The following is a 54317-nucleotide window of genomic DNA, read 5'->3' as shown; positions in this document are numbered from 1 at the left end:
TTCCCTCGATTTCGTGGCGCGGCGACTGGTCGGCATGTTCCGTGCCGCTCGGTGCCGTAGCAGGTCACATCCGCGAACACCGCAAAGCGGTGCCACCCCTCAACTCACTTCGATACAGGCCCTAGCGGGCGGGGTTTGGGTGCGCCGTCCGGGCGATATAGCCACGCCGCGCACTGTTCGCTTCCGGATGGGAAGCCGACCTCGACACGTTCCATGGCCACCAACCGTACCCAGTATCCTGGGACGGCGGACGAGTTGGTCGGGCGGCCGCGGCGCTGGGAACGGGCACGGTTGTGCCGCCGCCCGGCGCCGAGGAAAGTCCGGACTCCACAGAGCAGGGCGGTTGCTAACGGCAACCCGGGGTGACCCGCGGGAAAGTGCCACAGAAAACAGACCGCCCACGGCCTTCGGGCCGTGCGGTGAGGGTGAAACGGTGCGGTAAGAGCGCACCAGCGCCCCGGGTGACCGGGGCGGCTTGGTAAACCCCGCCCGGAGCAAGGTCGAAGGTCGCACCGTTCGCGGTGCGGCTGCGCAGGCGCTCGAGGGCTGCTCGCCCGAGCCTGCGGGTGGACCGCTCGAGGTACCCGGCGACGGAGTGCCCAGATGGATGGTCGCCTCCCGGCCCCAGGGCCGGGGACAGGATCCGGCTTACAGACCAGCTCGTCCGCCCGCCGGGCGTGCTTCGCACGTGCGAAGCACGCCTGCGCAGAGCAGGGTCAGCACATGAGTTTGGCCATTTGATAGATCGCCTTGGCCTCTTCGGAGCTGGGCCGGGTGGCGCCGCCCGCGCGCTTGGTGATGTTCGCGACGACGTCGTCCTCCGATTTACCGGCTTTGATGTCCCCGCATGTCTCGGTCAGGATGCTCACGATCTTCGCGTCGTCCTTGCCTTCGGACAGCTTGGGGAACGCGCCGCGGAAGCTGACGAGGAACGCGCCCGCCTTCACACTGTCGACCTGCGCGGCGGCCTGCGTCGCCGTGGTGGTGGCCTGCGAGCCGGCATCGTCGGTCTTGTCGTCCCCGCAACCGGTGAGGAGCAGGGCGAAGAGGGTGGCGCCTGCCGCGAACGCGGCCGTGGTTCTGGCCGCGAGCGCGGCGGTAGTTCTGGTCACGCAGCGGCATGCTAGCGGCCTGCGACGACCGTCGCCTCCCGTCAGGTGAACGGGAGGCGACGAGTAGTGGGAGAAAAGAAACGCGCGGTCAGATCGGGTTGATCACGAAAACCTGCGCCCAATAGGCGGCCTGCTCCGGGCCGAGCAGAGGCAACAGGTAGTCGAACAAAATCGATGACATAGGTATGGAGCTCCCAAATTGTCGACGTGCGGGACATTTCGAAGGCGCGGGCGAACCCGACGCCCGTCACGGCGGGCCACGTTAGCAGCGCGGGCGCGCTCGTGTCTCGGGGCGAGAATTTCCGCTGCCCGATTCGTGCGGAACTGGCCCTGATCGTGATCGACGTCATAAAGTAGTCGCCGTTGGCAAGGCCCGGCGCAGGGCAGCACCGGGCCATTCATACTTCGATCGCGGGAAAGCAGGTCTCAACACATATGCGAGTAGTTCGCTCCATGGTCGCAGGCGCATTGGTCGCAGGCGCCGCTTCGGTTTTCGCGGTGCTGGGTGCGGGTTCCGCCAGCGCCGTCGCGGTGACCCCGCTGCAAGGTGGGGTTCAGGTCGACCTGAGCCCCGCCGACACGGTGTGGGTGCACCAGAATCACGTCGGCCTGGCTCTCGCCGGGTTGCCGCATCCGTCCGCCGCCTCCTTCGGCGAGGCGCTGGACGCCGCGGCCGGGGTCTCGTCCTCGGTGCCCGGTGGCCGGGTCACCTTCACCGTCTACGGTCCGTTCGATCAGTTGAACGGCACCATGCTGGCGCTCCAGTAGGACCGGCGCCTCAGCGTGGAACTCCACCCGCGGATCGTATCGGCGCCGGTCGATTTCGGCGCCATACGTTCGGAGTTCGGCTTGGCCTCGGCGTACCCCGCCGAGGCCAGCGCGGAAGCCCGCGACGCGGTGGACGCGTTCGCGGGCATCCGGGTCGATCGCACGGACATCCCGTTCGTGACGATCGACCCGCCCGGGGCCATGGATCTGGATCAGGCCCTGCACGTCGAACGCACCTCCGGCGGCTTCATCGTGCATTACGCCATCGCCGATGTAGGCGCCGTGATCACCCCCGACGGCGCGCTGGCCGAAGAGTCCGGCGCCAGGGGACAGACCTTCTATCTTCCCGACGGCACCGTGCCGCTGCACCCGCCCGCCTTGTCGGAAGGCTCCGCGAGCCTGCTTCCCGAGCGGACGCGCCCGGCCGCGCTGTGGACCGTCGAACTCGACGAGCAGGCCGAACCGGTGCGGTTCTCGGTGGTCCGTGCCCTGGTGCGCTCGCGGGCCCGGTTCGACTACTTCCGCGTGCAGGCCGACGCCGAGGCCGGTCGGCTGCACCCCTCCATCGCGGCCCTGCCGGAATTCGGCACGCGGCGCATCGAGGCGGGGCTGGCGCGCGGCGCGATCGGGCTGCGGTTGCCCGCGCAAGCCGTGGTCGAGGACGAGCACGCCGACGGGCACTGGCGGCTGGTGGTGGAACCGCGCACCGCCGCCGACGACTGGAACGAACAGGTCTCGCTGCTGACGGGCATGTGCGCGGCGCGGATCATGCTGGACGCGGACGCGCCCGCCAGGGAGCGGGTCGCGCTGCTGCGCACCATGCCGCCACCGTCGGAGTCCGCGATCGATTCGATGCGCCGGACCGCGCAGGCGCTGGGCGTGGCGTGGTCCGACGGCGAATCGGTCGGGCGGATGCTGGCCGGGCTGGATACCGGCACACCCGCGGCGCTGGTACTCATGTCCGAGGCGACAACGCTGCTGCGCGGCGCTTCCTACACCGTGGTCGACGGGGTGACAGGGGAGCCGCCCGCGCCGGAGAATCTGCGGCACAGTGCGATCGGCGCCCCGTACGCGCATGTCACCGCCCCGCTGCGGCGGTTGTCGGACCGGTTCGCGACCGAGATCTGCCTGGCCAGGTGCGCGGGAACCGAGGTGCCGCGCTGGGTGCGCGAGGGTCTGGCGGGCGCGGCCGACGCCATGCGGCGCAGCGACAACGTCGCGGGCAAGCTCGAACGGGCCTGTATCGACCTGACCGAGTCGACCCTGCTGGCGCCGCGGACCGGCGCGGAGTTCGACGCCGTGGTGGTGCGCGAGGCCAACGGCAACCGGCCCGCCGTGGTCTTCGTTCCCGACCCGCCGGTGCTCGGTCCGTGCGTGGGGAATCCGCCGGAAGGCAAGACGGTGCGGGTGCGGCTGCTGTCGGCCGACCCGGTGGAGCGGAAAGTGTCGTTCGAGTACCCGGCGTGAAGGGGTACGGCCGACAGCAGCCGCGCCGCCTCGAGGGGCGGGCAGTCCGAGCCGACTACGGCGCACCGACCGGGAGGCCCCGGTGGTCGAGCCCGGCCACCGAAGAGGTGTTCGGTTCAGGGCTTGCCGCGACCGGCTTCGTGTGGCGTGCGTCGCGAGTCCGACTCACTCGAACAGCGTGGCGGCGGTAGCCGGGTAGCGGCTCAGTTCGCGACCTGCCGCCGCGTCCTCCGCGGCGGCGAGGATCTCGTAGAGCCCGGCGTCCTCGCCCGCGGCGGCGGCCTCGGCTGCGCGGTGCAGGATCGCCGCGTGCGACTCCACCGCGTCCCGGTGATCGCCGAGCACGGTCTGGAGCTTCTTCGCGCGGCTGCCGCGCTCGGCGGCCTCGTCTCCGATCACCTGCTCCGCCGCCTCGCACGCGTATCGCAGCCGCTTGGCGCTCTTGCGGATGTCGTGCAGCAACTCCACCCGGTGCAGCGGGTCGACGGTGGCCTCGGCGCGCACCAGAGACTGCACCCGGTCGAGGTCGCGCCGCAGCACCTCTCCGAAGACGTCCGTCGCGGACGCCGCGGCGCGGGAGTGGCGCAGCGGCGGATCGGTGCGCCAGCTGGACAGTTCGTCGCGCAGCTCGCGGTAGCGCGCGCCGTCCAGTGCGGCCAGCACCTCGTCGTGCGCCGCGCGATAGCGATCGCGCTCGGTGTCGACCAGACGCTCGGTGACGGCGTCGAGGCCGGCCCGCTCGGCATGCTCGGTGAGCAGTTCGGCGAACCGGTCGGCGCGCACCTCCGCGTCTCGCGCCGCGCCGAGCAATCCGGCCAGCCACTTGAGTTCCGCGCCCATCGCCGCGGCGGGTTTCTTCGTGAGCAGTCGGCCGTAGGACCGCAGCACGCTGCGCAGCCTGCGGGTGGCCACCCGCATCTGATGGACCGAATCCGGTGCGTCGGCGCGGACCTCGGGCTCGGCGGCCAAGAGCCGGTCGATGTCCTCGCGCAACGCGGCGACCAGTGCGTTCCCGGCCGTGACCACCGGGCGGACCTCTGCTTTCGCGAATCGGTCGGTCGCTTCGATCAGGTGATGGGTGATGCCTGGTTCGCTCGCCGCGTGCCCGGCGTCGTCGACGATGTGCAGGACCGAGCCGGGCCAGGCGCGATGCAGATCCCACGCGCTGACCGCCGGGCAGACGATGTCGTGACGGCCCTGCACGATCACGGTGGGAATGTGGGTGATGGCGCCGATATCGCGCAGCAGCTGACCCTCGTCGAGGAATCCGCCGTTACGGAAGTAGTGGTTCTCGATGCGCGCGAACGCGAGGGCGAATCGTGGATCGGACGTCTCGGCCACCCGATCGGGATGCGGCAGCAACGAACTCGTCGCGCCTTCCCAGCTGGACCAGGCGATCGCGGCCGTGCGGGCGAGCTGCTCGTCGGGTGCGTGCAGCAGGCGGTGGTAGACCTCGACCAAGTCCCCGTCGCGTTCGTCCTCGGGCACCGGCGCGAGGAACTTCTCCCACTCGTCCGGATAGACGTAGCCGGCGGCGCCGTTGTAGTACCAGTCGATTTCCTTGCGCCGCAGAAGGAAGATCCCGCGCAGCACCATTTCGGTGACGCGGGCGGGATGCCGCTGCGCGTAGGCCAGCGCGAGGGTGGACCCCCACGAGCCGCCGAACACCTGCCAGCGATCGATGCCGAGATGTTCGCGCAACGCCTCGATATCGGAGATCAGATGTCCGGTGGTGTTGTACTCCAGACTCGCGCCGTCGGCCAGGTGCGGGGTGGATCGGCCGCACCCGCGCTGGTCGAACAGCACGATCCGATAGGCGGCCGGATCGAAGAACTGCCGATGGAACGGCGCGGTCCCGCCGCCCGGTCCGCCGTGCAGGAACACCACCGGCTTGCCCTCCGGGTTGCCGCTGACTTCCCAGTAGACCGACTGGCCGTCGCCGACCGCCAGCATGCCGGAGTCGTACGGCTCGATCGCGGGATAGCGGGTGCGCATCCGACCGCCCGGCTCAGAACGCCAGACCGGAGGCCAGATCCGGGATGCCGAGTGCCTCCACGGCCTGCTGACGCACGTCCGGGCAGCTCTTGGTGGTGAGGCGGTCGACGATCGGCTTGTCGGCCAGCACCGCCCCGTTGATGCCGCCGTTGCGCAGCGCCCACTCGTGCACCAGGGCGTTCAGCCCGATCTTGCCCAGGGTGCCGCCCTGGATTCGCCAGTTGGACAGCTCCGGCCGGATCATGTCGCACAGCTGGGCCGCGGCCGCGTCGGAGATCTCCGGGGCCGTCGGCGTGACGCGGCCGGAGGTCGTGCCCGGCGCGCCGGTGGCCGACACCGTGGTCGAACTCGAGCTGCCGGTGGGGGCCGGGTCCGAGTCGCTGCCGCAAGCGGTCAACGCCCCGGCGGCGAATACGCCCGCCACCAGCAGGGTGCTGCGTGAAATCCAACGGCTGTACGGCATGGGTACCTCTGGTCGTGTCGGTAATGTCGGCATCGAGTCTGCCATTGATTTCGGCGACCGGCCCGAACCGGCCGTTTTCGGTGGGAATAGGTCAGCGCGGACGCCGATGTGGCTCGCCGAGCAGATCTTGCGGCACATACGGCACTGCTACGCCCCGGAATTCCCCGTGCCGTCGGGTCTATCGATCGACACGGATCATCGGAAGCTCCGGTCGTACCTTCGCGATGGAGTCGTAGTCGGCGTCCGCGTGAAGGAGCGTCAGGCGGTGCTCGAGCGCGGTGAGAGCGATGACGATGTCCATCGGCGACGGCCCGCGATGATGGCCGATTCGGATCAGATCACGCTGCACCGCCAAGACTTGACGCCAAGGATCGTCGAGTGCGGGGTACCAGCCGAAGGTGCGTCCGAGAACCGCAAAGAACGGTTCGAAATCCTTGCCCGACCGAACGGAAACCATGAGTTCGGCTTCGACCGGCGGGCAGATCGCGACGAGTCCCTGCGCCACCTGGCGTGGCCATGGGTCGTGCACCTGGCCGCGGAGCAGCCGCCACACGGCCGAGGTGTCGGCGAGGTAGGTCAACGCCGGGACCGCTCCTCGCCCGCCAGCACGTCGAAGTCGAGGATTTCTTCGACATTGGCCTGCAGCCAGGCCAAGCCGCGGGCGCGATCATCCGCGGACAACCCCGCTGCGATGGCCAATGCCCGGTTGATCGTGTCACGCTTGGTTCGCGTGCCCAGCTGCTGCTGCGCGAACTCCAGCGCGGCATCATCGAGATCGACTACGGTCCGCGACATACTCCGCACCTCCCTTGATATACAGATATACAACAGTATATCAAGGGAGGGCACGGTGTCAGAAGCTGTGTTCCGGCCCGGGGAAGCTGCCCCGGCGCACTTCGTCGGCGTAGGCCGCGGCGGCGGCGCGCAATTCGTCACCGACGTTGCCGAAGCGCTTGACGAATTTCGCGGTCTTGCCGCTGGTGTAGCCGGCCATGTCCTGCCAGACCAGCACCTGCGCGTCGGTGTCCGCGCCCGCGCCGATGCCGACGGTGGGAATGGTCAGTTTGCGGGTGACCTGCCCCGCCAGCTCGGCCGGGACCATCTCCATGACGACGGAGAACGCGCCCGCCTCCTGAACCGCGATGGCGTCGGCAATCAGTTGCTCGGCGCCGTCGCCGCGGCCCTGCACCCGGAATCCGCCCAGCGTGTTCACGCTCTGCGGGGTGAAGCCGATGTGCGCCATGACCGGGATGCCCGCCGCGGTGATGAGCGCGATCTGCTCGGCCACGCGCTCGCCGCCTTCCAGCTTCACCGCGTGCGCCCCGCCCTCCTTCATGAACCGGGTCGCGGTGGCCAGCGCCTGCTGCGGGGAGGACTCGTAGGTGCCGAACGGCAGGTCGGCCACCACCAGGGCGTGCGGCGCGCCGCGCACCACGCCGCGCACCAGCGGGATGAGTTCGTCCACGGTGATCGGCACGGTGGTGTCGTAGCCGTACACGACATTGGCCGCGGAGTCGCCCACCAGCAGCACGGGAATGCCTGCTTCTTCGAACAGTCGCGCCGAGGAATAGTCGTAGGCGGTCAGCATCGCCCAGCGTTCGCCGTCGGCTTTCATCTGCTGCAAGTGGTGCACCCGAGTCTTGCGCACGACCTTCTCGGTCTTGCCGGGCACTGCACCGTAGGCAGGGGTTTCCGAATCGGATACGGACATCATCGTCCCTTTCGTCTGTGTCGCCTCGGGGCCCGTCCGGGTCCCCGGGATTGTCTGACGAGAATCAGTGTGCCACTCGCCACCGAGGCGGATTAAGGCCGATGACCGGTGCAATTGGTCACAGCGCGGGTTGGGTTCGCCCGGGGCGGTGCCCGCGGTGGCTCGATGGCAATATCGAGGGCATGTCGACGGTGCGAAGTGGGCGCGGTGCGTTCCCGATGGCGGTGCTGGCCTCGGTCGCTGTCCTGATGTCGGGGTGCGCCGTCACCCGCACCGAATCGGGGCAGCCGACGACGGCGCCGCCCACCGGCCTGGAGAAGTTCTACGGGCAGACGGCGCAGTGGGGCGACTGCACCGGATTCGGCGGACCCGACGACCGGCTCCCGCCGAGCACCGAGTGCGCGCGGGTCACCGTGCCGGTGGACTACGCGGCGCCCGACGGACCGACCGCGCAGATCGCGGTTTCCCGGATCCGGGCGACCGGGCGGCGGGTCGGTTCGCTGGTGATGAACCCGGGCGGGCCGGGGGAGTCCGGCCTCGGCCTGTCGTCGCTGGGGAACAAGACGGAGTTGGCCGAGCGCTTCGACCGGATCGGCTTCGACCCGCGCGGTGTCGGCTCCTCCACACCCGTGATCGTCTGCCAGACGCCGCAGGAGCAGGACGCCGAGCGCGCCGAGCCGGAGGAGGACTACACCCCGTCCGGTATCGCCGACGCGGAGGCCGACAACCGCCGGTACGCCGACCGTTGCGCCGAACGCACCGGAAAGGACTTCCTCGCCCATGTCGGCACCCGCGAGGTCGTCCAGGACCTCGACGTCATGCGCGCCGCGCTGGGCGACGCGAAGCTGACCTACGTGGGGTACTCCTACGGCACCAAGATCGGTTCGGCCTACGCGGAGAAGTTCCCCGATCGGGTGCGCGCGATGGTGCTGGACGGCGCCATCGACTCCTCCCAGGACCCGGTTCAGGAGTCGCTGCGGCAGGCGGCGGGCTTCCAGAAGGTGTTCGACGCCTACGCCGCGGACTGCGCGCAGCAGCCGGACTGCCCGCTGGGCGCCGATCCGGCGCAGGCGGTGCCGCGGTTCCGCGCGCTGGTGAATCCGCTGTGGGAGAAGCCCGCGCAGACCACCGATCCGCGCGGCTTGACCTACGGTGACGCGCTCACCGGCGTGCGCCAGGCGCTCTACACCGACGAGTTGTGGAAGGTGCTCACGCTGGGACTGTCGGAGTTGCGCGACGGGCGCGGCGATACGTTGCTGGCGCTGGCCGACCTCTACGACGGCCGCCGCGACGACGGCAGTTACGCCAACACCACCGACGCGTTCAACGCGATTCGCTGCGTGGACGATCCGCGCGTCACCGATCGCGAGGTGACCGGACGCCAGGACGCGCAATACCGCAAAGCGGCCCCGTTCCTGGACGACGGGCACGCCACCGGCGCCGCGCCGCTGGAGTTGTGCACCGCCTGGCCGGTGCCGAACACGAGTGAACCGCACCGCATCTCCGTGCCCGGACTGCCGAAGACGGTGGTGGTCTCGACGACCGAGGATCCGGCGACGCCGTACCAGGCCGGGGTCGACCTGGCCGGGCAGCTGGGCGCCGCGCTGATCACCTACCAGGGCAACCGGCACACGGTGGCGCTGGCCGGCGGCGTGCCGTGCGTGGACGACGCGGTCATCGCCTATCTGGTCGACCTGACCGAACCCGCTCCCGGTCTCACCTGCTGAGCCGGGCGGGCGCGGTTGCTGGTCGGTGACATCGTTCGGCCCGGTCCGGAAAAAACTCACAAACGGGACGATCCGGCTGTGCGGAGTCTTCCGAAAACATCCAGGTCAGCAATCTTAAGCGTGTATGTAACACAGATTTAACGCCGGATGCTTACGCTCGCGGGCATGGATCGCCAGAAGGAATTCGTGCTGCGGACGCTCGAAGAGCGGGACATCCGCTTCGTACGTCTCTGGTTCACCGACGTCTTGGGCTACCTGAAGTCCGTCGCGATCGCGCCCGCCGAACTGGAAGGCGCGTTCGAAGAGGGTATCGGCTTCGACGGCTCGGCCATCGAGGGCTTCGCCCGGGTCTCCGAGGCCGACATGGTCGCCCGGCCCGATCCGTCGACCTTCCAGGTGCTGCCGTGGGCCACCAGCAAAGGCCACCAGCACTCCGCGCGCATGTTCTGCGACATCACCATGCCCGACGGCTCGCCGTCCTGGGCCGACCCGCGCCACGTGCTGCGCCGCCAGCTGAACAAGGCGGGCGACGTCGGCTTCAGCTGCTACGTGCACCCCGAGATCGAGTTCTTCCTGCTGGAGAACGGTCCGCACGGCGGTGCGCCGGTGCCCGCCGACAGCGGCGGCTTCTTCGACCAGGCCGTGCACGATTCGGCGCCGAACTTCCGCCGCCACGCCATCGACGCGCTGGAGTCCATGGGCATCTCCGTGGAGTTCAGCCACCACGAGGGCGCTCCCGGCCAGCAGGAGATCGACCTGCGCTACGCCGACGCGCTGTCCATGGCCGACAACGTGATGACTTTCCGCTACCTGATCAAGGAAGTGGCCATCGACGAGGGCGTGCGCGCGACCTTCATGCCCAAGCCGTTCGCCGAATACCCGGGCTCGGCGATGCACACGCACATGAGCCTGTTCGAGGGCGAGACCAACGCCTTCCACGACCCCGACGACCCGCAGAACCTGTCGGAGACGGCGCGCGCGTTCATCGCGGGCATCCTCGAGCACGCCTCGGAGATCAGCGCGGTCACCAATCAGTGGGTGAACTCCTACAAGCGTCTCATTCACGGCGGCGAGGCTCCCACCGCCGCCTCGTGGGGCCGGTCCAACCGCTCGGCCCTGGTGCGCGTGCCGATGTACACGCCGAACAAGTCGTCCTCGCGCCGCGTCGAGATCCGCAGCCCCGATTCCGCGTGCAACCCTTACCTGACCTTCGCCGTGCTGCTCGCGGCCGGTTTGCGGGGCATCGAGAAGGGCTACACGTTGCCGCCGGAGGCGGAGGACGACGTGTTCGCGCTGACCGTCGCGGAGCGTCGCGCGATGGGCTTCCGCGAGCTGCCGGGCACGCTGGACGAGGCGCTGCAGGCGATGGAGCGCTCCGAACTGGTCGCCGAGACCCTCGGCGAGCACGTGTTCGACTTCTTCCTGCGCAACAAGCGCCGGGAGTGGGCGGATTACCGCAGCCAGGTCACGCCGTTCGAGCTCAAGGAATACCTGGGGTTGTGATCCGGGTGATGTCCGGGGGCGGCGTGCCCCCGGTCGCGGCCATGTAATTTGAGAACCATGGTCCGGCCCCCGTCTGCGCGCTCCGCCGTCCCCGGTGTCGGCCGGCTCGGATTGCTCGAGCCGTCCGCCGCCGCGTCGCTGCGCGAATTGGGCTGGGACAATGTCGAGAGCATTCCCGTGCTCTGGGCACTGTCCCGCGCGCCGGACGCCGACCTCGCGTTGAGCACGCTGATGCGGTTGCGCGAGAGCATCGCCGACGGCTGGGACGCCATCGATTCGGCGATCCGCACCGATAGCTCCCTGCGGGGCAGGCTGTTCGCGCTGCTCGGTTCGTCCAGCGCGCTGGGCGATCATCTCGTGGCGGCGCCGTCGGCATGGGAGGTCCTGCGCCGCAAGGAGTTACCCGATCGCGACGAGCTGATCGCCGACCTGCTCGGGGTGGTCGAGGCCGAGCCCGCGCACGGGCCCCGCGCAGCCGAGACGGCGTCGCAGCGCGACTCGATCGGGGGTGGCGGTCGGGAGGCGGGCGAGCTGCTGTTTCGCGCCGGGCTCTCGGGACCCGACGTGGTGGCGTCGTTGCGCAAGCGGTACCGCGACCAGTTGATGCTGCTGGCCGCGCTGGATCTGGCGGCAACGGTGGAGAACGAGCCCGTGTTGCCCTACCAGGTGGTCGGCCGTCATCTCACCGACCTGGCCGATGCCGCCCTGACCGCGGCGCTGGCGGTCGCGGTGGCGCGGGTCTGCAAGGACGAGCCGGTGCCGGTGCGGTTGGGCGTGATCGCGATGGGCAAGTGCGGCGCGCGCGAGCTGAACTATGTCAGCGACGTCGACGTGGTGTTCGTCGCCGAGCCCGCCGACGCCACCGCCACGCGCTTGGCCGCGGAGATGATGAGCGTCGCGAGCCAGGCGTTCTTCGAGGTCGACGCGGCGCTGCGGCCGGAGGGCAAAGCCGGTGCCCTGGTGCGAACGCTGGATTCGCACATCGCCTACTACAAGCGGTGGGCCCGCACCTGGGAGTTCCAGGCGCTGTTGAAGAACCGTCCGGCGACGGGTGATCTCGCGCTCGGCGAGCAATACCGCGCCGCGCTGATGCCGATGGTGTGGTCGGCGTCGGAGCGCCCCGATTTCGTCGCCGACGTCCAGGCGATGCGCCGCCGCGTGGAAGATCTGGTGCCCGCCGATCTGCGCGAACGCGAACTCAAGCTCGGGCGCGGCAGCCTCCGGGACGTCGAGTTCGCCGTGCAGCTACTGCAATTGGTGCACGGGCGGGTGGACGAGACACTGCACGTGCAGGGCACCGTCGAGGCGCTCGGCGCGCTGGCCGCAGGCGGATACGTCGGCCGCGACGACGCGGCCAATCTCACCGCGTCCTACGAATTCCTGCGGCTGCTGGAACACCGGCTGCAACTCCAGCGGCTGCGTCGCACCCATACGCTGCCCGCCGCCGACGACGAGGAGGGTATGCGCTGGCTGGCCCGCGCCGCGCACATCCGGCCCGACGGCAGGCAGGACGCGGTGGGCGTGCTGGACAGCGAGATCCGCCGGAACGCGGTGCGCGTCCGCCGATTACACGCCAAGCTGTTCTACCGGCCGCTGCTGGAATCGGTGGCGCGACTGGACTCCGCCGCGCTGCGCCTGAGTCCCGAGGCCGCCATCCGGCAGCTGGCCGCGCTCGGCTACGCGGCGCCCGAACACGCCCTCGGTCACCTCAAGGCCCTGACCGGCGGCGTGTCCCGCAAAGGCCGCATCCAAGCCCTGTTGCTACCGACGCTGCTCGAATGGCTCGGCGACACACCGAATCCCGATGCGGGCCTGCTGGCCTACCGCCGCGTATCGGAGGGGCTGGCCGATCAGATCTGGTTCCTGCGCGAACTACGCGACGAGGGCGCGATCGCGCAGCGGCTCATGATCGTGCTCGGCTCCTCGGAGTATCTGCCCGATCTGCTGATCAACGCGCCCGAGACGATCCGGATGTACGCCGACGGGCCCGGCGGTCCGCTGCTGCTCGGCCCGCAGCCCGACGAGGTGGCTCGCGGCATCCTCACCGCCGCCGCGCGCTACGAGGACCCGAAACGCGCGGTAGCCGCGGCGCGTTCGCTGCGCAGGCACGAACTCGCGCGGGTGGCGTCGGCCGATCTGCTCGGCATGCTCGAAGTGCCGCAGGTGTGCCGGGCGTTGTCGTCGGTGTGGGTCGCGGTGCTCGAGGCGTCGTTGCTCGCGGTGATCCGGGCGAGTGAGGCGGAGCGGGGTGCGCCCGCGCCCGCCGACATCGCGGTGATCGGTATGGGCAGGCTCGGCGGCATGGAACTCGGCTACGGCTCGGATGCGGACGTGCTGTTCGTCTGTGACCCGCGGCCCGGGGAGGACGAGACCAAGGCCGTCAAATGGGCGATCGGGGTGGCCGACCGGGTGCAGCAGCTGCTCGGTGCGCCGAGCACCGACCCGCCGCTGCACGTGGACGCAGGGTTGCGTCCGGAGGGACGCAACGGCGCGCTGGTGCGCACGCTGGCCGCCTACGCCGCGTACTACGAGCAGTGGGCGCAGCCCTGGGAGGTGCAGGCGCTGCTGCGCGCCAACCAGGTGGCCGGTGCCGAGGAACTCGGGTTGCGATTCCTGCACGTCATCGACAAGGTGCGGTACCCGGCGGGCGGGGTGTCGGCCGAGTCGGTGCGCGAGATCCGGCGCATCAAGGCCAGGGTGGATGCCGAGCGGCTGCCCCGCGGCGCCGATCCGGCCACGCACACCAAGCTGGGACGCGGGGGGCTGGCCGACATCGAGTGGACGGTCCAGCTCGTGCAGCTGCGCCATGCCCACGAGGTGCCAGGTCTGCACAACACCTCCACGCTGGAAGCGCTGGACGTGATCGAGCAGACCGGCCTGCTGGACGGGCAGGACGTGGCGCTGCTGCGCGACGCGTGGCTGACCGCCACCAACGCCCGCAACGCCTTGGTGCTGGTGCGCGGCAAGCCGAGCGATCAGCTTCCGGGGCCCGGCCGCCTTTTGTCCGCCGTCGCACGCGTCGCGGGGTGGCCCAACGACGACGGCAGCGAATTCCTCGATCACTACATGCGCGTCACCCGGCGCGCCAAAGCCGTCGTCGAACGAGTCTTCGGCGCGTGAGCGGCTCCCGCGCGGGCTCTCACTCGTCCGGTGTCACGAACCGAGGGCGAGGCCGGTGCGGGCCGCGCGTTGTTCGCCCCAGTCGTAGAGCGCGGTGAGGACGGGCACGAGAGTGTGGCCTTCGTCGGTGAGGGTGTATTCGACCTGCGGCGGCACCGTGTCGAAGACGGTACGCCGGACCAGGCCGTCGGATTCCAGTTCGCGCAACTGCTGGACCAGCATCTTCTCGCTGGTCGTCGGCATCCGCCTGCGCAGCTCGCCGTAGCGGTGCACGCCCTCTTTCAGGTGGGCGAGGATCACCGGCTTCCACTTGCCGCCGATCAGGTCGACGGTCACCTCCACGGCGCAGTGGTAGCGCTTGTCGGGCACATGTCCTCCGGGTACTCACTGAAAAGTGCGTTCTTGTAACACTGTAATCATCGCGATTCCATGGATGCCGTTCAGAGGAACCATCGCGGACATGGAGTGAAATTCTATGAAGGTCATCGTTTTCGACCGATTCAAGCCCGGCGTCACACTGGAGACGATCAACCCCTATCTGCCCGAGGAGGTCGCCAATGTGTGGCGGCTGTGGAAGGCGGGCATCGTCCGGGAGAACTACGCCCGCGCCGACGAGCCCGGTGTGGTCATCGTCTTCGAGGTCGACAGCGTCGAGCAGGCGCGCAAGTACGTCGCGGACTTCCCGCTGACCAAGGCCGGGTACCTGGAGTGGACCTTCGTGCCGGTGCAGGCGCCGTTGCCGCTGGAGGCGCTGATGGACCCGGCCGTCGACGTCGCCGAGCCCTACGACCGGACCGCGTGAGCATGCGACACGCCTTCGGCCTGAGCATCCCGGGGACCGTACCCGAGGCCTGCGATCCCGCGCGGATGGCGCTGCTCATCTACGACATGCAGGTCGGCATCGTGCGGCAGATCCCGGATGCCGAGAAGATCGTGCGCGCCTGCGTGCGACTGCGCGACGCCGCGCGGGCGGGCGGTTTCCGCGTCTTCTACACCCGGCACATGTCGCTGCCGGTCGCGGCCTCGGGCGTCGCCCAGTTGCGCACCGCCATGTCCTGGCAGCGCGTGGACGACCCCGGAGAGCTGCGCTCCAGCTTCCCGCAGGGCTCCGCGCAGTTCCAGCTGGTACCCGAGCTGACGCCCGGGCCGGACGAGGTGGTATTCGACAAGATCACCATGTCGGCGTTCGCGGCGACCCCGCTGGATTTCGCGCTGCGCGACTGCGGCATCGACACCTACGCCGTGGCGGGCATCGCCATGGAGGTCGGCATCGAGCCGACCGTCCGGCACAGCCTCGATCTGGGTTATCTGCCGATCGTCGTCACCGACGCGTGCGGTGCCGGGCATCGGGAAGCGGCCGAAAGATCGTTTGCCACACTGCAATTCGCGGGTGGCTCGCTCACAACGGACACCGCGGTACTCATCGAGTCCATGAGTCGGCCCTCCCGCTGACGCCGTCGAACCGCTGCGCGCCGCCCACCGGTCCAGGGTCGTGGTCGTAAGCTCGCCCGGTCGCCTTCCGGCTCATCGACGCCTGTGGGCGAGGCCGCCTTTCGGTGGGGTGTTCGCAGCACCGGTCAAGGATTGGAAACGGTCGACGAACCGGCGGATCGCCAACCGGTCCTCGTCACCGAGCCCGTTCGCGGCCGTGACGGTGACCATGGTGCCGGAGTCGATCCGCAGGATGTCCCAGGCCACCGGCAGGACGGGCGCGTGCACACTGCGCCCGTTACCGCTGACCGTGATGGACGAACGGCAGAGACCCGGAATCCAGGCCAGCTCTTGGGCGATCTCGGCCGTGAGCGGCCCCTGCGCGGGAAATTCCTCGACGTACATCCTCGACCTCGTCACGTCGTCGGTGGTGAGCCAGTGTAGCCGGGCCGGAATCCGCTCGGACCACACAGAACGCACACCTTCGCTCCATCGCGTCTTCGCGGATCTTGCCTAGGCTCGACCACATGCGTGAATGGATGGGCCGGGCATTGCTCGGTGTGGGGTGGTGCGCTGTCGCTGCGGGCGCCGTCGGACTCGTGCTGCATTTCGGCGCATGGCAGCGGCGCGGGCTGGTGCTGCTCGCCTCGGGGGCGACGTACCTGATGATCGGCGCCATCGCGGGTGTGGTGCTGCTGCTGATCGCGCGCGGGTGGCGCAGCGCGGCCGTCGCCGGGGTGCTGGCGGCGGCCGTGCTGTGGACGCTGGTGCCCGCGTTCGTACCGGAAGGGCGGGCCGCGAACGGTCCGCAGCTCACCGTCATGCAGTCGAATCTGCTGTTCGGCGGCGCCGATCCGGCCGCCGTGGTGCGCGCGGTGCGGGACAACCACGTCGACGTGCTGACGGTCGACGAACTGACCGGTGCCGCGGTCGAGCGGCTGGCGGACGCCGGCCTGCTCGGCGAATTGCCCTATCACTACACCGAGCCCACCCGCGATGGCGGTGGTGGGACCGGCATCTACAGCCGATACCCGCTGCGCGACAACAGAAAGTACGACGGCTACCTCCTCAACAATGTCTCCGCGACGATGGATCACCCCGAGCGTGGGCCGATCACCGTCTTCGCGTTCCATCCCGTTCCGCCGCCGTTCGATTTCCCGGCGTGGCAAGCGGAAATGCGCAGAACCCGCGAGATCCTCGACGCGCACCGAGGTCCCGCCATCGTGGGCGCCGACTTCAACGCGACTCGCGACCACGCGGCCTACCGTGACCTCTTGCGCGGCCGCTTCGCCTCGGCCGCCGACCAGACCGGTGCGGGCCTGCTGCCCACCTTTCCCGAGGACCGCGTCTGGGGCCCGGTGATCGGCATCGATCACATCCTCCTGGCCGACGCCACCGCCGAGGAGTTGCGGACGCTCTCCATCCCCGGCTCGGATCATCGAGCGCTGGTCTCTCGCATCCGCCTGCGCTGACCGGGAGCTCGCACCCACCTGCGCGAAGACGTTGCGGGCCTTGCGAAGCCGGCGACAATCGTGGCCGCGATGATGCGCGAAGCCGGTTCGCGGCGATTACGATGTGAGCGCTCGGCGGGCCCGAGACGCGGTACTCGGGGAGGCGGGTTCGATGACGAAGAACAGGCGATTCGGCGTGGTGGCCGTGCTCGCGGTGCTGACCGCCGTGCTCGCCGGTTGCGCAGCAGGAACGAACGACCTTGCGGCGCAGCATGTCTCGCCGTCGGCCGACACCTGGGAGCTGGCCGGATCCATGACGGCTTCCGGCCCGAACGGCCCGCGCAAGGGCGTGGCGGACGCGCCGCTCACGGCGGAGAACGGCGACGGCGGCGCCATGGACAAGCTGGCCCTCAATGCCATCGCCGACGTCCAGGACTTCTGGGCCACCGAGTACCCCGAGTACTTCCCCGGCACGCTCGAGCCGGTGACCAGGTACATCTCCTGGGACGCCAAGGCGCCGAAGGCCCAGTCGGTCAAGTTCTGTAAGTCCGACACCTACCAGGTGGTGAACGCCGCCTACTGCGGCGGCGACCACACCATCGGCTGGGATCGGGGCGTCCTGCTGCCGAAACTGGTGCAGAAGTACGGTGAGATGGCGGTGGTGATGGTGCTGGCCCACGAGTACGGGCACGCCATCCAAGGGCAGGCGAAGCTGGCGGGTCTGCTGACCCCGCCGCTCGTGCAGGAACAGCAGGCCGATTGCCTCGCCGGTGTCTTCCTGCGCCACGTGGCCGAGGGGAATTCGGCGCACTTCGCGCTCAACACCACCGACGGCCTCAACGCCGTGCTCGGCGCCACGGTGGCCGTGCGCGACCGGGACCCGAACGATCCGGAGAACGTGCACGGCTCGGCCTTCGAGCGGGTGACCGCGGTGCAGATCGGCTACACCGACGGCGCCGACGGATGCAAGAAGATCTCCAGGAAGGAGATCGCGCAGCGCCGCGGCGATCTGCCCACCACCTTCGAGCCCGGCGAGGAGCAGGCCCAGCTCCCGGTGGATGCCGCCGCGCTGACCAGTCTCGGCCAGGCGCTGACCGAGATCTTCCCGGTTACGCGGCCGCCGCAATTCGACTACTCCGGTGTCGGTCGCGGCTGCTCGGACGTCACCGTCACCCGGCCGGTGTCGTACTGCCCTGCCGCCAACCGGATCGGCACCGACGTCCCCGCCCTGGCCCGGCGCGGCGGACCGATGGCGGGCGACGACCCGCTGTCGGCGGTGGTGGACGGCGACTACAACGCGTTCGTCGTCTTCGTGTCGCGGTATGTGCTCGCGGTGCAACAGGATCGCAAGCTGTCGCTGACCGGCGCGGAGACGGCCGGTCTGCGCACCGCCTGCCTCAGCGGCGCGGTGACCACCATGCTGAGCAGGCCGGGCAGCGATCCGCACCTGTCCGCGGGCGATCTGGACGAAGCGGTCTCCGGCCTTCTCGCCGACGGCGCGGCGGCCGCCGATGTGAACGGCAAGGTCGTGCCGAGCGGCTACCAGCGGCTGGAAGCTTTCCGCACCGGCGTCCTGGACGGCGAGAGCGCCTGCCTGGCCCGGTTCCGGTAGGCGCTACACCGGCAGTGACCGCAGCGAGCTGAGCGTGCCCGCCAGCGCGCGGGCCGCCTCGGCGCCCTTGGTCAGGAAGTGCTCGGTGAAGTACGTGACGTGCTCGCTGTGCTCGTGGAAGTGATGCGGGGTGAGCACGACCGAGAACACCGGCACGTCGGTGTCCAGCTGCACTCGCATCAGCCCGTCGATCACCGCCGACGCCACGAAGTCGTGCCGGTAGATGCCGCCGTCCACCACCAGCGCGGACGCGACGATCGCCGCGTACCGGCCGGAGTGCGCGAGGCGCTTGGCGTGCAACGGGATCTCGAAGGCGCCCGGCACCTCGTAGACGTCGATGCCCGCGGGATCGAAACCGAGGTCGGTGTATTCGGTGCGGAAGCCCTCGTAGGCCTTGCCGACGATCGAGCTGTGCCAGCTGGCGCGGATGAACGCGATGGATCCGGTTGTACTCATGTCGAGATACTACTTTCCGGTAAGGTGCGCTTCCAGCCAGCCGACCACGTCGTCGAGGACCTTCTGCTGCTCGGGCTCGTTGAACACCTCGTGGTACAGGCCCTCGTAGCGGATCACCGTGAGATCCTTCGACCCCGCGCCCCGCTCGATGAGATCGGAGCTGGACGGCGCGGCGATCGCGTCGGCGGTGCCGTGCAGCACCAGCACCGGCGCGGTGAGCCGCGCCAGTCGCTGCTTGACCGTATCCGTCGCGCTCAGCATCTCGGCGCCGGTGCGGGCGGGCAGCTTGCCCCGGTAGACCAGCGGATCGTTGTCGTAGGCCGCGACCACCGCCGGATCGCGGCTGATCTGCGACGAATCCAGCTTCAGCACACCGAGATTCGGAGTGAACCGGCTCAACACCGGTGCCAGCGCGCGCTGCGCCGGATTGCCCACCGGGATGTCCAGCGGCGGGGCGGACAGCACGATGCCCGCGACGTCGATCGGCTCGCGGGTGGCCAGAGACAGGGTGATCAGGCTGCCCATCGAGTGCGCGACCACGAAGCGCGGCACGCCGGGCTGCTCACGGCTCGCGATGGCCAGCATGGCGGCGACGTTGTCGGCGGCAGCCGCCATGGAGCCGATGTTGGCCTTGTCGCCCGCGGACTTCCCGTGCCCGATGTGGTCGAGGGCGTAGACCGCGAAACCCGCGCCGACCAGCCGCCTGCCGACGTGGGTGTAGCGGCCGGAATGCTCGGCCACGCCGTGCACCAGGACGATCACGCCCCGCGCGGCGCCTTCCGGCAGCCACGCGCGCCAGGCGACTGCGCCGTCTGCTCCGTCGAACTCACCGGACTCGGTGCGGATCGCGGGCGGCTCGGTGGGCGTGGCGTCGCCCGCCGTCGGCTCGGTCGTCATGCCTCGGCTCCTGACGTTTCTGGCGCGCCGACCGTCGCGAAATGCTCGATCAGCCGCCGGTTGAACTCGATGAGTCGAGCGTAGTTGACGCGGGAGAGGCGCTCGTCGGTTCCGTGGATCGAGGCCAGGTCGCTCGCCCCCAGCACGATCGGCGCGAAATTGCACCGGGTGCGCGCCAGGTCGTCGTAGTGCCTGGAGTCGGTCGCGCCGGGAACGATGCCGGTGGTCACCGCGATACCAGGGACGACGGCACGGGCGATACCGGCGATCAGCTCGAAGGCGGGGCCGGGCCCGGTGATCCGCGACGGCTCCGACGACATACCGATCAGCTCGAAACCGATCCCTCTGTCGCGCACTACTTTCCGGCAGTGCGCGAGCACCGAGGCGACCGTGTCGCCGGGCAGGATGCGGAAGTTCACCATGGCCTCGGCCCGCTGGGGCAGCACGTTCGCCCGCACGCCGCCGCGGATCACCGTCGGCGCCGTGGTGGTGCGCACCATCGCCTCGGTCTGTGGCTGGGCCGCCATCACCCGGGTGATCACCGGCGCGGCGACGCCCGCCAGGCCCAGCAGCCGCCGCCGCGGGCCCGGCATGACCTGGCGCATCCTGGCCAGCATGTCCGCGATCACCGGCGTCAGGCGCAGTGGCATCGGATTGTCCTGGATGCGGGCCACGGCTCGCGCGATCCGGCCGACCGCCGTCTGCTTGCCCGGCATGGACGAATGCCCGCCCACCTCGGTGACCGACAACCGCACCGTCGCGTAGCCCTTCTCGCCGAGCATGACCGTCGCCACCGGCCGGCGCACGCCGTCGACGATGCCCGAGGTGATCACCCCGCCCTCGTCCAGCAGCAGATCCGCGCGCACGCCCGCCTGTCGCAGGTGGGCGGCCATCCGCTCGGCGCCGTCGCCGCCGAAGACCTCCTCGTCGTGCCCGAACGCCAGGTACACGGTGTGCCGGGGTCGCAGGCCCGCGGCGAGCGCGGACTCGACCGCCTCCAGGATGGCCAGCACCCGGCTCTTGTCGTCGATCGCGCCACGGCCCCAGATGTATTCCGCGTCGACCACGCCGGCGAACGGCGGGTGGGTCCAGCGCTCGAGGTCGTCCACCGGCACCACGTCCTGGTGCGCGAGCAGGATGGCGGCCACCCGGTCCGGTTCGACGCCCGGCCAGCGGTAGAGCCTGCTGTGCGCGAACCGTCGCAGTTCGAGTTCGGCGTGCACCCGGGGGAAGGATGCCCGCAGGTGCGCGTCGAGGCGTTCGAACGCAGCGCTGTCGGCGTCACCCGGGTCGTCGGTGGACACCGTCGCGCATCGCAGCGCCGCGGCGAGGCGTTCGGCGGTCAGGTCGTCGACCGGTTCCGTCATCGGTCACCGGTGCGGTCGGGCAGATTCATGGACACCGTTGCATTGTTCAACATGCTCGGGTCCAGGGCGATCGTCTTCTCGTTTCGCCACTTCACGATGCCTTCGGTGAGCCCACCGGGCAGATCGGGACGGCGCGTTCCGGTCAGCAGGGGCAGTTCGATGCGCGCGGACGTCACCGTGACCGAGGCGAAGGCGGGGGAGTGCGACCACACGTCGTCGACCACGTCGGTGACCCGCACGCCGATGCGGTGACCGGCCGCGATCGGCCAATCCTGAGCCAGCAACCGGACCTCGGCGACGTCCCGGACGGGGGCGATCCCGCGGGTGATCACGGTCGCGCGCAGGTCGGGTGCGATGTCGTAGAGCTCGACCGCGACCGTCGCGCTCCCCGGGCCGCTCAGCCGCAGGGTGGCGGTGGGGATGCCGGACAGGTGCTGGTCCCCGGTCAGCGGCGCGGAGACCGACCAGAGTTCCCGGTCGGGCCCGGGGACCAGGCCCCGGTCGGTGTACTCGCCGGTTCGAAGTTCGACCGGGACTCGTCGCGCGTCGGCGGGCGGCCACGCGGTCTCCGCGCGCCACCGGCCGTCGAATTGGCCGACGGTGATCCGCGGTCCGGGAACCACCACGTCACGACCCGCGACGTGCTTGTCGAAGAACGCGAGCAGTTCGGTGTCGAAGTGGGGTGTGCCGCATTTGTCGTGGCAGGTGCGGTGTCCCCACTGACCGAACCAGGCCCGGTGCTCGCCGGGCCCGAGGCCGTTCCACAGGTCGAACACCCGGTAGGCCCGGGTGTTGTAGTCGACGAAGCCCTGACCGAGGAACAGCGGGATCGTGTTGCCGCGCAGTCGCGCGACGAGGTCGCGGTCGCGCCAGAAGGCGCTGTCCGGATTGTGGTCGCCGATCTCGGCCAGGTACTGCCGATAGCACTGCCACGGCAATTGCGTCGCGTTCGCCTGGTATTCGCCGGAGTCCTCCGGGCGCGGTGGGGTCGACGCGATGAGCAGATGCTCCAGCCCCGCGAAGTCGGCGGGGCGCACACCGCTCTCGGTGATCGGTTTACCGGAGAACTTCCACGAGACGCCCTGCATGTACAAGTAGGAGTACGGGTCGACGACCGGCTCGAACGCGCCCACCGCGGCGAGACCCTCCGGGGCCGCGGCCGAGCCCATGAGTCCGGTCCATGCTTCGTAGGACGTGCCGAACAACCCGACCTTCCCGGTGGACCAAGGCTGACCCGCCGCCCACTCCACGGCGGCGGCGACATCCGCGCGTTCCCCGGGGCCGCCGAAGTCCGGGCAGCCGTCGGAGCCGCCGAACCCGCGCAGGTCGACGATGACGTAGGTGTAGCCCGCGTTCAGGAACAGTTCGGCGGTGAGATTGTCGGTGGACGGGCCCCCGGTCAGGCGCGGCTCACTCAGGTACGCCAGGTGCGCGCGATACGGGCTGACGGTGAGGATCACCGGTGTGCGCGTGTCGTCGGAGACACCGGCCGGGCGCAGGATGTCCGCGTGCAGCCGGGTGCCGTCCTTGCCGTCGATGAACGTCTGCTTCCACTGGTAGGGCACCAGCAGCGGCTCGGCGGCGGCGGTCACCGGAGTGAAGGCGGCCAGCAGCAACAGCAGGCCGCACACGGCACGCGACAGGACGGCTCGTTCGGTCACCATAGGACTATCGAGTGTGCCCGGACAGCCGTCCAGCCCCCGGAACCAGGGTGGTCGCCGGGCGGACGCCATCCGCCGTTTCCGAGTGCGTATCCGCGGTTGTCACGCACGCAGGCCTTCGCCGGTCGTACCGATGACGCCGTGGCCGAACGTGACCGCCCTTCGTCTATCACTGCCTGCGAAGGAGTGGCGATGGCGGAGAACGTCGAGCCGGTATATCCGGCGTATGTGCGGACCATTCTCGGATTCCGGAGATTCTCGGCGCGATGGCGATCGCCGCCACCAGTATCCGCCGGTGAAGGAATGGGCCTGTGCGGGTGCGTTTTTCGACTCACCGGTGCATTCATCTCGCATATGGCGCACGGATCGGCGGTCGTCCATCATTTCTACGCGGGATCTTTCGCGGCCTGCGTCGTCGCGTACTGAGCGTTTGCACCCGGCGAGCGGCAAGCCGAGCGTGCTGGTGTTCCGGCGATACGGGCAGGTCGCGTGGGTGGAGGAGGCGCAACGGGATGCGGCGGCGGTAATATCGAGGCAGGCCTTGGCGAATGGCTATGGCTCGGTCCAACTCGTCGGTGACACAAGGTAATCCATCCGTTGTCGGACGGGCTCGGCGTATGATCATGCCGGTGCGAATACCCGGGGGAAGAATGAACGAGCCGGCTACCGCGGACTGGGAACGGTTCGTGCAAGCGCTGGCGCACTGTCTTTCGGAGTTGCCCTCGCGGGCGACCCTGATCATCGCCGCCCCCGGAAATCGCTATGTCCAATTTGTCCAATACGACATCAAATTGTCCGCTGAACTGGCCGGGAACCATTACCTGAGCAACCCCATACCGGAACCCGCCGCGCAGGAGTTACTCGCGCTGGGCTGGCACGAGCCCGTGGTGCGGCGCGACGCGGACAACTGGACCAGGACCCTGTTCTGGCCCATCGCGCCGAACAGCCTGGTCGAGTTCGCCCGCTCGGTCGTCGTCGGCCTGCGCGACGCCCTCGGTGTGGCGACCCCCGTCGAGTTGCGCGCGATGGGCTGGACCGAGGCGTCGGGCGACCTGGATCTCACGGTGCTCGGCCCGATCGCCCGGCGCGGGTAGAACCGACCAGGCCGCTGTCCCACGGCAAAGCCGCGACTACCTGGGCACTATCCTGAGAGACATGGCAGCAGGCAAGCCCACCAAGGAAGCGAAGGCCGCGGCGAAAGCGGCCCGCAAGCAGCAGTCGAGAGAACGCCGCAAACAGCTGTGGCAGGCGTTCCAGATGCAGCGCAAGGAAGACAAGCTGCTGCTGCCGCTGATGATCGGCGCCTTGGTCGGCATCACCGCCGTCTTCGTCGTGATCGGCCTCGTCTTCGGGCTGACCTGGTTCCTGGTTCCGCTGGGCGTGGTGCTGGGGGCGCTGGTGGCGTTCATCATCTTCGGCAGGCGGGTGCAGAAGAGCGTCTACCGCAAGGCCGAGGGCCAGGCGGGCGCCGCGGCCTGGGTGCTGGACAACCTCCAGGGCAAGTGGCGGGTGAGCAACGGCATCGCCGCCACCACCCAGTTGGACGCGGTGCACCGGGTGATCGGCCTGCCCGGCGTGGTGCTGGTCGCCGAAGGCTCCCCGCAACGGGTCAAGTCGCTGCTCGCCCAGGAGAAGAAGCGCACCGCCCGGCTGATCGGCGATACCCCGATCTACGACGTCGTCATCGGCAACGACGAGGGCCAGGTTCCGCTCAAGGACCTGCAGCGCTACCTCACCAAGCTGCCGCGCAACATCGACACCAAGCGGATGGACCTCATCGAAGGCCGGTTGTCCGCCCTCAGCGCGCGCGGCGGGCCCGCTCTGCCGAAGGGACCGATGCCCGCGGGCGCCAAGATGCGCGGCGTGCAGCGGACCATCCGCCGCCGCTGATCCTGCTCGGTCGAAAGGCCCGCGTCCGGGTACGCGGGCCTTTCGTCTGGCTCGGGCCGCGCCAGTTCGCGCTACCAGCCGAAACCGGCGCTCAGCGTGAACGCACCAGCGCCGTGCCGGTCGCTCGGTCGTGCATGCCGCGCCCGTCGGCGTCGGTGAACAGCGCGGGCACCACGAACAGCAGCAGGACCTGCCTGGCCAGCGCCCGGACGAACCCGACCGGCGCGTCCGCGTCGATGCGCACCGTCCGCAACCGCAGGAAATACTGCCCCGGCGTGAACCCGAACAGCGAGACCGCGCCGACGCCGATGACGAACCAGATGAGCAACGTCACACTCGACGCCGAACTGCCGCGGACGATCAGCGCCGCGATGCCGAGCGCGATCATCCAGTCCACGAACAGGGCGGCGATGCGGCGCCCCATACCGGCCAGCGAGCCCGCCCCGGTCTTCGCCAGGCCGAGTTCGGCGCCCGGGAACTCGGGGGTTGCCGGGCCGCCGGGATCGGCCGGGGGGCCGGAGAGCCAGGAGCCGGTGATGCGTGCCATGCCCCCAGAATAGGCGCGACCCGACCGGCGCCCGGGATCGCATAAGCGCCAGTTCAGCGTCGGCGAGCATGTCGGCGGGGGCAGGACTACCATGCAAGTCGAGTCCGGGTGGTCATCACCACGCGGCCAGACGCACGTGTAACACCGGCGAAACACATCCTTGACTACGGGGAAACACGGCATCCATAGCGTCTGGTCGCGACGAACCCATGCAAGCGACACTGGCTGGGAACCGATCCGTAAGGAGAACAAGTGACGTTCAGCACGGCCGACGAGGTCATCAAATTCATCGCTGATGAGGACATCGAGTACGTCGACATCCGGTTCAGCGACCTGCCCGGTGTGCAGCAGCACTTCTCGATCCCGGGGAAGGCCTTCACCACCGACCTCGCCGAGGAAGGGCTAGCGTTCGACGGCTCCTCCGTTCGTGGGTTCCAGTCCATCGACGAGTCGGACATGCTCCTGCTGCCCGACTTCTCCACCGCGCGCGTCGACCCGTTCCGCGCCGCCAAGACGCTGAACCTCAACTTCTTCGTGCACGACCCGTTCACCCGTGAGGCCTACTCCCGCGACCCGCGCAACATCGCGCGCAAGGCGGAGGAGTACCTGCGCTCCACCGGTATCGCCGACACCGCGTACTTCGGCGCCGAGGCGGAGTTCTACATCTTCGACTCGATCCGCTACGACTCGTCCATGAACGGCGCCTTCTACGAGATCGAATCGGTCTCCGGCTCCTGGAACACCGGTGCCGAGTTCAACCCGGACGGCACCCTGAACCGCGGCTACAAGGTGCGCAACAAGGGCGGCTACTTCCCCGTCGCGCCGTACGACCACTACGTCGACCTGCGCGACAAGATCTCGACCAACCTGCAGAACGCGGGCTTCGAGCTCGAGCGCGGCCACCACGAGGTCGGCACCGCCGGTCAGGCCGAGATCAACTACAGGTTCAACACCCTGCTCGGCGCGGCCGACGACCTGCAGCTGTTCAAGTACATCGTGAAGAACACCGCGTGGGCCGAGGGCAAGACCGTCACCTTCATGCCGAAGCCCCTCTTCGGTGACAACGGCTCGGGCATGCACGCGCACCAGTCGCTGTGGAAGGACGGCAAGCCGCTGTTCCACGACGAGGCCGGCTACGGTGGCCTGTCCGATATCGCCCGCCACTACATCGGCGGCATCCTGCACCACGCGCCGTCGCTGCTGGCGTTCACCAACCCGACCGTGAACTCCTACCACCGTCTGGTGCCGGGCTACGAGGCCCCGATCAACCTGGTGTACTCGCAGCGCAACCGCTCCGCCGCGGTCCGCATCCCGGTCACCGGCAACAACCCGAAGGCCAAGCGCATCGAGTTCCGCGCACCGGACTCCTCGGGCAACCCGTACCTGGCCTTCGCCGCCATGCTGATGGCGGGCCTGGACGGCATCAAGAAGAAGATCGAGCCGCTGGCCCCGGTCGACAAGGACCTCTACGAGCTCCCGCCGGAGGAGGCCAAGAACATCCCCCAGGCCCCCACCAGCCTGGCGTCGGTCATCGACCGCCTCGAGCAGGACCACGACTACCTCACCGAAGGCAACGTCTTCACCGAGGACCTGATCGAGACCTGGATCACCCTCAAGCGCGAGGGCGAGATCGCCCCGGTGAACCTGCGGCCGCACCCGTACGAGTTCGAGCTGTACTTCGACGTGTAAGTCTGACCTGCGGGAATAGGCCTATTCGGCCATTTCGTACGCAGTTCATACGCAGTAGACGGCTACGAGTCCATCCGCTCCGTGATCACAGAAGCGATCACGGAGCGGATGGACTCGTCCGTATCCGGCCACAGATGCCCGTACGTGTCGAGCGTCGTCTTCGCCGTCGCGTGCCGCATTCTGGCCTGAACCACCTCGATGTTCGCCCCGTTCGCAATCAGCAGCGACGCCAGGTAACGGCGCAGGTCCTGAAATACGAACTACTCGGAAAGGCCGACGACATTCCCGCGCACCGCCCGGCGTGAGCGATCGGTCTGCCAGGGCGGTACCGAATTGCCTTCGTCGTCGGTGAGGACACGGTCTCCGGGACGCTGCTGGCCAGCCGACGACAACAGGATCGGGGCCTCGGAACCTCCGTCTTCAGTCCCCTGGCCGGCGTCGCATATGGGGCCTGGCTGTGGTTCAGTCCTAGGAAGTCCGAAACCGAGCAGACCCATACGCGTGCCTTCTACTATGCACCCTCATGTACAGGATGCTCTGGGTGTCTGACCACCTCCCGAACCACGGGATTCACGATGTGCCGAACGCGACCAGGCTCATGAACCAGATGGAACTCGACGGCTGGACACTCATGTCAATCGCACCAGGTACAAAGAACGGAGTCACCGACAACGGGATATACCTCACGTTCCGCCGAAACGAATAGGTGCCCTGGAATTACCTACGCGGCACTCCAGGCCGGTATCCCGTAGACGTTCAGTTTGTCGATCCCACGGTCGGCGGAAAAGCCCATTCCGACCAGCGAGTAACGCCAAGTCGCGCCACACGCGTCTGCTGCGCGGGGTAGGGCGTCGACGCCATGGGTGGTGCCGTGGTGGCGGGACGCGAGTTCGCGCACGATCCTGGTCAGTTCGTCGTCTTGCCTCGGGGCCAAGTAGAGCCCGAATTCAGGAGCGCCGGTACTGCGTGCACAGCAAACCATGAAGTCGTGTTCGTGGAGTTCGGCCGCGTCAACGCCACACCGAACAAGCTCGGACAGTACTTCCCATGCCGCATCGCCGAAGTACCGGACCAGTTTCATCGGCACGCCGACGTCGTGGTGTCGGGCCCTCAGGTAGACCTTGTGGTTCACGTTGCCGAGCGCGTCCACCTCGATTGCCGCACCAACAGGTTTGATGAGCTTCTCGCCCTCGGGTACGGACACCAATCCCACGAACCCGGGCCACAGTTCGCACAACCTGTGCAGCGCCCCGGGCACCAGTTTCAGGTTGCCGTAGACCTTGAGACGGGCCGCGCGATTCGGCGCTCCGGCATGATGAACGACCCCGAGCCACGTGGCGAAGCGATGGCGCGCAGGGACTTCCGCGGGGTCGGGATACAACGTCGCGACAAAGGATCGCAGCATGTCGGAGACGGACTCATCTCCATTCGGCAACCAAGCGACGAGGTCAGGGATCGCGGCGAGTTGGGCGGAGACGCGGGAGGCGAACTCATTCTCCTGCGTCGCGGTCTCGGTGACATACCGAAGGGCGGGTGCGAGCTCCCCGCAACCACCGGAAACGCTGGCTTCGAACGGAATACCGGACGTGGTCAGTGTGCTGGCCCGGCGTCCATCCGGTCTGCGTGAGTTCAGTTGCCCCCCGCAGGCACGTTCCAGTATGGCGTGGATCGGCGCTGGGTCACAAGGCACGGCCAGCCGCTCTGCCAACTCGACCAGGAATTCTCCGGCAACTGCACCCATCACGATCGTCAGCATTCTCCGGTGGTTGTCAGTTCGAGGGCTATGGATCGGGGTTGTGCCCGAATCCGCAGTCTGTCTCAGATCGGCCGGTTCCCGGCGCCCTCATATTCCCAGTCCTGGGGATGTCTCTTGGCGCCGGGGTCGGCGACACGGGCGGCCCTCACCAGCGGGAGGTGGGCGTTGACGTGTTCGAGTCGGTGCGAGGAGCGTAGTTGTGCGAGCCGAACCAACTCGGCTCCATAGAGCCGATTCGCCAGCGAGTCATCAAGATCATTGGCGCCATAGAGGTACGGACGTCCGCCCAGGTCGCAACAGCGTTCCAGGAGGCCGCGAAACACCGCGCGGATAGCGGCGGCGACGGCCGGGTCTTTGTCGAACGACGTGTAAACGCCCAGTCCGATCGAAACGGGGGCGGTGCGGACCGGTATGAAGGCGAACGGTGTTGCGTCGAGGGGGCGGCGCAAGATCAGGATGTACAACATCATGTGCACACGGTTCAGCGGTTCTCGGTGCAGTAGGGCCTCGACGGCCGCGAGCATCGGCGCGAACCGTCCTGCGGGCACGACGTAATCAGTCCAGAGTTGCACCTGATCAGAGGCTGGGGCGTGGGTCTCCGCAACGTCGATGTCCCCCGCGAGCGGCAGATTGGGTAGCGTCATGCACTTCTCGGCGTGGCAGCGGGTGGACTCGCTGCTACGCCATCCGGTGATGGAGGCGAGCCTGCCACGGCGCAGCGACGCTCGGTAGATGTCGACATCGTCGCGCTGGGCTATCTGTTCGGTGTGCTCGGCCAGTTCTGTCAGTGTGGCGTGGCGTGCGTGGTGGACGTGAATGTAGCGATGGTGCGGCAACGTGCGCAGCACCACACGTTCGATAAGCCCCACCATGCCGAGCCCGCCGAGGGCGAACCGGAAGAGCTCCGGATGGTCGTGACGAGAGCACCAGCGGCTGCTTCCCGTTCCGTCGATCAGCTGGATCCGCTCCACATGATCGACCTGCATGCCGTAGCGCGCCGAATCGACCCCGGCCCCGCCGACCGAAAGGGTGCCGCCTACCGACATGTGCAGGTAGTTGGGTAGTACCGGCGCAGCCCTGCCGCGGTGGTGCAGATATCGCTCCAAGCGGTGCCAGCTCATCCCGGCGGGCACCTCGAAAAGGCCCTGGCCGAGATCCCGCACTTGCGCGGCTGCGGCGTCCGGTGCGTAGGTCACGAGCAGTTCACCAGCGGTGACGGTCTGGCCGTCACAGGAATGACCCGCACCGCGCAGCGTCAATTGCCGACCGGAGCCGAGCAATGCCGACGGAAACGCCGCGGGCATTCGATGCACGGCCGCCGGGACGGCGCGCCGCAGCCCGCCGAAGTCGGTGGCGAACTCGTCGATGGGGGACCTCGCGAAAACTCATGGTGTTGCCTTCGGGAAACCTCTGGCACTCGAGTATGGTTCCTTCCCGCCGTGGGGAGCAATTCGCTGCTGGTGGCCGTCGCGCAAGTAGTGTCGAGAAGCGTTTGTTCGAAAGTAGGGAATGCCGCATCCTGTTGGGCAAGTGGCACTCGACGTGGCCGGACGCTCGTCGACGGCATCGCGACTGGTGAACAGGCGAGTTCGTCGGCTCGTTGCCGAGCGGGCGAGCGTTTTGCCGGCGGATGAGAGGATCTATGAGAGACATCCACCCTGACGTACGTGCCGCACTCGGCCTGGCGCGGGAGTTGCGGCACCGCATCGCCGATGTGCGCGAGCGGGCCGATGAGATCGTCGCGCGTCGCCCGTCCCCGAGCGGCCTGGTCATTCCCGAGGTCGACGCCACAGGAAGGCTGCGAGATTTGTATCTGGCTCCAGGAACCTGCGCGAGGTTCGACAGTCGGGAGCTGGCCGCCGAGATCATGGCCGCCATCGGCGAGAGCACCGAGGACGCGCGGCGGCAGTACACCATCGCCATGAACGACCCGCACAATCTGCCGCGGCCACTCTCCGAGGTCATGCGGGAACGGCGGGCTGGAAACGCGTCGGACCAGCAGGTTCCCAACTTTGGGAAGGCGGAACAATGAACCTGAACTCGCTGGCGGGAGGGATCGACCGAGCATGCCCAACTATCTGGATGTCGAGCCTGATCAGCTGCGCAGGATCGCCGAGCAGCACGATCGGGCCGCTGCGGACATCCGGAAGTGGGGCGAAATCCCGCGGGACTGGCTTGCCGAATTCCCCTCCAAGTACGGCGCAATCGCCGACCCGGTGCGAGGCGCGCTGCAGGACTACTATCAGAGGCGCCACGACAACGCGGAACGTCTCGCTGCCAACCATGAGCGGACGCGAGACGATTTGCTCGCCGCGGCAACAGCACTCGAGGACGGCGATCAGGCAGGAAAACATCAGATCGGCCACGCCGGTGATGGTTTCGGTAACGAAGCCCCTGCGGGCGGTCCTGCTATAGGCACGCCCCCGGATCGCCCGGGAACGCAAGATACCGGTCCCGACACCCCGAGGACGAGCGGCGATCAGCCGGTGCGGTCTCCCGTCACGACTCCCGACACCCCGGGCATGCTCCCCGAGACCGGCCGCTCCGACCAGGTACCTCCGCCACCCGTCGCATCGGCACCGCGGGCCGACGATGCCGCTTACCCCGCAGCTACCATTCCGACCGGGATGCCGCCGGTCTCGGTCATCATTCCTGAGTCCGGCGTCATCGATGTCTCCGCCGTTCCGTCCGACGATGCGACTCGTATCGGAGGTTCGGCCGATGGAATCGGAGATATCACGAGCAGCGGCTTGGACGCGAATGGTGCCGTGGGCACCGATGCGAACGGTGCCGCAGGCATGGCCGGTGGGATGCCTCCGCCCGTGGCGACGGGCCCTTTCCCGGCAGCTGTCGCAGCAGGTATCGCCCCCACGATGCCTCCACCACTGGTTTCTGGACCGCTCGCGGCGGCGGTCCATGCAGCCGAGGACAGACGAGGGCTGCCGTCATTCGTGGTAGGTGAGCAGGTTGGGGACGACTTGGTGCTCGCCCGTAACCTTCTCGCAGGAACTCTTGCCGCCGTTGCTGATTCCGCCCGTGGTCTGGAGTGGGCGGTCGCGGTGGGGCGAACTCCCATCGGGCCTGTGGTTCTGTTGACCAGTACCGAGGGCCGTGGGTGGTTGCCTCCCGGACTGTTCTTGCCGTCGGAGGTCGCTCTACCGTGGAGTTGGGACGCCGTTTTGGATGGTGCGGTCCGAAACGCTATCGGGGCATTGGAAGGAACTGCCGACCCGGCTCGGATGCTCGCCGAGTTCGGCTTGATGATGCGCCGTAGAAGTGTCCGGCTCAGCGCCCTGGTGTCGTCCGCGGCGATCCCCCCTGAGTTGTACGCAGCCCTTGGAGACGATGTCGCCATAGAGGGCTGGGTGCCGGCGGCCGAGTCCGCCGTAGACCTCACCTCGCCCGGTGTCGGCTTGGTCGACCGGCTCGACCTCGGCGGTTCGGCCGAGTTGCTACGCCAGGCGGCGACGGTGCCCGCGACGGAAGTTCGAGCCGTGTGCATCGAGTTGGCGCGCGCGGCGGATGTCCAGGTGCGTACCGCCGTACCCAGCGTCGATGCGAAAATCTCCGCCCGTCGGGCGCAGCGGCAACGCATCCTCGACGCATTGCACGCCAACCTGCCCATCCCTGCGAACTGGTGGGAACAGATCCGCGCCGCCGATGACGCAGCGGCGGCGGCACTGCGGTCGCAGCAGATGGACGTGTCTCACATTCCCGTCGGCGGCATCCTTCCGGACACATCCGGCACGGAAGCGCTGCGCGACATGGTTTTCGAGCGCCGTGCCGACGAATTGTTGCTGTTACTCGCCGCGGGAGAACCCGACCGGCAGACTTTGCGCGATGCGCTCTACAGCTACGGCCAGATAACGGAGCATCCGCTGTTCCCAGCGGCAGCAAGGGTAGTGGCGGCGCAGGCGCGAAGGCCGGCAGTTCCGGACGTCGAGGTTGCCCGCGATGTCGGAACTCGGAACCAGGGCGGCGGTTTCACCAACGTTGGCTCCATCCACCTCGACGGGCCTCCCCCGGCTATCGGCGAGTTGCTGAGAGGTCCGGCGGAGTCCGAGGGCTCCAGTGAGCAGAGGAGAGTCTGATGGGCGACAAAGAGGTGCAGGACGCTGTCGACCTGGTCAACAAGGAAAACTACGTAGGGTACTACGACGGCAATACGAATTTCGCGAATGACGAAGACAAAAAAGTGTTGGAGGCTTTGGCTGGACTGAGTTCCGGCGATTTCGAGAAGGCATTCAACAAGCTGGACGACGAGGTGAGAAGAAATATCGGCGAAGATGCCGATGAGGGCCTCCGGAACGACCCTAAATACAAAGATCTGATCTATGCTCTCAACTCCGGAGACCCGAAAAATTACGTCGACACCAAGCGGACGGCCGAGCAGACCGCGGAGACGCCTCAGTTCGCGAACGATTGGAAATTGGACAATCTCCCCGACGAGGACGAAGGTAAACATGCGGAGCCGGTTAAATTGCCGATTCCCAAGGGTGCCAGCGCGCAGTTGGTGGCGTTGATCAAGGACACCGAGTTCACGATGCAATGGGGATTCGACACGCTCGGAATCCGTAATCCGAAGGACGCGCCCGACTTCACCAACGTGCTCGATGACGAGCACATCACTTCCGGCGACGGCTGGTCGGAGATCAAAAAGCAGCACGGTGAGCTGGGTGAGCGGCTGGAGAAACGGAAGACCGAGTACAAGAATGCACACAAGGACGTCAAGTTCGATACTTTCGACACCAAGGTCATTAAAGATGACACCTTTCGGGAGCTTGTCCGTATCAAAGATGATCTCGTAGCGGATCTGAAGTACGAGCCGACCAACACCACGCATACCGGTAATCAGATCACCGAGAGTTCGGGGGGTCGCCCTGAGAACGCGGTTCAGGTTCCTGTCTACGAGAAGAACACCGACAAGGATAGCGAGGGATACAACAAATTCTACTTGACCGCAGAGGCGGAGCAGAGATACTACGTAAGATCTATCGACATGGCCGCCGAGGAGTGGGATAAGGTATACGCGGAAAAGACCGACAAATTCCAGAAAAAGGCCGAGGATATCGACCACAAGAACGATAACAATAATAATAACGACAACAATTCGAACAAAAACGCCAATAACAATAATAATAATAATAACGCAAACAATAATAACAACACGGGCAATCCCAACAACGGCAACAACAACACCTACGTGCCGCCGACCACAACGGGTAATACGTCAACGCAGCAGCCCGGCGCCACGAACGACGACTGGAGTTCCACCTACGACGACCTGATCGATGGTTCTACCGACACCTCGGCGACCGAGACGGGTACGGGCACCCAGCCGATCTCCGACAGCGGCAGTGTGGATACGTCCTCGTCGGGCGCATACCCGGGCGCAACTCAAGCGGGGTTGCAGACCGGTACCGGGATCGGGACCGGATCGGGGACGACGGGTACGAATACCGGCAGTGTGGCGCCCGCGACCAACACCGGCGACAACGGTATGGCCAATGCGATGCAGCAAATGGCGATGATGAGCGCCCTGAGCGGGATGAACCAGGGTAATCGTCAGCCCGACGACGACCGGGCCTACGACCGCACCGCGGAGCGGGAGCGGCGCGAGGAACGCGAGCGGGAACGCGAGCGGAACCGCAATGCCCAGCCGGCCACTGCGAATCAAGCGGTCCAGCAGACGGCTCCTCCCGGCGTGACAGCGCCGACGTACGCGGGCGCTCCGCCGGCGGTGACGACACCGGGCATGACGCCGGGAGTCCGAATCGGGGACACGATGGTGAATGCGTCACCGCCCGTCGCGGAGGCTTTGCAGAAGCAGACGCAGAACGTCGCTCTCGATGCGGTATCCGCATACAAGGGAACGGCGGGCGAAATCACCGCAGAGCATCCGCCTGCGGTTGTCAATGGGCCGGGCGAGCTGAAGACGGGCGATATTCTTCAGTGGGAGAAATTCAGTGCGCTGGTTGTGCGGAATCCGAACGGAATGGACGGACTTTTCGTCCTGGACGGCGGCCAGCTGATTCCCTTGGATCCCAACAACCCCCCGTTGACCGAAAAGTATGGGAATTTCACGGGCTATATCCACCCGACAGGCCTGGACACAGGTTCCAACACCGCCGATCCCGGAGCTACGGCACCGCCTCCGCCGACGTTGAGCACGGCGCAACCATCCGGCCCGCCTCCCGTCGGTCCACCACCGCAGGTCTGAGCAGGCTACGCGCGCGCCTTCTCGCCGCGCACCGACGCGGCGACTTGGTTCGGCATCGGTTCGTGGCGGGCATAGGTGCGGGTGAAATCGCCGGTGCCGTGCGAGATCGAGCGCAGGTCGATGGCGTAGCGGCTGAGTTCGAGTTCGGGGACCTCGGCGTGGACGCGGGTGCGGCCGGTGCCGTGCGGCTCGGTGCCGAGGACGCGGCCGCGCCGGCTGGACAGATCGCTGAGGACCGGGCCGACGTAGTCGTCGGAGACCAGTACCCAGACTTCGGCGAGCGGCTCCAGCACTCTGATCCCCGCGGCTGCCGCTGCCTCACGCAGGGCGAGGGAGCCTGCGGTCTGGAACGCGGCGTCGGAGGAGTCGACGGAGTGGGCTTTGCCGTCGAACAGGGTGACGCGCACGTCCACGAGGGGATATCCGGCGGTCAACCCGCGGGAGGCCTGCGCTCGAACGCCCTTTTCCACCGACGGAATGAATTGGCGCGGAACAACTCCACCGACCACTCTGTCCACGAACTCGATCCCGGCCCCTTCGGGTAGCGGTTCGACCTCGATCTCACACACCGCGTACTGCCCGTGCCCGCCGGACTGTTTGACGTGCCTGCCGCGCCCGGTGGCCTTGCCCGCGAACGTCTCCCGCAACGCCACCTGGTGATCGGTCACGTCGACCTGCACGCCGAACCGGGTCCGCAACCGTTCCAGGGCGACGTCGCGATGCGCTTCGCCGAGACACCAGAGCACCAGCTGATGGGTCTGCGCGTTGTGCTCGAGTCGCAGTGCCGGATCTTCGGCGGCCAGGCGGGCAAGGCTTTGGGAGAGCTTGTCCTCGTCGGCTTTGCTGTGCGCGCGAATGGCGATGGGCAGCAACGGGTCCGGCATCGGCCACGGCTCGATCCGCAGGGGGCTGTCGGTGGACGACAGCGTGTCTCCGGTTTCGGCGTGACCTAGTTTTGTGACGTAGGCGATGTCGCCCGCGATCGCCTGCCGCAGCGGGCGTTGCTGCTTGCCGAAGGGCGCCGAGATCGCGCCGACCCGCTCGTCCAGCTCGTGGCTCTCGTGGCCCCGATCCTCCAGGCCGTGTCCGCTGACGTGCACCGTGTCGTCGGCGTGCAAGGTACCGGAGAAGACGCGGACCATGCAGACCCGCCCGACGTACGGGTCGGAGGCGGTGCGGATGACCTCCGCGGCCAGCTCTCCGTCCGGGTCGCAGCGCAGCGGATGCGGTTCGGCGCCGTTGCTGGCGGTGATGGCGTGCTCGGCCGGTGTCGGAAAGCCGCCGGTGATCAACTCGAGCAACTCGACCGTCCCCAGGCCTTGCCTGGCGCCCTCCGGCGCGGGCGCGGCGAACAGCACGGGGTGGAAGCTGCCGCGGGCGACCGCGCGCTCCAGGTCGGCGACCAGCGTCGCCAGACTGATCTCCTCGCCCTCGAGATAGCGCTCCATCAGGGTCTCGTCTTCGCTCTCCGCGATGATGCCCTCGATGAGACGGTTGCGCGCTTCCTCCAGCGCGGGCACCTGATCGGGCGAAGGGTCGCCCTGCACCTCCTCCCCGGAGGAGTAGTCGCCCACGCAGTGCGGCAGCAGCTCCACCATGCCGGTGACCGGCTGGTGGCCGTCCGGGTTCTTCGGGCCGTACACGGGCAGATGCAGCGGCAGGATGTTCTCCGACGATCCTCCGCCCATCACCGTCCGGCAGGTCTCGGTCATCACGTCGAACTCGTCGCGCGCCGTGTCCAGGTGGGTGATCACGATCGCGCGCGGCATTCCGACGGCGGCGCACTCCTCCCACAGCGCCCTGGTCGCCCCCACGATTCCGTCCGCGCCCTCGGCCGCCGAGATGACGAACAGCGCCGCGTCGGCCGCGCGCAGCCCCGCCCGCAGCTCGCCCACGAAGTCCGCGTATCCGGGGGTGTCGACCAAGTTGACCTTCATCCCGGCCCATGCCACCGGCACGACCGACAGCTGCACCGACCGGTGCTGGCGATGCTCGATTTCGTCGTAGTCCGACAGCGACGTGCCGTCCTCCACCCGTCCGGCGCGGTTGACCGCCCGCGCGGTGAGCGCCATGGCGTCGACGAGCGTGGTCTTGCCCGACCCGCTGTGCCCGACCAGGACGACGTTGCGGATCTGCTCGGGCCGGTCCGCGGTCACCACGCCGCCGTTGCCCGCGGCAGCTCCGTTGGTCTTGTCCACCATGTGTCTCGCTCCTTTGCCGACACCTGCCGTGCATCCACCTTCCCACCGGGCGTGGCGTTCCGCCGACGAATCGGCAGATCAGGGGTGTGTGCGGTCGAATGCGCGGGCCGGGGGAGCGCTCGCCGACGGCGACGATCGTCGCGCGGGCCCAGCCTGGAGCGATGCGCCATGAGCCGTCAGGCGAGACGAACGGCAGGATGCTCGGTAACCGATTTTCCGACCCGGTGGACGTCATGGTCGCGATGCGCTGACCGGGCCCGGTGGCGGTCACCTCGGTCACCGCCGTGACCGAAGCAAGGACCGGCGCCACACGCGCGATCAACCCCGGGTCCGCGTCGTCTGCGAGCCGCGGCGGCTTCACCGCGCCGGAACCGCCGGGTCGAGAGTCTGCCGTAACCAAGTGCCGCCCGGTCGCGAGCCCGCGCTCATTGTCCGAGCAATCCCGGGTTCGCCGCAAGGGCGACCAGCGAGCCACTCTGCCGAGCCCGCGGGAAGCCGAGGTCCCGCCGGAGACGTTCTCCGCGCACGATGTGCCAAGAACGCTCCCACGAGGACCTGATGCGGAGTGTGATCAGGACAGCCGGCGGATGTCGCCGCGGACGCGGTAGAAGCCGCCGCGGGCCGACTCGGCGATGCCGTCGACCACGTAGCGGGCACCGGCACGGCGAATGTCTTTGGGAAACTGCACATTCCATCCCTGGTGGAATCCGGGGGAGACGACACGCACCCGCAGGGAACTGCCGTGGCTCACGCATTCCACGACGACGCCGGTGCCCGCGTCGGAAGTGATCTCGACGGTGTCGCTGGGCACCACCGCGGAGATCTCGGGGGCTTTCACCGACACCGTCTGCGGCAGCACGCCCTGCTCGGCATCGCGGATGGCGGCTTCGCCGACGTCGAGACAGGCCAGCGTGCCGGTCGTGGTGACTAGGTACAGCTTCTCGTCGTGGTACTGCATGGAATAGGCCGAACCGCAGCCGGTGGCCAGCTTCCACACGCGGTTCCCCGTGGCGTCGAAGCAGTACACCGAGGAGTAGTTGTCACCGGCGAAGACGTAACGGCCGTCCGGCGAGGTGGCGCAGGAGAAGACCGCGGCATCGCACTGGTAGATGTGCTCGGCGCGGCCGTTCTTGGCCACCATGCGGACCTGGTTGCGGGAGGTACCCGCGTAGACGGCGTCGGATTCCTGCCAGCCGAACAGGACGTCTCCTCCGGTGGCCGCCTGCCACAGGGGATTCCCGCTGTCCAGGTCGTATTTGGTGACGCCCGCGGAATGCCCGTGGTAGACGCCGTGCGCGTCGATGCGCACCATCCAGCCCGAATCGCCGGTGCTGCGCCGGGTCCACAGCGACTCTTCCTCGTAATCGATCACGGTGATGCCGCCTTGGCGGTCGGAGACGCCGAGGATGCCGTCGTGGATGTCGAGCCAGTAGATGTCGACATCGGCCGCGATATCGTAGGCCGCCCGCGGCACCTTGCCCGACAAGTCGTAGACGCGGCCGTCGTCGCATCCGGCGTAGATCCAGAAATCATCGGCCACAATGCATTTGACGGCGTCCGGCAGGCGGTACCGGCCGGTGACCACGCCGTCCGGGGTCAGGGTGAACACGTCACCGCTCTCGTTGCCCACCCAGCAGCGGCGCTCGTCGACGAAGATGCCGAAGGCGGCGGCGCCGGAGTCGAAACTCCACAGCACGGGCGCGGCCTTCGCGGTCGAGCGGCCGCTGCTGATCGCCCGCCTCGTCACCGGACGTCTGCCCCGCGCCCCCAGCACGGCGGGCGCATAGCCCTTCCGCACCTTCTCGCCCACCTTCTTCGCCGCGGCCGCCTGCGCCTTCTCCACGGTGGCGAACGAACTCACCTTCGTCTGCCCCTGCTCCCCGATGCGGCCGAAACGGACACTCACTTGCGTCCCCGCGACGATCACCTCGTAGAACTTGTGCGCGGTACCACTGTCCTCGGACAGTTCGAGATAGGTGGTTCCCCCGATTGTCATAGCGCCTCGCCTGTTTTCGTCAGATCAGAACGAAACGAAAGTTAGCAAGAGGCACCGACATTCAGCGGTAGTCTGCCCGGTCACCCGACCGGAGCGGCGCCGGGGTCTGGCAGAATCGTGCCGGGCTCGTCATGAGGGGGGACGCCATGGTGTTGACCGCGCGATTCCAGCCGGGATCGACCAGTCGTCCGTTCGTCGATCGGGAGCCGGTACTGACGCGGTTCGAGGAGTTGCTGGGCGACGCCGCCGAGCATCCCCGGGTGATGCTGCTCAGTGGTGTCGGCGGGATCGGCAAGTCCCGGTTGGTCACCGAGCTGCGAGCGCGGGTCGAGAAGCGTCATCCGGCGGCGGTGCTCGATCTGCAGGTGCCGAGCCATCGGCAGGCCGCGGACGGGCTCGCCGTGCTGCGCGTCCAGTTCGGCGCGCAGAAGATCAAGTTCCACCGCTTCGACATCGCCTGCGCGGTGCTGTGGCAGCGCATGCACCCGCATCTGCGCCTGACCTCGGACTCGCTGGCGCTGGCCGAGCACAGCGAGATCCTGACCGAGATCCTCAACGACGCCACCGGTATTCCGGTCTTCGGCACCGCGACCCGGCTGCTCGACCTCGGTGCGCGCCGCGCCATCCGCACCCACCGGATACGCCACGACCCCGTCCTCCAGGAACTCGACCGTTTGAGTCTCGCGGGCCTGGAAGAAGCCGTCTCCTACCTGTTCGCCGAAGACCTCAAGCACGGGACCCAGGGCAAGAAGCCCTACGTGGTGTTCCTGGACGCCTACGAAGCCTTGATGGGCGGTACCGATCGCGAAGGCCGCGCGGCGGCGTCCGACGCCTGGTTGCGCGATGTGGTCGCGCAGCTGGACACCGGCCTGGTGGTGATCGCCTGCCGCGAGCCGCTCGGTTGGGAGCGGCACGACCCGGAGTGGTCGACCCGGATTCGCGCCGTGCCGGTCGATGACCTGCCCATGGACGCCCGCTTCGAGCTGCTCGACTCGTCCGGTATCGAGGATCCCGCCGAGCGCGCGGCGATCGCCGCTTCGAGCGCGGGCGTCCCGTTCTATCTGCATCTGGCCATCGATGCCCGCACCCGGGCAGGCTGGGTGGCGCCCGCCGAATTGGTCTCGCCCGAAACGATTCTGGAGCGCTTCCTGCAACATGTGCGCCCCGACGAAGTCCGGTTGCTGGAATTGCTGGGGCTACCTCGTACGTTCGATCGGGAGATCTTCGCCGCTGTCGCGGAGCAGTTCGAGTTACCTCATCACATCGCGGCATGGAAATCCCTGATCGCGTACTCGTTCGTGTACGCCGCCGACGAAAGCGGCGAAGGCGAGCGCTTTCAGCTACACCAGCTGATGGTGGACGCGCTGCAGCGGCGCTTGGATCCGGATGTTCGGCGCACCCTGCATGCGATGCTGCACAACCTGTGGTTCATCCGTGCCGAACGGCCGACCGGCCGGGTCACCGCTCTGCGGGAGGCGGGATACCACGGTGTTCGGTCGGGCATGCTTTCCGCGGTGACGTTGCTGCACTACGTCGACCGGATCGAAGCGGCAGGTGGCAGCCAGGGTATCGGCGGAGTGATCAGCGATCTGGACCGCTACCTGAGCGATCCGCATGAGAACCTGGCAGGTATGGCGGAACTGTCGGAACTCACGCGGTGCCTGGAAGCGGAAGCGGCGGTGCTGCTCGGCGACGCCAAGCAAGCCGATCGCCTCACTCGGGACGTCGCTTTGGATCGGACCGGACCGATCGCGGAGCGGTTGGCTGTCGCCGCGGCGAACGCGCGCCGCATCCTCGGTGACACCGACGAGGCGTTGACCATCTACCAGGACGTGTGGTCGCGCGGATCGGGGCGGGCCCGGCTCGTCGCCGGTCAGTGGGCGGCCGACCTGCACATGTGCCAGGGCCGATTCGGTCAGGCTCTGACCATGTGCGAGGAACTCGTGACGATGGCGGACGGCGACGACAGCGAGTTCCTGGGCGATGTGGCGCGGTTGCGGCACCTCGCCTACCGGCTGGCGTTCGACACCGACCGCGCCGCACAGTATCTGGCCGAAGCCGACACCCATTACCGCGCCGCGGGCAGCGTCGTCGGGCAGGCCAATATCGCGACGAACGTGGCCGAGCTGCTGGCGCTCACCGACCCGTCGCGGGCGATCGCGGCCGCCGGAGCCGCGATCGTGCAACAGCGTGAGCTGGGTGCGCTGCACGAACTGGGAAAGGCCTACACCGCACTCGGTTCGGCGCGACTGTCGCTCGGAGAACTGGACGCCGCCGAGCACGCGCTCGCCGAAGCATGCGAGATACTCGAACAAGCCGGGTACCGCTCGGGCCGCGCAAGGGCGGAGCTGTTCCGTGCCGGCGTCTTCGCACGTCGCGGCTTACGCGACGATGCCGTCCGCAGTGCGCGCTGGGCCATCGCGGAATTCGAGGGCGCGAACGTCTACCCGGGGCTGGTGCTCGTGGCGCGAGCGGTCCTGGCGCTGTACGGCTGGACCGAACCGGACATCTCGAGAGCCGCCGCGGCCGCGCGGTCGCGCATCCAGCCGCCGACGCCGGGATCGGGCGTCGACCGCGACGCGGCACGGGTGATCGCACGGGTAGTCGGTGTCGACGCGGCGGCGATGTACCACGACGCGCTGTCCCGCTCGCAGTCGGCGGCCGGGTACTACAACCACAATGTCCGGGTCGACGGCATCGCGGGCGCGGTGAACGTGCGGATTCCCGTCGAGGGCGCCGACGCGATGGATCTGCGGCAATGGCCCGAACCCGCGATCTTGATCGCGATCGAGCCCTTCGTCGCCTCGGCGCCGAAGCTGCGCTGGGAATCGGTCCGTCCCGCCTATCAGATCCACGACTACATCGACGGCGACCTGCTCGATCGCGTCGCGCCCCGCGGTGTGCCTGTGCCGGCTCATGTACCGCCGCACGTGGCGGCGTTATTCGCGGAACTCCGCCGTATTCCCAGGGAACTGCTGCCGCCGATCGAATCGGACGGGGACGACGATCCCGCCGGGTTCGCCCGCCGATTGTCCGCTGTCACCGCGCGGGTGCACCGCGAAAGCAGCGCGGAATTCGGCGAGCTGTACCGTCGGCTGGGCGTCCCCGATCGGCCGCTCGAGCGGATCGTCGCGTCGTGGGACACCCTCGAGGCCAGGCCGTTTCGGATGGTGCACGCCGACGTGCACCGGAAGAACATGATCGTGCGCAACGGCCGGGTCGTCTTCCTCGACTGGGAATTCGCACTGTACGGCGACCCGGTGTACGACGTGGCCACCCATCTGCACAAAATGGGCTACCTCCCGCAGGAGCAGGACGCGTTCCTCGCCGAGTGGATCGCCGCCGAACCCGAGGCCGCCACCGGTGAGTGGCGGCGTGACTTGCAAACCTACCTCGATCACGAGCGGGTCAAATCCGTCGTCGTCGATGCCGTTCGCTACAGCAAGGCACTCAGGCAGGGAGCGGGGGACGCGGCGGCGGAGGCGGCGTTGGTGGGCAGCATGGCCGGGAAGCTGCGGCTGGCGCGTGAGGTGTGGGGGCAGAGCGAGCCGGTCGACGACGGGATGGTGGAAGCGGTGCTGCGCGGGCGACGATGACCCGGCAAGCCGAAATCATCTGGGCAGGGTGCCGATCGAGATCCCGGTGATGACATCGGCAACGATCACACCATCGGCGTATTGCCGCCCGTAGACGGCGACCAGGGCGCCCACGCGTATCTCGGTCGCCCGCTTGGCGAGCAGAACCTGCACCTTGGTGCCGGTGTCGGTACGGACCTTGACGCTGTTGCTGGTGAACGCGTTGCGCACCACCATGGTCGTGCCGTCGTTGGCGGTGACCTTCCCGAAGGTGATCCCGATGCCTGAGCGGCCGGCAGGGGGAGCGGGAGCGGGGACCGAAGGCGTCGTCGCGCGCACGGTGGACGAAGGTGGCGAGGTGCTCGGGGCGCTGGTGCGGGCCGTTGTAGTCGTCGATGACGCCGTTTCCGTTGGGCCGCCGACGAATAGACATCCGGACACCACCAAGATCACCATGCCGATGCAGAGCCCGACGAATGCGGCCGCTCCCGTGTTGCGCAGCCGATGCGGCTCGTCATCCCGATCTCGCCGCGGCAGCGGCGGCATCCCCATTGCCGTTGTCCGAGAAACGGTTTCGGATCGCGGGGCGAGCGCGCCGGGATGCACTCCGGACCGGACCGGACGCGAAACCTCGCTGTCGGCACGCGACCGCGAGCCGCTCGCGCTCGACGCAGTGGAGTTCGATCGCGTCCTCGCCATAGAAATGGTTGTCGCCGAGAGCGTTTCGGGATCTCCCCCGAGCCGTGCGAGCCGACCTACTCTCGCCGACTTCCCACTGTGCGTACTCCAGCGAGGCATATGGCAAGGGTAGGTGCGCCTATTCGTGTGCTTGTTGTCACTGGCGGGGAGTGCCGGTGTGACCAGCATCGATGCGGGTTCGCCTGCGATGGATGACTTCGTTCGGCTCGCCAGCCGTGGCCGATAGTGTTGTGCGACAGATGCATTGCGTTGCGGTGGCGGCGAACATCTGGCTTGCAGCAGGGCGGTTCCGGCTGTTCGGCTCCGCACCCGGTCGGTCAACCGATCCGATGGGCGCGATTCCGGTGGAACCGATCGGCGGCCTGCTGCGTCAATGTCGATGTAAGAAGCGCGAACAAGCGAATGTGAAGAGGGAGGTGTTGGTGACCGAATTCGATGTGCACCCATGCTGCGGATGACTTGGCGCGGATGGCTGCGGACTTCGAGCGCCGGGCCGGACGGATTCAGGAGTTGGAAGGCCGGATGCAGGCGCTGACCGCGGAAGAAGCCCGAGAACAATCCACTGATCGCCGAGGGGACCGATTGCCGGGAGGAGTATTTCCAGGAGACGGTCTTCTGGATGCGCGACATCGGTCTGAAGCAGGATGAAGAGACCAAGCTGCCGGGGGTCCTGTCCGGCACCATCGCCGGAGACGCATGGGAGGCTTACGCCAACTTCCGCAACGCCGAGACATTCGACTCGATCACGGGCGGCATCTCGGTCGGCGCCACCGTGGCGGACGCGGTGTTCGATCCGTTCGGATTCGTCGGCGATCAGATCGCCGGATGGATGCTCACGCACGTCGAGCCCTACCGCAAGGTGCTGGATGGGCTCGCCGGAAACGACAAGATGGTGGAGGCGTATTCCAAGTCGTGGAACCTCATCGCCGAAGAGCTGACCGACATGAGCGAATCATGGCGGTTGGGTCTGGAGGCCGATATCACGACGTGGACCGGGAGCGCGGTGGACGCCTACCGGAACCGGGCCACGGATCTCATCGACCAGATCGCCGGGGCGGGCGGGGTGGCGGCCACGCTCGGCGAGATCATGGATACCGCGTCGAAGATCGTCAAGGCCTTCCGGAAGATGGTGCAGGACATCCTGACAAGCCTGGCGGGTGCACTGATCGGGTACACACTCGAACTCGCGGCCTCCCTGGGCGCAGCGGGCCCGCACGTCGCCGCCGCGGTGATCGCCAGGATCGGGCGCGATGGTTTGAAGATCTCGAAGTTACTGCTCGACATGGCGAGTGCCTTCAAGGACGTTCAGACGCTCGTCCAGGCGGTTGCCGCGGTCATCTATGCCCTTCTGGGCAAGGAAAACCAGCCCGCCCAGGGCTGACGATCTGGATTCGGCTTCGCGAAGGCAATCTTTGCGACCAGCACCATCGACGAGGGGAACCCGAGCACTGTGAACGATCAGCACGCGCCGTACGCCGGAGGTCCCGAGCAACAGCCGTCCGCACCCCGGTCCCGGGGCGACTACCCGGGATCGGTTGATGGTGAGGCCACTCACCATGTGCCGCCGCCGATACATACCGTTGACCGGCCGAGACTTCGGTTCTTCCAAAACGTCGAGCGTCACCCGGTGGACGCATACCAGCCAGAACCGGGCGAGACCGGGATCGTGGTCGACACGTCCTACTTCCGATGGTGGATCGCTGGCCCTGTGTACGCGTCGACCGGACCGCGCATTTATGTGAACGGCAACGAAATTCCGAACGCCTCCTGGGGTCCCACCTACATCCCGGTGCCCCCTGGGCTCTACCGGGTCGAAGTTCTGACGCGGGGTGTCAACCTTCTCATCAGATTCTTGGTCCGCGCGTGGGACTCCGATATGGGTCCGGCGGAAACCGTCGTGCCGGTAGAACCCGGATGCCGCACGACGGTGTACTACCGCTCCCCCGCCTTCTACCTCCTGCCAGGCGCTATCGCTCCGAAACCGCCGAGGTGGCCTGGTCTCAACTGGATCCGCACCAGCTGGGTCGTCTTCGGCGCATTGTTCGCCCTGCTGCTCTCGGCGGTGGTGCTGAACATCCTCGACTGAGCGGTCATCCAACATCTACCGATCCAATCACTGTGGGATGGAACAGTGCTGGAGTTGCTGCTCTGTACAGACTTTGCCATCGGTTCGGCAGATCGGTGCATCGACGCGGGGGATCACCATGATCAGGTGGGGGCGTGGCTCCTACAGTCGAGGGAGCAACGGTGAAGAGACCATCGAATTGCTCGCGACGACGCAAGTCGATTGGGTATGAATGACCGGATGGCAATTCTGGTGTACCGCGTCGTTGCCCGAACGACCGATGCGTGACGAACAGGAAGTAGCGCGCCTCTTCGCGGACTTGGCGCCGCTGTGGCAGGCGTTGCATCGGCGTATGTCGACCGGCAGGCCGGTGCTTCGGGTCAAGGTCGGCCCACTGGACATCCGCCAGCAGACGGCATTCGCCGATTTGTTCGGTTCGTCCAGGCTGCCCGGTGAGTACCGGACGGTCAGCGTGGCCGACGTGGATGCGGTGCTATCCGAAGTGGTCGGAACGGATTCATACACTGTCGTCGAGCAACTTGTCGGGCCGGTCGGCAATAGAGCAGCTGATCGCGCGGCCGAGGCCGCAACTCGACAGCAGTTGTGGGCGTGGTTGTCCGCCCACGACGTCGTGCGCCGACAACCTGTGCTCGAGGAGTGGGTGACCTCGATGCGGCGCACGGGAATGATGGCGAAGTCGATCGAGTACACGAGATCCGAACTCGAGCGGGCGTTGCGCGTCCTGCGTGAACTGCCCGGAGCCGGGGTGCCTCTGCCGGTGTTCGCCGCACGAGTGCTCGGCGATCCGCACGCACTCGATGACGGAACACGGTTGCAGGCGACGGTTGTTCGCGCTCTCGCCACCCTCTACGACAGTGAGCCGCCGACCGACGCCATTCAGTTGCGAGCCCTGTGGGAGCGTGCCGGGGTGGCTGACGACGAACTATCGTCCACCGTGCTTGTCGCTGGATCGCCGACGGGAAGTACCGACGGAGTTGGGCCAGATCCTGCGCACCTGCGCGAGCCGTGGACTGGCCGCGGTTGTGACGCTGCAGCAAATCCGATGCCAGCCGCAACCAGCCGAGGCGGCTGGACTCGTGTGGATAGTAGAGAACCCCAGCATCCTCGCGATGGCGTTGGGTCGTTTCGGCGATCGTTGCCCGCCGATCATCTGCACGAGAGGGTGGCCGAGCAGCGCCTGTGTGCAGTTGCTGGAACGACTGGCAGGTGCGGGCTCCGAACTTCGCTATCACGGCGACCTCGACGGGGAGGGTTTGCGGATTGCCGCCAACATCGTCGCCAGGTTCGGTGCGAGGCCTTGGCGAATGACCAGCGCTGACTACCTCTCGGCGGTTCGGGCGAGCGGACCCGCTGTCGGGCGGGTGACCCCTGTGCCGTGGGACGGTGACCTGTCGGAGCACCTGCGCCGGACCGGCCTGGCGGTCCCTGAGGAGCGGGTCGTCGATCTGTTGCTCACGGATATCCAGCCGTGAATGTCGGCCCTTGGGTCTATGGTGGGCATTCGAGTCGCCAGCCAGGGGGAGCCACTAATGGATCCGATTCGTGTTCCGCCCGGGATGTTCCGTTTCACCAGCGGTGATCGTGCCGGACTCTATGTTTCGGTGCTGCACACGTTCGGTGAGGCGAACGAACGTCTGGAAACGGCACTCGGCATCGACGAGGTTCGGGCCCGGTTGCGGTCGGTCGGATGGTTGGAAGCTATCGAGGACGACGATTTGACCGCAGCGCTGGACCAGCTGCACACCTGGAATCTGGTCGACGTCATCCAGAACCACTCCGAGAACTACCGCACCGCGACGGAATACGAGCGTCGCAATCTGCAGTACTCACTCACCCGGCAGGGTGAGGCCGCCTTCGCCGGCGTCCTGCACGCGATGACGGTTCTGGCGTCGACCGGTGCTCTGCAAACCGCGGTGCTCGACGCGATCTCCGACCGGCTCGCCGACCTGGTGCACGAACTGGAGTCGGGCACGGATCGCCGAGTGTTCACGGCGTTGAGCGAGCTCGAGTCCCATCTCGAGGCGCTACGGGGCAACACCAAGCAGTTCAACGGCGAATTGCAGCGTCTGCTGCGCGCCGATGGCGTGGACCTCACAGTGTTTTACGAGGTCAAAGCCGCCACGGTGGCCTACCTCCACGAGTTCCTCACCGATCTCGAGTACCGCGCTCATGTGATCGGCTCCCGCATCCAGGCGATCGAGGACTTCGGTGTCACGCGCATGCATCAACGTGCCCTACGCGGAGCCGAACTGCCGAAACCGAGTGGCATCGATCCCGGGGTGGCGTGGCTGGAACACCGCAGAGCCCGCTGGGATGGCCTGCGCGCGTGGTTCCTGCCTGCGGACGGCACGCAGCCGCGCATCGACCAACTGCGCCAGGTCGGTCGGCGGGCCATCGTCACATTGCTCCAGGTGCTCGATCGGATCACCGAGTCACGCAGGCGCTCGAGCAGCGCCGTGGCGGATTTCCGGGAGTTGGCACGGTGGTTCTCGGTCCTGCCGGAGCAGGACGATCTGCACCGGTTGTGGTCCACCGCCTTCGGGCTCAACTCCGCGCGGCATCCGCACCTGGCCCACTGCGACCCGGAGTTGGTGAGCCATACGGCGTCGTGGCAGGAGGCGCCCGCAGTCGAGGTCTCGCCGCTTCTACGATCGTCCGGTCGCACCGAGCGATTCGGCCGAACCGGTGCGATTCCCGATGTCGCGGCGATCAAGGAGGCTCGCGCGGCACGTGCCGCACTGGAACGGGCGGAACTTCAGGCCGCGTGGGACATGCTCGACACCGGAGGCAGCATCCGTCTTTCAGCCTTCGGCGAACTGGATCACGAGGTGTTCGAACGACTGCTCGAATTGCTCGGCCGCGCGCTCGGCGGCGCGCAGGAGCCGAATGGCACCCGCCGGGGTAGCACCGCGGACGGACGAGTCAAAATCGTCTTACGGCCTTCGCCTGACGGCGGAACTGCCGAGCTGAAGACACGGCGCGGAGTGTTTCGCGGACCCGACTACATTGTGGAAATCACCGCACCCGGACCTGAGAGGCGCCACCCCAGCAGCATTCGCATGGTCGAAACTCAGGCAGCTTCCGGGAGTCCGTAGTGAGCGAACTAGCGAATCAATTGGTGATCGCCGAACGGGAGCAGATCGCCCGGGGCGTGCGGCATCTACTTGCTGATCCGCTGATCACCGAACGCGCCGCGCCGGACGTGTTCGACGTGATCAGAAGGCGGCGCGATCCGATTGCGAAGTGGTTCGACTATTACTGCGGGTGGACGCTGATCGTCGAGCCTCGGCTCGGCTATGCCCGTCTGGTCAAGGTGCGGCCGGCCGCCGACCCGACCCGGCCTGCGCGTCGGCTGCGTTCCGGTAGATCGGCGTTCGATCGCAGGCGGTATGTGCTGCTGTGCGTGGTGGCGGCGGAACTTTTCGCTGCTCCCGTGACGACCATCGGCCTGCTCGCGGGACGGGTGCGGGCCGCCACCGCAGAAGAACCGGTGGTGGAGACCTTCGATTCGGCTAGCCGCGGTGAACGGATGGCATTCGTGGACGCGCTGCGGCTCCTGGAATCGTTCGGCGTACTCGAAGCGGTCGATGGGGTGGCCGACTCGTTTGTGGATTCGGACGCGGCGAAGGTGCTGTTCCGAGTCGACACCACGCTGTTGTTGCGACTACTGGCGACTCCCTCGGGGCCATCGCAGCTGGGAATGCCCGTGGAAGAGGTGCCGCTGCGACTCGCCGATGTCCTGGCGGAACTCACCAGGGAGCGTCGCTATGGACTGGCGGGCGCACCGGCGGGCAGGCATGCGGACCGCACCGGCGTTTCCGACGCTCAGCGAAATCTATGGTTGCGGCACAGCGTATTTCGCCGGCTTGTCGACGACCCCGTGGTCTACCTCGACGAACTCAGTGCGGACGAGCGTGCCTACCTCGAGTCTCCCACCGGCAGGCAGCTGCTGCGTCGCGCCGCCGAACAGGGCGGTTTCATCCTGGAGGAACGGGCCGAAGGTGTACTTCTGATCGATCCGGACGGCATCGCGACCGACAACAAGTTCCCCGATGACGCGAGCACGGCGAAGGTAGCCGCCCTGCTGCTCCTGGATGCCATGCCGGGTCCGACCACCGTCGAGCAGTTGCAGCGCAGCACTGCCGGAATGCTGGAACGCTTTCCGCGCTGGGCCCGAAAATATCAAGGTGAAGGTGGCGTTCGAGAGATAGTTTCCGACGCGCTCGCGGTGCTGAAGGAGTTCGGGCTCGTCCGCACGTCGGCATCGGGTTTGGTGACTCCGCTGCCGGCCGCCTTCTTCGAGGGGCGTGAACGCCACAACGCGCTCGGCGAAACCGTTTTCCTCGGTATCGGCCGCGCTCTGTCGACACCTGGCCCGACCGCAGGGCAGCAACGGTGTGACGTCGAGATCTCGCTCGATCCAGAAGGCGGTCGAACGGTCGCCGCGACGGTTGGCGCGGATAACGGGACGTTCGTCCAGTTCTTTCACGACGGCAGCATTGCGGTCGGCAACGACGGCCGCGATCTCGCGAGCGTTTTCAACGTCGGCCGGGAGGCGAATCAGACGCGCGGCCGCAACGGTGTCGGGGGATCGGTGATGGTGACCTTCGAGGGGAGCTACCGCCCGCAAGTATTGCGCGCGTGTGATCACCTCGTCGAGGTCGGTGAGCGTGCCGCACCGCCGCCGAATCGGTTGTACAAGGACGAATTCGAAGTACGCTGACCCGGTAAACCACGGCGACAGCAGTAGGTCCACTGGTCTGACTCCGGTGCAGTTCCGGCGCTGGTGCCGGCTGACTTCTTGGCCCGGGCGATCCCGGTTGCCCGGGCATGATTCCGACGCGTCAGGTGTAGCTGGGATCGTTTTCCTCGCGGAAGGCCGCGACCGTTGCGTGTATGGCCCGGTCGAGTTGGGTTCGTACTTCCGTGGTGTCGGCGGGGACTGCTTTGATGGTGGGTCCGCTGCGGACGAGATAGCGGCCGTCGGGATAGTCCATCACGTGGAAGCCGCGGGCGGGTGCCGGGCGGTTGTCCCAGGCCGGGCCCGCGTACACCGCGACGTGGGCGATGGTGCTGCGGGGGCGTTCGAAGAACTGCTCGGCTCGGATGCGGGGCGGGGCGGGCGCGCCCACACGGTACGGTTCCTCGTCCTCGGTGTCGAGTTCGTGCCGCGAGATATCGATGCCGGGGCCGCTGCCGGGTGCGGCGTCGGGCAGGTGGTCGATGACCCGACGGCTCACGCCCTGCCCATCGATCAGTGACATGTGCACGGCCCCACCGCAATCCGGAGACGAGGTGGGTTCCTGTACCAGCAGTACAGCATGCCGATAGTGCACGGCCGCGTGCACGCGCAGTTTGTCCTTCCCGCTGAAGCCCGCCATCTCGATGCGCGCCTCGGGTTCGGCCAGCACACGCAGTGCGCTGTACAGGGACTCGTCGAGGCGACGGTGCAGCCCGGCGGCTTCGGATTTCCACTCCGCCTCGTAATCGGCGACGGTTTCGGCGGTGGATCGGTACTGCAACGGGTATGGCAGCACGTCGCGCTCGACGGCCCGCCACAGCACCGTGAAGCCGAGTGCGGTGAACGACCAGTCCCTCCGGCTCATGAAGCCGGCTCCTTCGTCGTGCACCACGGCCGTGCTGTGCGTTTCGGTGTGGTGTCGCTTCTCGGCTCGCTCATTCGCCGATCACCGGGGGCACCGACTTCACCCTGTTCTCCGCACCGAGGCCGGTGAGTTCCTCGCCGTTGCGCTGGTTGACCAGATAGTCCTTCGTCTGATGTTCCTTGTCGTCGTCGCCCTTGCCACGAGCGCCCGGCGCCATCATGCCCGGCATGCCGCTCGTTCCTGGCCGACCGGTCCCGGGACGCGCGGCGGCGGGAACGCCGCCTGGAACGGCGGGGAGGCCGTTGATGCTTCGGCCCGGCGCGGGGCTGCCGAGTCCGGGCACGCCTGGGCTGGGCGTGCCCGGACTCGGCGTGCCGGGGGATCCTGGGCTCGGTGTTCCGGGGCGGGTCAGTGATGGATCGGTGCCGGGATTTGTGCTCGCCGGTTGGGTCGAAGGGTTCGCGCCTGCGGGGGTGGTCGTGGTCTGTTCGGGCGTGCTTTCCCGCTCGGCTATCGGATTCGTGCTGGGCGGCACGGTGCTCTCTGACGTGTTCTCAGTACCCGGTAGCTGTGCTGGGTCCACCGTAGTGCCCTTATCGCTGGCATCGGTACCGGGCGACGACGGCCGCCAGCTGTTGTTCGGCGCGGATGGCTGATCGCCCGTATTGTGCACCGGGTTGTACGGCTTGGGTACCAGTGGAACACCGGTGTCGGCTTCCCGGACGGCGGGGTAGAAGACGTTCTTGACGACGTTCACGGACGCATCGTGCGCGGAGTCGTCGCGGTGCTGGTTCAACTTCCAGGTCGGGCCCGGCACCCAGCTGGCGACGTTGCTGGTCCACGAATGGGTCGGCGCTTCTTGCACGGCGGGCCGGGTGACCTCGATGCCCGATCGGATGATCTTCACCTTCTCGGCGACGATCTGCACCGAACTGATCAGTCCGCTGGATTTGTCGACGTATTCCTTGATCCCGTCCGCCGCGGCCTTCGCCGCCGCCCCCTCCCACTTGCCTTCCATGGCTTTGCCGATCTCCGGACCGAAACCTCGCAAACCCTGCTCGAGCCGATTGCGAATGGACTCCCACCGCTGGTGCAGCGCTACAACATCGGTGATCGACATCGCCTGCACACGTTGATAAAGGTCGTCGATACCGTCCGGATTCTTGTACGCGCTCTCCGGAACTTTCGGTGACTGGGTCTGCACATCGCCACCGGCGCGCATGATTTCGGCGATGCGGTTGCGTGCGATGGCCGCGTCGGGGCTCTCGTCGCGCGAACCACTGTCCGGCGGGCCCGATTTCGACTGCTCGAGCAGCGCGGCGCCAATCGCTACCAAGAACGGCAGACCCATGATTATCCCCCGGTCAGCTCAGCAGATTGCTCGTGTCTTGCGCATTAGAGTCGTCCTGGGCGCCGATGCGGTCCACGGAAATCTGGATCGTATCACGCATCAGGGTCAGCACTTCGATGTGCTCTTTGAGGGCGGAGTCCACATCACCGTCGCCGCCGATTGCCTTGGCGCTCAGCATGTTCGCCAGCTCGTCGGAGCAGTCGAACTTGCCGAGGCCCGTGACCATCTCGACATCCTTCAGGCTCGTGCGGAGAGAGTTGTAGAGCTGGATCTGGCGATCGCAGGCATCCCAGCACTCTTTCGCAACCGAGCGGTCTAGATAGAGGCGCCCAGCCTTCGCTTCGTCAGCGAGGTATCGCCAGCGCGATACCTCCTCTTCCATTGCCATAGATGGTCTCCTTGGTCAGCGCGGGAATATCGGGACCAGACTCTCAGCGGCTGTCCTCGCCCGGGTGCATGGAGCAACAACATTCTTTGATGATGCATGGTTATAAATCGTAATACTCAGCGCGCCATGGCTCGAAGGAAAGACCAGATCGCAGTCCTCGTCGAACTTGTCCTTTGTCCGACGATACTGAACGCCGCTTCGGTTGCCGACTGAGATATCAGTGAATTCTATATTGCCTTCTTTCTTTTTGAAGTCCTCCACTGAATGAATCGTCGACCAGACGCCGAGTGCAAAGTCCGCACTGCTCCAGTTGCAGTGCTTCCATCCGGGCTCTTCGACGCCACCGACCCCGGACTCTCTCGTCGACGGGCTTACGCCGATCTTTTCAAGTAACTGATCCGACACCTGCGTGCACGGATCCCACAGCGCGGCCGTGGCCGCCGACGTGTCGACGGTCGTGCTGGGCGTGGCAGTCCCGTTCGTGCCCGATTCGCACCCCGAAGCGACCAGCACCACCCCAGCGAGCGCCGCAACCGTCGCCGTCGTCCGTTGTCCCACCGAAGCCTCCCGATCCGGGCCGTCAAAGTCGTCCCTGAAGTCTATGACGCACTCAGGGGGCCTCCGGTTCCATCGGATTCGGTTGTGCGGATCAGGAACCTCGGACCCTTGCATCAGCCATCGACCGGGAGCGCAGCTCGGTGATCGCTGCTACGAGTGGTGTCGCGGCCGGTCAGGTCCCCGAAAACCCGGGTGATGGTGTGGTGCTCGGTCCGCGCAGATGATGATCGACTGCACGACGGTGCTGATGTGTGGCCGGAACGCGTCGCGTGGTGCGACGACCCACCAGCGGTATCCGGTCCGTTCGTCAGCGGGGGAGGGCAGCAATATCTCGCCGCCGTCGGGGACGACCGTCGCGCGGGCGCGCAGTAGCGCGATGAAGATGTCGCTGTCGTCGGCGAGCTGGTGGGTCTCGTCGGGCCGGACGAGGATCGTCCAGCGGCCGGAGCCGTGTGCGATGACTGGGCCGAGCAAGTATTGCCCGGCGAGGTCGTTGTGGACCATTCTGCCGAGTTGTTCGGGTACCGTCACCGCGCCTACATCTCCTGCGCGCAGAGTGATTCGTCGGGTTTCCTCGTGGACGTAACACGGGAGCCCGTAGACGTGCCGGTAGCGCTGGCAGCGGGTGAGTGTCGGGTCGGCGGCGGGATCTGTATTCATGGCCGCTCCGTCAGCACTGGTCGGGAACGACTCGGCTCTGTCCGGGGGTAGGCGGATTGCACCGATGAACTCTCCGTTCGGATTCGGAAGATGAATGGCGGGGAAGCGTTCAGTCCCACAGCCGCGCGCAGGGGAGGTGCGGGAGGTCGTCGTCCAGGTTGTCATCGACGGTCACGGTGATGTCCGGGAACCGTTGTGCCAGTGCGCGTGCGACGCTTTCGGCCTGTTCGGCGCTCGCCTGGTAGTCCAAGCGCAGCTGACCGGTTTCGATCTGGATGTGGCGGCGTCGGTGCGGCGATCCGGGAGCGGCTTCCTTCACTGCGGCCTGCTCGGGTCCGGCACCATTCGTCCGCT

The 54317-nt window shown here is 67.4% G+C and carries 47 protein-coding genes, 1 other RNA gene and 2 pseudogenes (1 of these 50 only partly in view); 24 read left to right on the top strand and 26 right to left on the bottom strand.

Going from position 1 to position 54317, the window contains the following annotated elements:
• Positions 1-251 precede the first annotated feature (251 nt).
• Positions 252-667, top strand: an RNA gene (gene rnpB, locus ABZ420_RS24385) — RNase P RNA component class A.
• Between the two features lie 49 nt (positions 668-716).
• On the opposite strand, the gene ABZ420_RS24380 is transcribed toward rnpB, so the two are convergent.
• Positions 717-1112: a hypothetical protein gene (locus ABZ420_RS24380; RefSeq protein ID WP_357126841.1), complete on the bottom strand. Its 396-nt coding sequence runs from the start codon at positions 1110-1112 to the stop codon at positions 717-719.
• A 453-nt stretch (positions 1113-1565) separates the two neighbouring features.
• Between ABZ420_RS24380 and ABZ420_RS24375 the strand changes: the two genes are divergently transcribed.
• On the top strand, positions 1566-1880 hold the full coding sequence (locus ABZ420_RS24375) for a hypothetical protein (RefSeq protein ID WP_245660131.1): 315 nt from the start codon (positions 1566-1568) through the stop codon (positions 1878-1880).
• Between the two features lie 15 nt (positions 1881-1895).
• Positions 1896-3347 carry an RNB domain-containing ribonuclease gene (locus ABZ420_RS24370; RefSeq protein ID WP_357126838.1) on the top strand — a complete coding sequence of 484 codons (1452 nt, stop codon included), beginning with the start codon at positions 1896-1898 and terminating at the stop codon, positions 3345-3347.
• A gap of 165 nt (positions 3348-3512) precedes the next feature.
• On the opposite strand, the gene ABZ420_RS24365 is transcribed toward ABZ420_RS24370, so the two are convergent.
• The 6 genes and pseudogenes from ABZ420_RS24365 to panB form a co-directional block, all read right to left on the bottom strand.
• A complete protein-coding gene (locus ABZ420_RS24365) occupies positions 3513-4373 on the bottom strand; it encodes a CHAD domain-containing protein (RefSeq protein WP_357126859.1) in 861 nt (286 codons plus the stop codon).
• Positions 4374-4394: 21 nt separating this feature from the next.
• Positions 4395-5342: pseudogene (gene pip, locus ABZ420_RS24360) on the bottom strand (prolyl aminopeptidase); the annotation flags it as partial.
• 13 nt (positions 5343-5355) lie between these two features.
• Positions 5356-5805: a hypothetical protein gene (locus tag ABZ420_RS24355; RefSeq protein WP_040865762.1), complete on the bottom strand. Its 450-nt coding sequence runs from the start codon at positions 5803-5805 to the stop codon at positions 5356-5358.
• A 178-nt stretch (positions 5806-5983) separates the two neighbouring features.
• On the bottom strand, positions 5984-6385 hold the full coding sequence (locus ABZ420_RS24350) for a PIN domain nuclease (protein ID WP_357126835.1): 402 nt from the start codon (positions 6383-6385) through the stop codon (positions 5984-5986).
• Positions 6382-6600 (bottom strand): DUF2191 domain-containing protein, encoded by a 219-nt coding sequence (locus ABZ420_RS24345; RefSeq protein ID WP_357126832.1) that lies wholly within the window; start codon positions 6598-6600, stop codon positions 6382-6384. The genes ABZ420_RS24350 and ABZ420_RS24345 overlap by 4 nt, the downstream gene beginning before the upstream one ends.
• A 58-nt stretch (positions 6601-6658) precedes the next feature.
• A complete protein-coding gene (gene panB / locus ABZ420_RS24340; protein WP_357126856.1) occupies positions 6659-7516 on the bottom strand; it encodes a 3-methyl-2-oxobutanoate hydroxymethyltransferase in 858 nt (285 codons plus the stop codon).
• 182 nt (positions 7517-7698) lie between these two features.
• Between panB and ABZ420_RS24335 the strand changes: the two genes are divergently transcribed.
• From ABZ420_RS24335 to ABZ420_RS24325, 3 genes are all read left to right on the top strand, one after another.
• On the top strand, positions 7699-9243 hold the full coding sequence (locus tag ABZ420_RS24335) for an alpha/beta hydrolase (RefSeq protein WP_357126829.1): 1545 nt from the start codon (positions 7699-7701) through the stop codon (positions 9241-9243).
• Between the two features lie 165 nt (positions 9244-9408).
• Positions 9409-10746, top strand: a complete 1338-nt coding sequence (locus tag ABZ420_RS24330; protein WP_357126826.1) for a glutamine synthetase family protein — start codon at positions 9409-9411, stop codon at positions 10744-10746.
• A gap of 57 nt (positions 10747-10803) precedes the next feature.
• A complete protein-coding gene (locus ABZ420_RS24325; RefSeq protein ID WP_357126823.1) occupies positions 10804-13866 on the top strand; it encodes a bifunctional [glutamine synthetase] adenylyltransferase/[glutamine synthetase]-adenylyl-L-tyrosine phosphorylase in 3063 nt (1020 codons plus the stop codon).
• Between the two features lie 33 nt (positions 13867-13899).
• Here ABZ420_RS24325 and ABZ420_RS24320 read toward each other — a convergent pair whose 3' ends face one another.
• Complete coding sequence (locus ABZ420_RS24320; protein ID WP_357126820.1) at positions 13900-14235, bottom strand: helix-turn-helix domain-containing protein; 336 nt, start codon at positions 14233-14235, stop codon at positions 13900-13902.
• 106 nt (positions 14236-14341) lie between these two features.
• Between ABZ420_RS24320 and ABZ420_RS24315 the strand changes: the two genes are divergently transcribed.
• Positions 14342-14668 carry a hypothetical protein gene (locus ABZ420_RS24315; RefSeq protein WP_043722338.1) on the top strand — a complete coding sequence of 109 codons (327 nt, stop codon included), beginning with the start codon at positions 14342-14344 and terminating at the stop codon, positions 14666-14668.
• 2 nt (positions 14669-14670) lie between these two features.
• Positions 14671-15318: a cysteine hydrolase gene (locus ABZ420_RS24310; RefSeq protein ID WP_357126854.1), complete on the top strand. Its 648-nt coding sequence runs from the start codon at positions 14671-14673 to the stop codon at positions 15316-15318.
• A 72-nt stretch (positions 15319-15390) separates the two neighbouring features.
• Here ABZ420_RS24310 and ABZ420_RS24305 read toward each other — a convergent pair whose 3' ends face one another.
• The gene (locus ABZ420_RS24305) at positions 15391-15777 is read right to left on the bottom strand and encodes a hypothetical protein (RefSeq protein ID WP_357126818.1); all 387 of its coding nucleotides are present in this window, start codon (positions 15775-15777) and stop codon (positions 15391-15393) included.
• Between the two features lie 47 nt (positions 15778-15824).
• On the opposite strand from ABZ420_RS24305, the gene ABZ420_RS24300 reads away from it, so the two are divergent.
• Both ABZ420_RS24300 and ABZ420_RS24295 read left to right on the top strand, forming a co-directional pair.
• Positions 15825-16769, top strand: coding sequence for an endonuclease/exonuclease/phosphatase family protein (locus tag ABZ420_RS24300; RefSeq protein ID WP_357126815.1), 945 nt, complete (start codon positions 15825-15827; stop codon positions 16767-16769).
• Between the two features lie 151 nt (positions 16770-16920).
• On the top strand, positions 16921-18360 hold the full coding sequence (locus tag ABZ420_RS24295; RefSeq protein WP_357126812.1) for a metallopeptidase: 1440 nt from the start codon (positions 16921-16923) through the stop codon (positions 18358-18360).
• A gap of 3 nt (positions 18361-18363) precedes the next feature.
• Here the strand turns inward: ABZ420_RS24295 and ABZ420_RS24290 are convergent, their stop codons facing one another.
• From ABZ420_RS24290 to ABZ420_RS24275, 4 genes are read right to left on the bottom strand one after another with little or no spacing between them, the layout of a single operon-like run.
• Positions 18364-18816, bottom strand: a complete 453-nt coding sequence (locus ABZ420_RS24290) for a 6,7-dimethyl-8-ribityllumazine synthase (RefSeq protein ID WP_040865773.1) — start codon at positions 18814-18816, stop codon at positions 18364-18366.
• A 9-nt stretch (positions 18817-18825) separates the two neighbouring features.
• A complete protein-coding gene (locus tag ABZ420_RS24285; protein WP_357126809.1) occupies positions 18826-19713 on the bottom strand; it encodes a lysophospholipase in 888 nt (295 codons plus the stop codon).
• Complete coding sequence (locus ABZ420_RS24280; RefSeq protein ID WP_357126806.1) at positions 19710-21080, bottom strand: M20 family peptidase; 1371 nt, start codon at positions 21078-21080, stop codon at positions 19710-19712. Before ABZ420_RS24280 ends, ABZ420_RS24285 begins: the two co-directional genes overlap by 4 nt.
• On the bottom strand, positions 21077-22744 hold the full coding sequence (locus ABZ420_RS24275) for a CocE/NonD family hydrolase (RefSeq protein ID WP_357126803.1): 1668 nt from the start codon (positions 22742-22744) through the stop codon (positions 21077-21079). The genes ABZ420_RS24280 and ABZ420_RS24275 overlap by 4 nt, the downstream gene beginning before the upstream one ends.
• 647 nt (positions 22745-23391) lie before the next feature.
• On the opposite strand from ABZ420_RS24275, the gene ABZ420_RS24270 reads away from it, so the two are divergent.
• Both ABZ420_RS24270 and ABZ420_RS24265 read left to right on the top strand, forming a co-directional pair.
• Positions 23392-23835: a hypothetical protein gene (locus ABZ420_RS24270; protein ID WP_357126800.1), complete on the top strand. Its 444-nt coding sequence runs from the start codon at positions 23392-23394 to the stop codon at positions 23833-23835.
• Positions 23836-23896: 61 nt separating this feature from the next.
• Complete coding sequence (locus tag ABZ420_RS24265; RefSeq protein ID WP_063049043.1) at positions 23897-24631, top strand: DUF4191 domain-containing protein; 735 nt, start codon at positions 23897-23899, stop codon at positions 24629-24631.
• Between the two features lie 91 nt (positions 24632-24722).
• On the opposite strand, the gene ABZ420_RS24260 is transcribed toward ABZ420_RS24265, so the two are convergent.
• The gene (locus ABZ420_RS24260) at positions 24723-25178 is read right to left on the bottom strand and encodes an RDD family protein (protein WP_357126797.1); all 456 of its coding nucleotides are present in this window, start codon (positions 25176-25178) and stop codon (positions 24723-24725) included.
• A gap of 252 nt (positions 25179-25430) precedes the next feature.
• Here ABZ420_RS24260 and glnA point away from each other — a divergent pair, with 252 nt between their 5' ends.
• The gene (glnA, locus tag ABZ420_RS24255) at positions 25431-26867 is read left to right on the top strand and encodes a type I glutamate--ammonia ligase (RefSeq protein WP_040865778.1); all 1437 of its coding nucleotides are present in this window, start codon (positions 25431-25433) and stop codon (positions 26865-26867) included.
• Positions 26868-27588: 721 nt separating this feature from the next.
• On the opposite strand, the gene ABZ420_RS24250 is transcribed toward glnA, so the two are convergent.
• Both ABZ420_RS24250 and ABZ420_RS24245 read right to left on the bottom strand, forming a co-directional pair.
• Positions 27589-28623, bottom strand: coding sequence for a hypothetical protein (locus ABZ420_RS24250; protein ID WP_357126794.1), 1035 nt, complete (start codon positions 28621-28623; stop codon positions 27589-27591).
• 62 nt (positions 28624-28685) lie between these two features.
• The gene (locus tag ABZ420_RS24245) at positions 28686-29882 is read right to left on the bottom strand and encodes an FAD-binding protein (RefSeq protein ID WP_357126791.1); all 1197 of its coding nucleotides are present in this window, start codon (positions 29880-29882) and stop codon (positions 28686-28688) included.
• Positions 29883-30265: 383 nt separating this feature from the next.
• Between ABZ420_RS24245 and ABZ420_RS24240 the strand changes: the two genes are divergently transcribed.
• The 3 genes from ABZ420_RS24240 to ABZ420_RS24230 are packed head-to-tail and all read left to right on the top strand — an operon-like array spanning position 30266 to position 34843.
• Positions 30266-30655 carry a hypothetical protein gene (locus tag ABZ420_RS24240; protein WP_357126788.1) on the top strand — a complete coding sequence of 130 codons (390 nt, stop codon included), beginning with the start codon at positions 30266-30268 and terminating at the stop codon, positions 30653-30655.
• Between the two features lie 34 nt (positions 30656-30689).
• Complete coding sequence (locus tag ABZ420_RS24235; RefSeq protein ID WP_357126785.1) at positions 30690-32714, top strand: type VII secretion target; 2025 nt, start codon at positions 30690-30692, stop codon at positions 32712-32714.
• The gene (locus tag ABZ420_RS24230) at positions 32714-34843 is read left to right on the top strand and encodes a hypothetical protein (RefSeq protein WP_357126782.1); all 2130 of its coding nucleotides are present in this window, start codon (positions 32714-32716) and stop codon (positions 34841-34843) included. Before ABZ420_RS24235 ends, ABZ420_RS24230 begins: the two co-directional genes overlap by 1 nt.
• A gap of 5 nt (positions 34844-34848) precedes the next feature.
• Here the strand turns inward: ABZ420_RS24230 and ABZ420_RS24225 are convergent, their stop codons facing one another.
• Together ABZ420_RS24225 and ABZ420_RS24220 are read right to left on the bottom strand one after the other, a co-directional pair.
• Complete coding sequence (locus ABZ420_RS24225) at positions 34849-37044, bottom strand: elongation factor G-like protein EF-G2 (protein ID WP_357126779.1); 2196 nt, start codon at positions 37042-37044, stop codon at positions 34849-34851.
• Between the two features lie 571 nt (positions 37045-37615).
• Positions 37616-39040 (bottom strand): WGR domain-containing protein, encoded by a 1425-nt coding sequence (locus tag ABZ420_RS24220; protein WP_357126776.1) that lies wholly within the window; start codon positions 39038-39040, stop codon positions 37616-37618.
• 146 nt (positions 39041-39186) lie between these two features.
• On the opposite strand from ABZ420_RS24220, the gene ABZ420_RS24215 reads away from it, so the two are divergent.
• Positions 39187-42636 carry a phosphotransferase gene (locus ABZ420_RS24215; protein ID WP_357126773.1) on the top strand — a complete coding sequence of 1150 codons (3450 nt, stop codon included), beginning with the start codon at positions 39187-39189 and terminating at the stop codon, positions 42634-42636.
• Positions 42637-42651: 15 nt separating this feature from the next.
• Here the strand turns inward: ABZ420_RS24215 and ABZ420_RS24210 are convergent, their stop codons facing one another.
• Positions 42652-43167 carry a DUF5666 domain-containing protein gene (locus ABZ420_RS24210; protein WP_357126770.1) on the bottom strand — a complete coding sequence of 172 codons (516 nt, stop codon included), beginning with the start codon at positions 43165-43167 and terminating at the stop codon, positions 42652-42654.
• 338 nt (positions 43168-43505) lie between these two features.
• Here ABZ420_RS24210 and ABZ420_RS24205 point away from each other — a divergent pair, with 338 nt between their 5' ends.
• From ABZ420_RS24205 to ABZ420_RS24175, 7 genes and pseudogenes are all read left to right on the top strand, one after another.
• Positions 43506-43772: a hypothetical protein gene (locus tag ABZ420_RS24205; RefSeq protein WP_357126767.1), complete on the top strand. Its 267-nt coding sequence runs from the start codon at positions 43506-43508 to the stop codon at positions 43770-43772.
• Between the two features lie 161 nt (positions 43773-43933).
• Positions 43934-44695 carry a hypothetical protein gene (locus ABZ420_RS24200; RefSeq protein WP_357126764.1) on the top strand — a complete coding sequence of 254 codons (762 nt, stop codon included), beginning with the start codon at positions 43934-43936 and terminating at the stop codon, positions 44693-44695.
• Positions 44696-44941: 246 nt separating this feature from the next.
• The gene (locus tag ABZ420_RS24195; RefSeq protein ID WP_357126761.1) at positions 44942-45400 is read left to right on the top strand and encodes a hypothetical protein; all 459 of its coding nucleotides are present in this window, start codon (positions 44942-44944) and stop codon (positions 45398-45400) included.
• A 211-nt stretch (positions 45401-45611) separates the two neighbouring features.
• Positions 45612-46343, top strand: a pseudogene (locus ABZ420_RS24190) (TIGR02679 domain-containing protein); the annotation flags it as partial.
• On the top strand, positions 46255-46872 hold the full coding sequence (locus ABZ420_RS24185) for a DUF2399 domain-containing protein (protein ID WP_357126851.1): 618 nt from the start codon (positions 46255-46257) through the stop codon (positions 46870-46872). The pseudogene ABZ420_RS24190 and the gene ABZ420_RS24185, both read left to right, overlap by 89 nt.
• Positions 46873-46890: 18 nt before the next feature.
• A complete protein-coding gene (locus ABZ420_RS24180; RefSeq protein ID WP_357126758.1) occupies positions 46891-48495 on the top strand; it encodes a TIGR02677 family protein in 1605 nt (534 codons plus the stop codon).
• Positions 48495-50123 carry a TIGR02678 family protein gene (locus ABZ420_RS24175; RefSeq protein WP_357126755.1) on the top strand — a complete coding sequence of 543 codons (1629 nt, stop codon included), beginning with the start codon at positions 48495-48497 and terminating at the stop codon, positions 50121-50123. The genes ABZ420_RS24180 and ABZ420_RS24175 overlap by 1 nt, the downstream gene beginning before the upstream one ends.
• A 121-nt stretch (positions 50124-50244) precedes the next feature.
• Here the strand turns inward: ABZ420_RS24175 and ABZ420_RS24170 are convergent, their stop codons facing one another.
• The 7 genes from ABZ420_RS24170 to ABZ420_RS24140 all read right to left on the bottom strand — a co-directional run.
• Entirely contained in the window at positions 50245-51006 is a 762-nt protein-coding gene (locus tag ABZ420_RS24170) for an ESX secretion-associated protein EspG (protein ID WP_357126752.1), read from the bottom strand.
• Between the two features lie 70 nt (positions 51007-51076).
• Positions 51077-52357 carry a hypothetical protein gene (locus ABZ420_RS24165; protein ID WP_357126749.1) on the bottom strand — a complete coding sequence of 427 codons (1281 nt, stop codon included), beginning with the start codon at positions 52355-52357 and terminating at the stop codon, positions 51077-51079.
• A 13-nt stretch (positions 52358-52370) separates the two neighbouring features.
• Positions 52371-52745, bottom strand: coding sequence for a hypothetical protein (locus tag ABZ420_RS24160; protein ID WP_357126747.1), 375 nt, complete (start codon positions 52743-52745; stop codon positions 52371-52373).
• Positions 52746-52760: 15 nt separating this feature from the next.
• The gene (locus ABZ420_RS24155) at positions 52761-53303 is read right to left on the bottom strand and encodes a DUF3558 domain-containing protein (protein WP_357126744.1); all 543 of its coding nucleotides are present in this window, start codon (positions 53301-53303) and stop codon (positions 52761-52763) included.
• A 150-nt stretch (positions 53304-53453) separates the two neighbouring features.
• Positions 53454-53963 (bottom strand): DNA-directed RNA polymerase subunit beta, encoded by a 510-nt coding sequence (locus ABZ420_RS24150; RefSeq protein WP_357126741.1) that lies wholly within the window; start codon positions 53961-53963, stop codon positions 53454-53456.
• A gap of 109 nt (positions 53964-54072) precedes the next feature.
• Positions 54073-54282, bottom strand: a complete 210-nt coding sequence (locus ABZ420_RS24145; protein WP_223517275.1) for a hypothetical protein — start codon at positions 54280-54282, stop codon at positions 54073-54075.
• A protein-coding gene (locus ABZ420_RS24140; protein WP_280492718.1) for a hypothetical protein crosses the window boundary here: on the bottom strand, positions 54279-54317 show its 3' end. Its footprint extends 108 nt past the window's final position; only the last 39 of its 147 coding nucleotides appear in the window; the start codon falls outside the window, past its right edge — the gene reads right to left on this strand; the stop codon is at positions 54279-54281. Before ABZ420_RS24140 ends, ABZ420_RS24145 begins: the two co-directional genes overlap by 4 nt.

The sequence above is a fragment of the Nocardia sp. NPDC005745 genome (genome assembly GCF_040630775.1).
In the GTDB taxonomy this organism is placed as follows: Bacteria; Actinomycetota; Actinomycetes; order Mycobacteriales; family Mycobacteriaceae; genus Nocardia.
The sequence above is the reverse complement of the archived record's forward strand: the minus strand, read 5'-3'. Positions and strand labels throughout refer to the sequence as shown.

Excerpts from the sequence above, each read along its gene's own strand:
- ABZ420_RS24215 (WP_357126773.1), top strand. The coding sequence starts at position 39,187 with ATGGTGTTGACCGCGCGATTCCAGCCGGGATCGACCAGTCGTCCGTTC.
- ABZ420_RS24355 (WP_040865762.1), bottom strand. The coding sequence starts at position 5,805 with ATGCCGTACAGCCGTTGGATTTCACGCAGCACCCTGCTGGTGGCGGGC.
- ABZ420_RS24330 (WP_357126826.1), top strand. The coding sequence starts at position 9,409 with ATGGATCGCCAGAAGGAATTCGTGCTGCGGACGCTCGAAGAGCGGGAC.
- ABZ420_RS24315 (WP_043722338.1), top strand. The coding sequence starts at position 14,342 with ATGAAGGTCATCGTTTTCGACCGATTCAAGCCCGGCGTCACACTGGAG.
- ABZ420_RS24200 (WP_357126764.1), top strand. The coding sequence starts at position 43,934 with ATGCGCGACATCGGTCTGAAGCAGGATGAAGAGACCAAGCTGCCGGGG.
- ABZ420_RS24325 (WP_357126823.1), top strand. The coding sequence starts at position 10,804 with ATGGTCCGGCCCCCGTCTGCGCGCTCCGCCGTCCCCGGTGTCGGCCGG.
- ABZ420_RS24170 (WP_357126752.1), bottom strand. The coding sequence starts at position 51,006 with ATGAGCCGGAGGGACTGGTCGTTCACCGCACTCGGCTTCACGGTGCTG.
- ABZ420_RS24335 (WP_357126829.1), top strand. The coding sequence starts at position 7,699 with ATGTCGACGGTGCGAAGTGGGCGCGGTGCGTTCCCGATGGCGGTGCTG.
- ABZ420_RS24230 (WP_357126782.1), top strand. The coding sequence starts at position 32,714 with ATGGGCGACAAAGAGGTGCAGGACGCTGTCGACCTGGTCAACAAGGAA.
- ABZ420_RS24210 (WP_357126770.1), bottom strand. The coding sequence starts at position 43,167 with ATGGGGATGCCGCCGCTGCCGCGGCGAGATCGGGATGACGAGCCGCAT.
- ABZ420_RS24180 (WP_357126758.1), top strand. The coding sequence starts at position 46,891 with ATGGTGGGCATTCGAGTCGCCAGCCAGGGGGAGCCACTAATGGATCCG.
- ABZ420_RS24265 (WP_063049043.1), top strand. The coding sequence starts at position 23,897 with ATGGCAGCAGGCAAGCCCACCAAGGAAGCGAAGGCCGCGGCGAAAGCG.
- ABZ420_RS24280 (WP_357126806.1), bottom strand. The coding sequence starts at position 21,080 with ATGACGGAACCGGTCGACGACCTGACCGCCGAACGCCTCGCCGCGGCG.
- ABZ420_RS24300 (WP_357126815.1), top strand. The coding sequence starts at position 15,825 with ATGCGTGAATGGATGGGCCGGGCATTGCTCGGTGTGGGGTGGTGCGCT.
- ABZ420_RS24295 (WP_357126812.1), top strand. The coding sequence starts at position 16,921 with ATGACGAAGAACAGGCGATTCGGCGTGGTGGCCGTGCTCGCGGTGCTG.
- ABZ420_RS24310 (WP_357126854.1), top strand. The coding sequence starts at position 14,671 with ATGCGACACGCCTTCGGCCTGAGCATCCCGGGGACCGTACCCGAGGCC.
- ABZ420_RS24165 (WP_357126749.1), bottom strand. The coding sequence starts at position 52,357 with ATGGGTCTGCCGTTCTTGGTAGCGATTGGCGCCGCGCTGCTCGAGCAG.
- ABZ420_RS24345 (WP_357126832.1), bottom strand. The coding sequence starts at position 6,600 with ATGTCGCGGACCGTAGTCGATCTCGATGATGCCGCGCTGGAGTTCGCG.
- ABZ420_RS24235 (WP_357126785.1), top strand. The coding sequence starts at position 30,690 with ATGCCCAACTATCTGGATGTCGAGCCTGATCAGCTGCGCAGGATCGCC.
- ABZ420_RS24160 (WP_357126747.1), bottom strand. The coding sequence starts at position 52,745 with ATGGCAATGGAAGAGGAGGTATCGCGCTGGCGATACCTCGCTGACGAA.
- ABZ420_RS24375 (WP_245660131.1), top strand. The coding sequence starts at position 1,566 with ATGGTCGCAGGCGCATTGGTCGCAGGCGCCGCTTCGGTTTTCGCGGTG.
- ABZ420_RS24240 (WP_357126788.1), top strand. The coding sequence starts at position 30,266 with ATGAGAGACATCCACCCTGACGTACGTGCCGCACTCGGCCTGGCGCGG.
- ABZ420_RS24275 (WP_357126803.1), bottom strand. The coding sequence starts at position 22,744 with ATGGTGACCGAACGAGCCGTCCTGTCGCGTGCCGTGTGCGGCCTGCTG.
- ABZ420_RS24220 (WP_357126776.1), bottom strand. The coding sequence starts at position 39,040 with ATGACAATCGGGGGAACCACCTATCTCGAACTGTCCGAGGACAGTGGT.
- ABZ420_RS24290 (WP_040865773.1), bottom strand. The coding sequence starts at position 18,816 with ATGAGTACAACCGGATCCATCGCGTTCATCCGCGCCAGCTGGCACAGC.
- ABZ420_RS24150 (WP_357126741.1), bottom strand. The coding sequence starts at position 53,963 with ATGAATACAGATCCCGCCGCCGACCCGACACTCACCCGCTGCCAGCGC.
- ABZ420_RS24285 (WP_357126809.1), bottom strand. The coding sequence starts at position 19,713 with ATGACGACCGAGCCGACGGCGGGCGACGCCACGCCCACCGAGCCGCCC.
- ABZ420_RS24260 (WP_357126797.1), bottom strand. The coding sequence starts at position 25,178 with ATGGCACGCATCACCGGCTCCTGGCTCTCCGGCCCCCCGGCCGATCCC.
- ABZ420_RS24270 (WP_357126800.1), top strand. The coding sequence starts at position 23,392 with ATGAACGAGCCGGCTACCGCGGACTGGGAACGGTTCGTGCAAGCGCTG.
- ABZ420_RS24225 (WP_357126779.1), bottom strand. The coding sequence starts at position 37,044 with ATGGTGGACAAGACCAACGGAGCTGCCGCGGGCAACGGCGGCGTGGTG.
- ABZ420_RS24205 (WP_357126767.1), top strand. The coding sequence starts at position 43,506 with ATGACTTCGTTCGGCTCGCCAGCCGTGGCCGATAGTGTTGTGCGACAG.
- panB (WP_357126856.1), bottom strand. The coding sequence starts at position 7,516 with ATGTCCGTATCCGATTCGGAAACCCCTGCCTACGGTGCAGTGCCCGGC.
- ABZ420_RS24250 (WP_357126794.1), bottom strand. The coding sequence starts at position 28,623 with ATGCTGACGATCGTGATGGGTGCAGTTGCCGGAGAATTCCTGGTCGAG.